This is a genomic window from Alteromonas portus (genome assembly GCF_005117025.1).
GTDB classification, from domain to species: domain Bacteria; phylum Pseudomonadota; class Gammaproteobacteria; order Enterobacterales; family Alteromonadaceae; genus Alteromonas; species Alteromonas portus.
In genome coordinates this window covers 1-57,671 of sequence record NZ_SWCO01000006.1, presented here as the reverse complement: position 1 = coordinate 57,671, position 57,671 = coordinate 1, and the positions used below count along the sequence as shown (strand labels likewise).

Below are 57,671 nucleotides of genomic sequence, written 5' to 3'. Positions count from 1 at the left end.
TCCCGGGTATGGGGCAAGCGCTTCGCTGCATAAACGCTAGAAACGCGACTTCACTGTCTTTTCTGATGAGCAAAGAAGGTGTGCGATACACGCCTCAGGCTTGTATCGTCGGAAAACAAGACGAACGAATTACCACTCTTACCACGCAATATGCAGAGCGTGGCAAAGTGAACTTGGAGTTTTTGTTCCGAGACAGGAAGCAAGACTCCCCGTTTGTTCAAAGTGGAATTAAAGCGGTCAAGCTTGAAAATATGCCATTGCGACAAGAGCTCTTCATATCATTTGATGCCTCTCAAAAAGAACCGCGAATGGCAATTATTCCTCGCTACTCCCATAAATTTGAAAGTAACGAACAGCGCCGTGCGTTTATTCGAGAAGCCATGGTACGCGGTCAGTTTGTTGCTATACACGTTATGCTAACTACCACGGGTAAGCCTGACTTGTCCATGCTACAAACTGAGATTAACTACGTTACTATGTACGCTATGCACAGAGCCCGCGAGTTAGAGAAAAAAATGTGGAGTATTGCCGCATGTTCTCACCTTATCGATGTGACCGATGAGGTTCTGATAAGGTACGGTTTTTCGATGGAAGACATCACGGCGAATAAAACGCTTAAAAGTGCCATTCAGCCGGTGTTGCAGCGAACATCCCATAGCTAATATCGGTGACCTCACGCCAGCGTCCATGAACGCCGAGCTTAAGTGTATTACTCACTAAAAGCGTAGCGTTTAAAGTGGGCACGATGAGTTGGGATTAACTGAAACGACACTAGACGCCAACCTCTGAAAAGTGAATTTTTGGCAGCATCGCAGAGCAAAAATTGAGAAACGCTAGTTTGACTGATATGAGAAACCAGCGTCTTTCTATCACTTATCTTTGTCTGTTATTTATCTAAAAAATATAGAAGGCTGTTCAAACTACCAACGCGTATCGCCACATCTGCTTTTTCATTAACTAAGGGTTTGCCATGGCACGCTACGCCAAGTGCAGACTCTGCCATCATAACTAAATCATTGGCACCATCACCCATAGCAACGGTTTGATTAGAGGGGATTTGCCACTTTTCTGCAAGTTCTCTTACCGTACGGGCTTTTACGTCTGCATTGATAATTTCACCAACCACCTTACCCGTTAAACATTCATCATGTACCGCTAGTGTATTGGAAATCGCATAGTCAAGGCCTAGCCTCTCTTTTAGGTGATCAGCAAAAAAGGTAAAGCCTCCCGATGCGATAGCCAACTTCCAATCATGCTTTTTCAACTGACTAAGCAGTGCTTGAATACCAGGCATTATTGGAATGCTGTCACGTATTTGATTTAGGTGCTTAATAGGCACGCCTTCTAGACACGCTACCCGGTGCGTCAAACTATCGTTAAAAGCAATTTCACCACGCATGGCTTTAGCGGTAACTTCCGCCACCTGCTCACCTACGCCAGCAAGCTTTGCTATCTCATCAATACATTCAATGGCGATAACAGTGCTGTCCATATCCATGACCAGTAGTCCAGGCTCAGACAGCGATGGTCGTGAAGCTTGAAGACCTACATCAAGGTTAAATGCTTTACTTACATCTCCAAGCAGTGGCTTAATATTTTCAAGCTCGTGATCACTTAAATTACCTCTTACTTCAACAACGTCATCACCCATTTGCTGGTGTAAATGATGAAACGCGGCGCTCAGCGGTGTGAATACTACTTTTAGTTTCTCCAATACGCCATTTAATAGATAAGGCGTAACCGCTTGACCAATCACAGTCAGCGTATGCGAATACGGGAGATGATTGTGCTCATTACTGACAAAGTTTGACAGAGAGGAAGCTAGATGAATATCGTCGTTATTAATATCTATGATAAAGGTGTCTTTCATAACGCACACAGAAACTGCGGTGGTTGGCAAATGATGCTCTAATGCTAACCAATTAGGCTAACTAATAAAATATCCTCTTTAAAATTATTTAGATTTCACCTACTGTTAGGCAACTCATAGCATTTATGGAATGACGCATTGGTAGACGTGCTTAGCAGAGCCCAATCACAAGACAAAAACAACTCCCATTCTTTGTATACGGCATTAAAAAGGCTATTCCATACTCTGATGGTGAGCACGGTATTTGCGCTGGTGATTGTATTAATACTTTTGTTACAGCAGTACCAAAACGACTGGTTAACGGTTCAAACCCGTTTTTCTGGAGAAAGTATTGCTAGGCAATATGCAAAACTACTTCAGCCTGCCTTTGTAGCAGACGAGCTTGCCAGTCAAAGCCTTGAAACAGAGGCGGGCTCAGCGTTATCGAGTAACGTTGCCCAAAGAGAATACATTGAAAGTGTGGCTGCAATCTTACTAGATGAGCCTCATATTCTTGCTTTATCCGTGTTTGATAAAGACGGTAGGTATATTGCCCCTTTGCCTCAAATTGAAAGCGTGGTAGCGATGAGCCAATCGCAAAGTGTGACGCCGCTAACCTATGTAGGGGTTATCACTGACAACAGTGACAACTTGTTAGGTTATGTAAACATTCACATGAATACGCAAGCTGTTTTAAAAAGCCCGCTTACTTTGCGCTATCAGCTGGCGTTTATTGCGTGTATTCTGGTTTTCCTAGCGCTAATGCTAGGCATATATCTAACCCGCGCATTTTATAAATCTCGCCCTTGGTTCATTCAAGTCATAGAATCTAAACGTAAAAAGAATAAAACTTAGCTGCTATCAGCCAAGCCCACTTTTCGCTACTGCGAAAAAAGCTATCAACTTGTTATGTTAAACAATCGAAGGTAGTTTGCAGATGTTGTTGAGACGATTTCTTGGGTAGAAACAGTGAAACGTTCACTCATGGCATTGACCACGTCAGTGAGATAGCCAGGTTCATTGGGCTCCCCTTGCCTCCCACACATGGGCATGTCTGGGGCGTCCGTTTCTAAAAGCAATTTATCAAAGTGGTGTTCCAGCAAAAACTCAAGGGTGTTGCGAGTTTTTTGCGCCCGTTCATAGGTGATGGTGCCACCAATACCCAGGTAAAACCCTCGTTCAATATACCCCTTCGCTGCTTCAACACTTCCAGAAAAAGCATGCACAACGCCTATACCTTGGTATTTGGTTTGCTTCAATGCTTCAACGAGCAAGTGATGGCTTTTTCTGTGATGCAAAATTACAGGTAGCGATACTTTGTCGGCAAGTTTTAAATGGGTATACAGCACGTGTTGTTGAAGCGCTAATGGCACGGTTATATGCCCATCAATACCTGTTTCTCCCACCGCTTTTACCGAAGGGTGCAAGTTAGTCGTAGCGTCTTCTAGCTGGCGAAGACGTTCTTCGACTGATTGCGCATTCTCTTCTGGCGAGGAATGCGGCTTGTCGAAGCTACCTGCTGTCAGAAAATAGGGATGAAGCCCAAGCGCAGTATCTATAGGAAAAAGGCCGCTGTACTGTTCACTTAACCCCTGCAGCGCCTGCCAAGATTCGGGGTTAATGCTAGGTGCCATGATGCGGGTAATCCCTGCGGCTTTGGCACTTTCTAATGCAAATCTAAGATCTTTCTTTTGTGCAAGTAGGTCCAGATGGCAATGGCTATCAATCACGATTTAGATGCCTCCTTGTTACTTATCTCGCCGCACGCTATCCACAAGCTCAATAGTTGGGCGGGCTCACATTCTAGCGAAGTACTTTAGCGGGAACGACAGGTATAACAATACCCTACGGCATTAGGCGCTGTGTTGCCCACACGCCATCTTCAGTTTTATTGTATTCAAAGCGGTCATGTAGCCTATCTTCTCCACCTTGCCAAAACTCAATTTGATGAGGCACGATCCTGAAACCGCCCCAAAAGTCCGGCACGGGAAGCTCTTTGTTAGCAAACTTATCTTTCAACTGCTTAAACTGGGTCAGTAGAAGCTCCCTACTGCCGATAGGTTTGCTTTGCTTTGACGCATACGCTGCTAGCTGACTGTCTTTTGGTCTCGAAAAGAAATAGGCGGCATTCTCAGAAACAGAAAGTTTTTCAACACTGCCACATACACGAACTTGGCGCTCCATAAAAAACCACGGGAAGTGACACGACACTTTAGGGTTTACTGCTAACTCTTGCGCCTTGCGGCTGCCTAAGTTAGTAAAAAACACGAAGCCTTTTTCACTGACATCTTTTAACAAAACGATACGCTGCGAGGGTTGGCCGCTGGCATCGACGGTAGCAACCGTCATAGCAGTAGGATCAGGAATTCCGGCGTCAATGGCATCTTTTAACCATTTATCGAATAAAGTAAACGGATTTGAAGTTATATCTGACTCACTCAAACTGCCCTTTGAGTACTGCCTGCGCATATCTGAAATTGCCATGTACCGCTCCCGAAAAGAAGTTGTTGTGCCTGCTAGTGATGTTGAAGCCGACTAAATGCTCACATAAGCGCATCTAACTGAGGTAGTTGCCCACAAGCAACTCGGCTCCGCCACTTGGCGAGGATGCTAACCCACCATCTTAACTAATATAACGCCAGTTACAGCTAACTAGCGTTATATAGATAATATAGGCGTGAACTAGAAGTTACTGTCGTCTCCGTAACCTAGAGAGCGCAGAGCACGTTCATCATCAGCCCAGCCTTGTTTCACTTTCACCCAAAGCTCTAGAAATACTTTGTTATCGAACAAGTTTTCCATATCTTTACGCGCTTGCTCACCAATGGTTTTCAAATGCTTTCCGCCTTTGCCGATGATCATGCGTTTTTGGGTTTCACGCTCTACCAAAATCAGTCCGCTGATACGATAAACACCGTTGTCAGCCATTTTGAATTGCTCAATTTCCACAGTAGTAGAGTAAGGCAATTCATCGCCGGTAAAGCGCATAAGCTTTTCGCGAATGATTTCAGCGGCCATAAAACGACTTGAGCGGTCAGTGATGTAATCTTCTGGGAAGAAAAACTCACTTTTAGGTAGCGACTTGGCCACCAACTCTCTAATTTCGTCAACCATTCGGCCCTGTTTAGCACTGATAGGGATCATGTGCTCAAACGGGTGCTTTTCACCAAGCTTTTTAAGGTGAACCATAAAGTTTTCTTTATCTTCAACCTTATCCATCTTGTTTACGATGAGATAGCAAGGAAGGTTTGCTTGTTTGACCTTACTTAATACCATTTCATCTTCGGCGTTGAATCGATCGCCTTCTACAACAAAAAGCACAAGGCCAACTTCGGCCAAAGAGCTTGATGCCGCGCGGTTCATATAGCGATTAATCGCGCGCTTTTCGTCTTGGTGAAGCCCTGGGGTATCGACGTAAATCGCTTGATAATCACCGTCGGTGTCTATACCAAGAATGCGGTGGCGAGTAGTTTGCGGTTTGCGCGAAGTAATACTTACCTTTTGCCCTAGCAAGCGGTTAAGCAAGGTCGATTTACCCACATTAGGGCGGCCTACTATGGCAACTAGTCCACAGCGAGTTTGTGTATCAGGCATTTCTGGCAAATTCGAATCATCATGCGTTGTCATCAAGCTTCTCCAATGTTAAACGAGCAGCTTCTTGTTCTGCTTTTCGGCGGCTATTGCCAGACGCCACTACGGCTTCTGGTAAGCTTTCTACTTTGCAGCTAACTTCAAAAGTTTGAGCATGATCTTTCCCTGAAATAGACAACACCTCATAGGTTGGCAGCGCTTGTTTACGACCTTGTAAAAACTCCTGAAGACGTGTTTTACTGTCTTTAGGGTGGGCATTAGGGTCTAGTTTGTTTATGCGGGTTTCCCATAAACGGTCTATAACACCGCGTACCTCGTCCATACCGGAATCAAGATAAATAGCCCCTAAAATAGCTTCAACCGCATCAGCCAGAATCGAACTTCTGCGATGGCCACCACTCTTTAACTCACCGGGCCCTAAGTTAAGCAACTCGCCCACACTGGCTTCCTTTGCAAGTTCTGCCAGCGTGTCTCCTTTTACCAAGGTAGAGCGCATGCGGGTAAGCTTGCCTTCAGGCACCGTTGGAAAACGTTTAAACAGTGTTTCCCCTACAATCATGCCTAAAATAGCATCGCCTAAAAACTCTAAACGTTCGTTGTGCTGCTTGGCCGCGCTACGGTGAGTAAGCGCTTGTTCCAATAAAGCTTCATTGGTAAATGTGTAGCCTATCGCCTTGTACAGACGACGATATTTATCAATTCCCTGCATTAATGAATGCCACCTGCTCGCTCAAAACGAACACCTGTTGGTACCCACGTTGGAAGAAAGTCTGACGGGCTGCGCTCAAATTCAAATGAAATCCAAATCGCCACCGCTTTTCCAACCAAGTTTGCATCGGGCACAAAACCCCAGAAACGGCTGTCGCGGCTGTTGTCACGGTTATCGCCTAACACGAAATACTGACCTTCTGGCACAATCCACTCATTGCTGCGCGTTCCAGGCTGGGTATAAAAATTAACTGGCGAAATCTCGCGCACTGGGTGGCGCAAAATGTCATGCTTTACCGTGCCTAAGTCTTCTGTGTAACGCATAAGTTGCGCCATGTCCTGTACGAACTCGCCACGCTCTTGGAACGTAAGCGGTACAGCTTTCAATTTAGGACAGTTGTTGCCAGTGTCACACTTAGGTTTGATATAAACCTGTTTATTCTGATAAACCACAGTATCGCCCGGTAAACCAATTACCCGCTTAATGTAGTCTATTGAGGGCTCTTCAGGGTACTTGAAAACCACCACATCGCCACGTTCTGGAACGCCGGTTTCAATAAGCTTACTTCTGAAAACAGGGTCTTTAACGCCATAGGAAAACTTTTCAACCAAAATGAAGTCACCCACTAACAGGGTGGGCATCATTGAGCCTGAAGGAATTTGAAATGGTTCATATAAAAACGAACGCAATACCAATACGAAAGCAATAACAGGAAAAATCTGTTGCGAAGTATCAACAAGGTACGGCAGTTGAGGATCTTCTCCATAGCTCGCACCTTCTGCGGTTGCCGCAGCCTGTAAACGTGCTTTTCGCTTTGGCGCAAACACAAGGCTATCCACTAGCCAGATTAATCCTGTTATTAAGGTGAGTGCCACCAAAATCAAGGAGAAGTAATTCGCCATTATTTGCCCACCTTCAATACTGCAAGGAACGCATCTTGTGGCAATTCAACATTACCCACTTGCTTCATTCGCTTTTTACCTTCTTTTTGCTTTTGAAGTAGCTTCTTCTTACGACTTACGTCACCGCCGTAACACTTCGCGATTACGTTTTTACGTAGCTGTTTAACTGTACTTCTTGCAACAATATGATTGCCGATAGCCGCCTGAATAGCGATATCGAACATTTGACGTGGAATAAGCTCGCGAAGCTTTTCGACCAGCTCACGACCACGCCCTTGAGAATTTTCTCTGTGCGTAATGACCGCTAACGCGTCTACACGTTCACCGTTAATAAGAATATCAACACGCACCATATCTGAGCTTTGGAAACGCTTAAAATTGTAATCAAGCGATGCGAAACCACGACTGGTCGATTTCAAACGGTCGAAGAAATCGAGTACCACTTCTGCCATTGGCAGCTCATAAGTTACCGCCACTTGCTTACCGTGGTATGTCATGTTGGTTTGCATACCGCGCTTTTCAACACAAAGTGTAATTACGTTACCCAAGTATTCTTGTGGTACAAGAATGTTGGCTTCAACCATAGGTTCACGAATTTCAGCGATATCATTTACCGGAGGTAATTTAGCTGGGCTATCTACGGTAAGAGTTTCGCCCTTAGTCGTTTCTACTTCGTAAATTACCGTTGGCGCAGTAGTGATAAGACCCAAGTCATATTCACGCTCTAAACGCTCTTGAATGATTTCCATGTGCAGCATGCCAAGGAAACCAATACGGAATCCAAAACCTAGCGCTGCAGAGCTTTCTGGCTCATAGAACAGTGAAGCGTCGTTCAGACTTAGTTTCGCTAAGGCATCACGGAAGTCTTCGTAGTCATCAGAGCTTATTGGGAAAATACCGGCATAAACCTGAGGTTTAACCTTTTTGAAGCCCGGCAGCATTGCATCAGCTGGCTCGCGAGCCAAGGTAATGGTGTCGCCCACAGGCGCGCCCTGGATATCTTTAATTCCTGCGATGATAAAGCCTACTTCACCGGCTCTTAATGTGCCTGTATCGAGTGGCTTAGGCGTAAATACACCAATTTTGTCTACCTGATGCGTTTGACCATTTGACATAATTTGAATTTTGTCTTTCTTGGTCAACTGGCCTTCGACAATACGAACCAGTGAAACAACGCCTTGGTAGTTGTCGAACCAAGAATCGATGATCAGCGCCTTAAGTGGCGCTTCGCGGTCACCTTCTGGCGGCGGGATTTTATTTACAATGACTTCAAGTACATCTTCAATACCGATTCCGGTTTTTGCTGAGCAGCGCACAGCATCCAGTGCATCGATACCAACAATATCTTCAATTTCTTCTGCAACGCGGTCTGGCTCAGCCTGCGGCAGGTCTATTTTATTTAGCACTGGCACCACTTCCATATCCATCTCGATAGCGGTATAGCAGTTTGCCAATGTTTGTGCTTCTACGCCCTGTCCTGCATCAACAACCAAAAGCGCACCTTCACAGGCAGCAAGAGAACGAGAAACTTCATAGGTAAAGTCAACGTGTCCTGGAGTGTCGATGAAGTTAAGCTGATAAGTTTCACCGTCGCGCGCTTCGTAGTTCAGCGTTACGCTTTGCGCTTTAATAGTAATACCGCGCTCTTTTTCCAGGTCCATTGAGTCGAGAACCTGTTCAGCCATTTCGCGGTCTGTTAGCCCTCCACAATGCTGGATTAGACGGTCTGACAGCGTAGACTTACCGTGGTCAATGTGGGCGATAATACTGAAATTACGAATGTGCGATTGTTGCATAATGCTGGAAATTACCTGCAGAAAAATTCATTAAACAAAAAATGCTGCTTGCCTTGCTTTAAGGGTTATACGCAGCGCGTGCGGATTTTACCCATTTCTTGCGCGAAAAGCGAATTGGCGTGGCGGAAATTTTATTACTTTCAAGAAACATAACGACAGGAAGTGGCAACCTGACGTGACTTTTGCCGCCTATCTCAAAACTTGGCTACATTGATGAGTTAGCGCATCAATTGCATATGCAATGCTTTTACATGAAACACTTTAGCCAGTGATACGCCTTTCTAATAATTCAACGCTCTACTGCACTGTGCTCTTGTTGGCTTAATAGGACAGGTTGATATTTTGTACGCTCTACACGATGCAATTTGTAAGCAATTAACTTATAGGTAAAAAAGGTAATCAACCCACTTGGCAACATGGCCCATAACTCGTGGGTAAAGGCGGTACTGCTTAGCAACGATATAGACAACGAATATGCCCCAATAAACGCTATAAGCGGTAGCAAATACAACCAAACCGAAGCGCTTAAAATCCCTGCTTCGGGTATACCTACAGTCACTTCCTGGCCAATCCTCACAGGCATTGGAGTACTCAGCGTCAACTGCTGCGTTTTCGGTGCAAGTGCGCGAGAAATAACACCAGTACCACAGTCACTTTGTGCTTGGCACGCGTTACAAGTCGATTTAATCGCTGCTTCTACGGTTACTGTATCGCCATTAACGGCAACTACTGTGGCGGTTTCTTTTATCATTGTTACTCAATCGCGCTGTTATTCATTTACACTGTTTACGGGGCGTAAAGACGTAGCGATAGCGTTCGCGGTTTGCAAAGGTATTTCTCCCACCACTGTCACTTGAGCCTTGCCGTCTGTTAACGTTAAAAACGTACTCACTTCATTACGCAGCGCCAGCGTCTCACCTAACGCATCTTCTGCTGGCTGAACATACACAGATACATCCACCAATCCGTCTGAAAAGAGTTTATATTCTACAATTTGCCCTGTTAAGGCCAATCGTCTTGTGTCTTGCTTTATTTCTCGCATGCCAGCCGGCAAATAGGTGACGTCCCATTTGTGTGCACGATTTGGCGTGTTGCTTAGCGCCATGGGCGCGGGTAACGACGCCGAATTTATGCGTGAGAAATATTCTGCAGGCTCTGCAGATATCGCAAATGCCGTGACCTGAATTTGTTCTAATAGCGCCCCTTGCAAATCAAGCATGTTCAGTTTGAGCAACATGCCTGATGACTCATCCAGCCAAAGCTGGTAGCCAAATCGCGTATTATCTCGGCTGACTATTCGTATCTGCTGCGCTGAACGCCCTGCCACCCGGGCTCGGCCCACCGCTACAAACTCATAAGCTTCAGCTAGCTGTTCAGGGTGATAAAGTAGTGCGCTAGGAATAGGCCCGTTAATGTGCTTCGAGCGCAAACTATAGGGTTGAACATCTGGCTCAAATACACTCACGACGTCATTTACGCGAATGAGCTCGCGTCCTGGCCCATTTTGAAGGTTTAGCTGCTCCAGCTCAGAGCCATCTTCCATTATTCCGTGACGCCACAAATAGGGGACAGTTTCCTTGCCGGTGATAGTTTGCACAAAAGACACTTGGAAATTGGCATTGGTAATGATGTTCTGAAGTTCTGCTAACCACTGGTTGGCCGATTGAGGTTGTCGCGTGCTAGACGAAGCCGCATTTTGCTCAATTTGTGCTTGAATCGGGTCTTCCAGTTCAGCAGACTCCCCTTGGTCAGCCTTCGGGAGTGATCCTGAGTTGGCGTCTGATTTAACGTCGCCATCGTTTACATTCTGGACTGCTCCACTAGGAGCTTTTGCCTCTTCGCTAGGCGAAGTAGTTTGGGCTGCCAAAGGCTGGATAGCCGCGCCCGAAATGAAAAAAAGTGCAAGGATAGAACTACAGCGCATTTTTTCCCGCCTTAAAACAAACATACCAGCAGTATATGCTGGTATGATTAAAATATGAAATGCATGTCAGTCGCAATTTACTTACGAAAGCGCACTCCAACTAATGTTGATTAGCCTAGCGAAAACCTACGGACGCTCTGGTCCACTTGTCTCGTTTTCACTTTCCTCTTCCTGCGCTTGCTTAAGCTTTATTTGCTGCTCATGGTCAGCAATTAGCGCATTAATTTTGCGCTTTTTCTCAAGCATTTCGTTCATGTCATTGCGCGGCAAAGTTCGGGTTTGTTCCAAGCTTACTGGAGACAATCCCCCTTGAGGTGCAATCGTTGGCGCTGTCATAAATGGCTCGGTAGGCGCTTCTTGATTAGTGTACTGAACACCAAAGATAACTGCCACTGCCACCGATGCGGCCACTGCAAATTGACCTGACTGCTTGGCAAAAGGAACGACACTGCCAATTAGTGGTATCGACTGCCAGCGCGAACGTTTAGGTGCGACTATGGCTGGCTCATTTTCAAGCGCAGCTGCTACGCTTGCTGTAATGTCCAACTGAGGAGCAACGCTTGCCTCTTTTCGCATTGCACCGCGATACACGTGGTAACGTTGCCATTTGGCTTGAAGCGCTTCATCGTGCTTAATCGCATCGATGATGTCATTGCCTTCTATCTCACCATCCATGAATGCGGACAATTTTTCTTGCTGTTGCGTCATATATTCATTTCCAGATCAAAGTGATCGTTAACTACCCTAACACAGCTGTTAGTCATCGTGGAAAAAAGAAAGTTCATCTTTTTTTGATTTTATTTCTTTTTAATTTTCTAACAACGGTTGAATAACTTTATCAATCGCCTCTCGGGCCCTAAAAATACGGGATCTTACCGTACCTACAGGACACGACATTACGTTCGCGATTTCTTCATAGCTCAACCCTTCAATTTCACGCAGCGTAATCGCCATGCGTAAATCGTCCGGCAGCTTCTCTACTACCTTAAACAGAGTTTCTTCGATTTCCTCAGATAACAAGCTTCGCTCAGGTGTAGATTGCTCTTTTAACGCATCACTACCTTCATAGAAATCTGCTTCGTCAGCATCGACATCGCTTGCTGGTGGCTTGCGGCCTTGAGAAACAAGATAATTCTTGGCACTGTTTACCGCTATGCGATAAAGCCAAGTATAAAATGCACTGTCACCACGAAAATTAGGTAAGGCGCGGTATGCTTTAATAAACGCTTCTTGCGTTACATCAGCAACGTCACCGGTATTTTTCACATAGCGAGAAACGAGATGCATCACTTTATGTTGGTAACGGGTTACCAACAAATTGAACGCATTTTTATCGCCACGCTGTACTTTTTCGACCAGTTGTTGGTCGGTTATCTGCTCGCTCATTCGAGCCATTACTCCCTACTTCAACTACACAATAGCTCTAACAAGCATGTGTATAGACGCGTTCTGTTTACAAAAGTTCGGTAAAAGCATTAAATATTTTAAAAAATGCTTATATCAGGGGGCAAGAATGATTGTGTTTTGCTATTCATCCTTTAGACTTGCCGAACCTTTGCTCGTTTGAATTGATATAAAAATACATGAAATCTGTATCGTCTTCACTAACTTCCACTTCAAATGCAATAGAACACCGTTGTGATGTGTTGATTATCGGGAGTGGCGCGGCTGGATTAAGCTTAGCACTGAAACTGGCCGACCATTGTCAAGTTATTGTACTAAGTAAAAGTGATCGCAATGAAGGCTCTACCCGCTATGCACAAGGTGGTATTGCTGCTGTATTCGATGAACAAGACTCCATAGATGCTCACGTAACCGACACGTTAGCAGCAGGCGCAGGGCTATGTGAGGAGCCAGCAGTAAGGTTTACCGCAGAACGAGCAAAAGCATCCCTTGAATGGCTTATCGGCTATGGTGTGCCGTTTGATACAGAGAAAAGCGAATCCGGTGAGGAGCGCTTTCATCTTACCCGCGAAGGCGGCCATAGCCACCGTCGCATTCTACACGCCGCAGACGCCACAGGTGAAGCGCTTCAGATTACGTTGAACGACGCAGTATCGACTCACCCAAACATTCACGTATTTGAGCGTTATAACGCCATTGACCTCATTCCTTCTAAAGAAGAGAAAAACAGCGTTGTGGGCGCCTATGTTTGGAATAGGCAACAAGAACACGTTGAAGTAATTCGCGCACCTTTCGTTGCCTTAGCAACCGGCGGCGGTAGCAAGGTGTACCAGTATACTTCTAACCCTGATGTGTCGAGCGGTGATGGCATTGCTATGGCGTGGCGCGCAGGCTGTCGCGTAGCCAATATGGAATTCAATCAATTTCATCCCACCTGCTTATTCCACCCGCAGGCACGTAATTTCTTAATTACCGAAGCGCTACGCGGCGAAGGTGCAAATCTTTGCCACGCCGACGGCACCCGCTTTATGCACAAATTCGATGAGCGTGGTGACCTTGCTCCGCGCGACGTAGTCGCTCGCGCTATCGACTATGAAATGAAGCGATTAGGCGCTGACTGTATGTATCTGGATATCAGCCATAAACCCGCTGACTTTATCGTTAAGCACTTCCCTAATATTTATCGAAAGTGCCGCTCGCTTGGTATCGATATCACCCGTGAACCTATTCCTGTGGTGCCGGCAGCGCACTACAGTTGCGGCGGGGTGATGACCGACTTCAACGCCAAAACTGATTTGAACAATGTATACGCAATCGGTGAAGTGGCCTACACAGGGTTACACGGTGCTAACCGTATGGCGTCTAACTCACTACTAGAGTGCGTGGTGTTCGCGAGTGCGGCTGCAGAAGACATTATTAAAAATCTGCCCAGTGCAGATTGTGAAGAGTCAATTGCGCCCTGGGACGAAAGTCAGGTATCAAATTCTGACGAAGAAGTAATCATTCAGCATAACTGGCACGAACTTAGGCTGTTCATGTGGGATTACGTGGGCATTGTGCGAACAGACAAGCGCCTTGAACGGGCCATGCGCCGCATTAAACTATTAGAGCAAGAGATTACTGAATATTACTCACACTTCAGAGTGAGTAACAACCTGCTAGAGCTTCGAAACCTCGTTACGGTTGCAGAACTCATTGTGCGATGCGCGATGGAACGAAAAGAAAGCCGAGGACTACATTTCAACTTGGATCATCCTGAACAATTGGACAATCCTGTTCCAACAATACTTATTCCCAGAAAACAATTGTCTGGTGCTGACGTAGGGTCGCTCATTACTCAAGACAGCTTTGCTGATGCCGACTAGCATAAAGGTAAAGGTCTGTATCTGATTGAAGAAGGCGCTTAAATTGAATGCGCCTCTTTCAATGAAGGCTTAGTGCATTCACGCAGTATTGTTTAGCGCACTGCGTTCAATGGAATAAGCAGAATCATGGTCGTTGGGCCGAAATGGATGAAGCTCAAAAATTCTATTTAGCGCTCGATAAGAAGTATAAAATAAAAAGAGAGCAGAAACCGCATGCTCTCTTTTCACAATTCACTAAACATCAATCTTAACCAATCGACTGCTCATCTCTTCCTTGCCTAAGCCTAATTAAACGTTAAGCTCGCAGATAAGTGCACAAGGCTATCATTACTATCGGTAACATCCATCAACACACTGTTATCTGTCTTGCAGTGTTGTTGAATATGAATATCATTAGGTAAAAAGATGGGCTTTCTAAAGCGACAGTTTATCTCTTTCAAGTTTGTGGATTGACCGTGGTCTTGATGGCTCACAAACGCCGACACTGCGCGTGATAACGTCCACATACCGTGTGCAATAGGCCGTTTAAACCCAAACATCTTGGCAGATATTGCTGACAAGTGAATAGGATTATAGTCACCCGAAAGCTTTGCATAGCGGCGGCCTGTATTAGCCGAAACACTAATCTCACCAATAAGCGCTCTATTGTCCAGTTCACAGTCATCATGGAAGTCGTGTTTAGCACCCAGTGGGGCTACATGAACGGCTTTTACCTTCACTAAATAGCTACTTATCGCCCTGTAAACCAAGTTCCCCGCCTGCAGTGCTTCTAACATCACATCTACTTCCCAACCTCGATTATGAGGTCTCACTTCATGAAAGCGCACGCGACATTCAAAGGGTTCGCTTAAATCGCAATGGTCTAATACGGATACTTTATTAGCTGCATGTATTAGCCCAAGCAATGGAAATGGGCTTTGCTTGTCCAGCAAGCATTGCATTTGCAAGGGTAAAGAGAGCATCTGTAAATAAAGTGGATGAACATGCTCATTTGCCGGCCAGTCAACTTCCTGGCAAAAAGCAGCGTAGTGCACATTGTCGACACTGAGGGTTTTGGTATAGATGCGCTGAGGCAACGTAGGCGGTTTAAACTGCATAAGCTGCCTGGCGTCAACGCGTTTAAATAACGCTTTGGTATACTCACGAAACATCTTTTTAATTCCTTTAAGGCGTTGCTTTACGGGCCAAGATAATGGCTCTAGCCAACCGGCGATAATCTGCTTCGCAGCACTCACCTTTTAAGATCCATGCGAGATGGCTATGATCTTTTTCAAACCATCTGAGTTTTTGGCGCGGCACATTGATACACAGCCCCCAAGTAAAGAGCTGGGAAGAATGATGAATGTTCATTGATGTGCCGTCGGCCTTAGCATCAACTAACACGCTCCCCTTTGGCGTACTTTGCAAATCCACTGGAAGTGTATTGTCGTCAACAACCCGGATAATACCATCGTTGGTCAAAGAGAGAGTGTATTGGGTAGCAGAAATTTTGTTACTAAACACGTCATAAAGACGCCAAAAAATAACCAACGTAGTTGCGACAGCAACAAGCGCTATCAATTTTGAGAAGCTCAGCCAAGACCACAAGTATTGAGGAAGGCTGCACAGTGCTGCGAAAAGACAAACAGCAACGCACACTTCCCCAAATAACCTTCTAAACCTATTGTGCGTAATGCAAATTCTATACTTTGACACGATTGACGATAGTCGCCACCATGGCGGCTAGTTCAGGATCTTCGCACTTCTGGTGTCCCATGATCCATGCAAACAAATCTGGGTCGTCGCTGGTAAGTAAACGTTCAAATGTTTCTTGATCTTCATAACTTAAAGAATCGAAGGCTTCTTCCACAAAAGGAAGTAAAAGTACATCTAACTCTAGCATGCCTCTGCGGCACGCCCACTTTAATCGGGCTAATCTTTTTGGTTCAAACATATGTCTTTCATACCGTTTTTTATTCGCTAACAATAATACCATGCCCTATGCGTGGGGATCACTGCTCTTTTGGTCAGATAGGCAAACTAAATAGAACTTAATCTGTACACATTCCCGTGTATTGCCCTTGAATATTGATGGTTTTACCATACCTTGAGTACATACAGCGAATTTTACAGTGGTGAATATGACATCTATCGCATCATTACAAAGTCTTCCAAATGAATTTGTGGTTAAACTTTCAAATACCATGATAATTTCTTTGGAAGGAGAACAGGCCGACAGTTACCTGCAGGGGCAAATTACGGTCAATATTAATAAGCTAGACGAAAATATTGCCAGACACTTCGCCCATTGTGATAACAAAGGCAAAACGTGGTCTACCGGGTACGTAACTCGCCACCAAAACAAATTATTGTTGGTTACCAATGAAGATGCGGGTAGCCATTCATTAGCCCAGCTTAATAAGTATGGTGTGTTCTCAAAGGTTGATATTCTCGACGACACACAAACATACAGCGCTTACTTTATTTCGCTTGATGCGGTGAAAACTAACGAAGTAAAGGCAGCGTTAAGCCAGCTTTTCTCCGAAAACGAGGTGAATCGCCTTCTTGAGAGCGATATTGCTGACAATGGTTCACTTAATAAGATCGAGAGCGAACACGGCGTTGCCTATTTTGCCAATACAAGCTGCAAAGGAATTATTGTTCTTTTAGATGATAATGGCGCAAAGCAAATAAATTCGTTAATAGAGGCGCAAACCCTTTCTTGCTATACCCAAACCGTGTTTGACGCTATACAAATTCAAAGCGTACACGCTTTAGTGCAAGGCGACGCAGTGGCGGAATACGTGCCACAAATGATAAATGTGCAGGCGCTTAACGGTATAGACTTTGATAAAGGCTGCTATATGGGGCAAGAGGTGGTGGCCCGGACCCGCTTCTTAGGTAAAAACAAACGGGCAGCCTACAGCTTTAAGCTTGAAGGTAACGTAGATATTAAAACTGGCGATACATTAGAAAAGCAGTTGGGCGAAAATTGGCGTATAGCGGGCAAAATACTCAATGTCGCGTCGCTCGATAATGAAACCTGGTTTATTGCTGTGCTCAACAACGACACCACCAGCGAAGATTTACATAGATTGGCTGATAATAATGCCATTACCTGTTACCCTAATACTTTGCCGTACAGTATTGAGCAGCAAGCTAGCAATATTGTGAAAAAACGTCGATAAGCAGTTTTTACTGCATTACATTTATTGCCCTTTCTTAAAGGGCCAAGATAGGATTTGTTATGACAATTACTTCTGACAGCGTTGTAACGCTACACTACACCGTATCTACCGAAGACGGCACAACGCTAGACTCTTCAGAAGGGAAATCGCCACTAGTGGTGCTACTAGGTCGTCGCTTCTTAATTGAAGGACTAGAAGATGCACTTATTGGTAAATCGAAAAGCGATAGCTTTAACGTTTCTGTGACTCCAGAGAAAGCTTATGGTGAACGTGCTGACGAACTCGTTCAAACCGTTCCTCGCTCCATGTTTGAAGGAATGGATGTTGAAGTGGGTATGTCTTTTCGCGCAACGACGCCCCAGGGCGAGCAATCAGTAATTATTATCGAAACAACTGACGAAGAAGTTGTTGTTGATGGAAATCACCCGCTAGCTGGTATTCCGTTAACTTTCGATGTTGAAGTTGTTGATGTGCGCGAGGCGACAAAAGAAGAGCTTGAGCATGGTCATGTGCACCAAGCAGAAAGCAGCTGCTGTGATCCCAAAACAGGTGAATGCTCTGAAGACAAACACTAAGCCGTGTTAAACATTTAAAAAGGGAGCCGCTGGCTCCCTTTTTTGTGATAAACCGCGCTAGTTTAAATCGCGTCTTCGTTTTGTTCACCGGTACGAATGCGCACGGCGCTTTCCACACTGTAAACAAATATCTTACCGTCACCAATTTTACCCGTTTTCGCAGAAGATTGAATTGCCTCAACGGCCTGCTCTACACGATCATCGTCTAACACGAGTTCAATTTTTATCTTAGGTAGGAAGTCAACTTGGTACTCAGCACCGCGATAAAGTTCAGTGTGACCTTTTTGGCGACCGAACCCCTTCACTTCTGATACTGTCATCCCTGCGATACCGACTTCAGCTAGCGCTTCCCTAACATCGTCCATTTTGAACGGTTTAATGATAGCTTCAATTTTTTTCATGACTACAACTCATCGTAAATTGTTGGAATTGGCACACGCTTATGCTGTGTACGCTCATAAATATAGAGCAATTTCTCTTCCACTTCTGCAGAAACAGGCTTTCCTTCCAAGAAGTCGTCGATTTGGTCGTAAGACATACCGAGCGCTTGCTCATCGGCTTTTTGCGGAGATAAGCTTTCCAAATCGGCTGTAGGCGCTTTGGTGATCACGTTATGCGGTGCACCTAAATGGGCTGCCACTGCACGTACTTGGCGCTTACTTAGACCAAATAACGGCGCAAGATCACAGGCTCCATCACCATATTTAGTGTAAAACCCTGTAATATTTTCAGCTGAATGGTCGGTACCTAAAACAAGACCGTCAACCATTCCTGCAATTTCATACTGTATAACCATACGGGTGCGCGCTTTAACATTCCCCTTTACGAAGTCTTTTTTAGCATCGCTTTCAGGCAAGAGATTAGCACTAGCCAGGGCATGTGAAGTCGATTCGTGAATCGCATCAGCGCCAGGCTTAACATTCACAGTCAATGAATGAGAGGGCTGAATAAATTCGATAGATTTCTGCGCATCCTCTTCATCAGCCTGGGTCTCATACGGCAGGCGAACGGCAATGAACTGATAATCTTCATGACGTTCATCATTTAATTCATTCACTGCCAATTGAGCTAAACGGCCCAATGTACATGAATCAATTCCCCCACTAATACCCAGTACCAGCGAATTCAAACCTGAGGTAAGCAACTGCTTTTTGATAAAAGATACTCGACGTGCAACTTCGTATTCCACATCAATTTCAGGCAGCACTTTCATTTCATCAATAACTGCTTGTTTTTGCATTGTAATATCCACGTATTTTGAGGCGTCCTGGAACCTGATTCTACGACAATATCACTTCAGATGTTAGTGGTATCCTCGTAACTATTTGAATTACCTTGCACTTAGCTAGCAAAAGTAAGTACAGATTATCTTGATGTAATTATTTTTAAAGCGTAAGTATTACGCGTGTGAAATAGTTAACCGTAAGGCGTATGGTCAACGATGCGATATCACGGTAAAACATACCTTTATTGTCGTATTTTAGTTTACCCTAAAATATTAGCGAGTAACGTACAATTATCGCGTGGTATCATTACATCGAAGATAGATTTACTGGGCTGTTCACTTTGCACCAACGCATTCGATGAATAAGAGCACCTTGGAACCAGCAACAAACCGTAGGAAAGCCTAATTTGAGTTTATGAAGCAAGGTTCACTCTACACGCCTTAATAGCTGAACTTAAAATTTCCGGAAATTAGCACTGTAAAAATGAGAAGAACAAGACTAACAACAAATTCAAGGAATGTTTTTAGCCAGAAAGGGCTCACGCTGTTAGAGATGCTGGTCGCCGTTGCCGTGCTTGCAATTATTCTCACTACAGTCGCACCCAGTATACAAAGCGTTCTTATTAAAAATAAAATCACCGCAGATATAAATAACCTGAGCGCTGTGCTTCAGCGTGCTAGGTTCACTGCGGTAGACGAACAAGCCAACGTTATCTTGTGCCCGACAACAAATTACACTGCCTGCACTAACAGTTGGAAAAATGCCATGATGGTGTTTGCTGACGTGAATGGAAATGGTAATCGCGACAATAGCGAGACGCTTATTGTTGCAAGTGATGCACTCAATTCCGCGAACACTATATACGGGATAACGGGAAGTATAACCTTCGATGAACAAGGAGGTATAGACAAGGCAGCGACCATTACCGTATGCCCGAAAGATAATGATGCTGACTATGCTTCTGCCCTTTTACTTTCGCTTTACGGCAGAATTTCAGTTGCGGTAGACAGCGATGGCGATGGTTCAAAAGAAGACTTAGAGGGTGATGCTTTAGCCTGTAGCTAAGAGACCACGTACTTTAATTCACCAGCATTCCCTTGGCGATAGCGCTGAGTCACTTATCTTTATGATTCTGCAGCTGTCGTGTTGCTCTTTAAATAGTAGCGTCGCCGCCATTTCATATTCACCATTATTACTCATGGTTTGTGAAATATTGACATTTTCAATATTAGCTTGTGGCAGAGCCGATAATGGCAAGTATGCGCCCGATTCAATCCAACTTCTCGACTGCATTGTTTGAATTGATATCAAGTAAGCTTTAGCGTGGTTCACTTGGCTCAAATGCCAACTCGAAGTGATAGCTGTTGTGGCTGCTACACTTAATATTCCGATGATAGCCAACACCACTAGCGCTTCAACAAGTGTAAATCCGATTATTGCACGATGGCCGTCGATTACGTTGTTATTCCCTTCCATGGTACAGCTTTCTCTTAGTTAATTATTCAGTAAATTAAGCCTATCAATTTATCTGGGAAACGATTACTGGACTTGCGCATGGCTTTTTCTAAAAGGAGTAATAAACAAAAGATAGTTAAACACTACAGGCACTTTACAGGCATGTCGCTTGTCGAGTTACTTATTGTGATAGGTATTACTAGTATATTGTTGGTGAGCGCGGCTCCATCGCTTCAATTATGGCTAGAAAAAAATGATTTTAAAGTTTTCTCTTCACAATTAGCTAACTCTGCTAAACAAGCCCGTATTCATGCGCTCACTCGCAAAAAGCCCTTTTACCTAATGGCAAAATTTGAAAATGCGAACTGCGTAATCATAAGTGACAGTGAAAACTGCACCTGTTCAATGCACCAGCACTGCGCGGTAAACGACGCTGCGTTTTGGGAGCTTCCAACAAAGTGGGATTTAAAGCTCACGACGTTAAACGCCAAAGATAAAACGGTGGCATTTAATCAACAAGGTACACTCGATTTTGGTAGCGCCACTACATTTAAACTCTCCAGTAACCACTTTGCTGCCAAAGTTACAATCAGCCCACTTGGTCGCGTGAGACTGTGTAGCGAACAGGTTATTACAGGCATTACTCTATGCTAGCTTTTCCAAATATATTCAGTAGTTCAAATACGAGTAAAAACAGTGGCTACAGCATTACAGAGCTTATGGTGGCCTGCGCTTTATCAGGCCTACTTATAACGGCGATAACGACCTACAGTATACAATCTCACGTCAGCTTATCAGCGCTACAGCATGCCACCTCTGTAGAAGAAGACGCCCGGGCCCTACAAGATATCATTTCGCGGCATTTAAGCAGAGCAGGGTTTATTGAAAATAGCAGTACGCTTACCCCTTTTTTAACCCTTGCCAACGCTAATCATACGGTAGCGAACGTGATTCTTGCTCATCGAGCCGGCGAACCGCCAAACAGCTGTATCACGTTCTCGTACGATAAAAACCGTAACGGCGCCATTTCACTAGCACAGGGCGAAATGTTTGGATACCGACTACACGATAAGTCAATTGAATACAGAGTGGGAGGAAAAACCTGTGCGCAAGGGGGATGGTTTGACTTGACCGATCCAAATACTATCGAAGTTAAACAGTTTTCTATGGCCAGATTGCACACAAGCAGTTGGGGCTCGGCTTATGAGATTACTCTAAGCCTACAGAGTGTAATAAACCCAAGCGTTATAACAAGCAGAACGTTCGTGGTGGAGGCTGTTAATGAGCAATAAAAAAACTATGGTGTGGCGTCATAAAATATCATACGCGCAAAATGCTAAGCTGAAGTCTTATTTTTTTAACAGTAAGGAACAAGGTATGGCGATTCTTGCTATTGTCGGCATACTTCTAAGTGTAGTCACGTTTACCACTATAATTACATCGCAAAACGTCCAGCAGTATTATGCGATTCAGAAAATTCGACAAGACACTAAAAGTGCTAACGCAATCGTAAAGAAGCACCTTAAAGATGTGGTGATGGCGCTTCGAACGCAAAGCGTTTCTACGGTACTAAATACATTAAACAAGCCTTTTCTTTCTACAACAGTCCATACAGAAAGCCTAGAGGGAGTTGAACAGCAGCCGCTCACCCAATACGAAGTAAGCATTTCTCATAACGCAGAAAATATTAAAATTAAAGCTAACTTTCTACGTTACCCAGCCCTTCTAAGACTGCCAACTGCGGCTCAGCTATTTTCATGGGATAGCCAGGTAACTCATAGGTTATTTAACCGAAGTGTGGCCAATCTAAGCGCCGTATTTTTTCCTAATAGCGTGACAGCTACTTCCTGCCACAGCTTGGTAGATGCCACCGTTTATTGGATAAATGGTGACTGCGTTTTAACTCAAAGCGACCTAACACATACATCGAGTTTAGCTCCCGTCTTGATAATTGTGGTTGACGGAAATCTTACTATTAATGCAAATACCCATTTCTTTGGGTTAATTGTCATGCTTTCGACAAATGCATCGATTCAGACGCTTGATCTAGCTCATTCGAGCTCGATTGAAGGCGCATTTGTGTCTAATACTCAACTGCAAAGTCAGATTGATGGCTTGTTGACGCCTTCAGTTCAGGTGCTAAAAGCTCTGCAGGCTGATACCGAAATAGCAAAAATTATCCCTGTTCCAGGAACTTGGTATGACGCCTATTAAACAGCAACAACTGCGTGAGATAAAAGGTGTGCTAGTAGCAAAACCTCAAGCCGGGTTTGACGAGAATAGTCTTAGCTCGAATCCGCGTGAAAAAGTCAAAGGGGGAGTATTGATTGAGGTGCTGATTGCGCTATTTATCTTTATGGCGTCGAGTGCCTATCTAATTTCTAGCGAAATTAAAACGCGTGTGCTTTGGCAAACGACGTTGAAGTCACAAAATGAACAAACACAACTGTTAAATACTGAGCGATTAGCAAATACGCAAGACCATGTAGACCAAAACTGGGAAGATATTGCCGTATTTGGAATTCCGACAACTACACCCTAGTAACTTAAAATTTGCCGGGGTATAGCACCACAGGTTTATCAATAAAGCGTTAACAAGACCAGCAGTATTCACCAGTTTCTAGAGAACCATTATTGTTTTTGTCCCACCCTTTCCTTCCATCGCTGAAGTAGTAAAGGGTGCCATCTGCATCTTGACCAGAGCCCGAAACGGGGGTTGCTCTCAACTCATAATCGGTAGCACTTGCAGATTCAATAGTCAGATTATAGCGACGGTTAGCCGCTGGCTCTGATGAAGGTGAATGCGTTGCAAAAATTGAAGGGGCTCCTGTATCGCCTCCGCTTGCGCCGGCGCCTTTGTAACTAAAAGAGCCACTATGATGACGCTCCATCGCGGACGCTAAGCCTAATAAATCCGCCTGACCAGTACCGCGGTATCCATCAGCGATAACACCCTGATAGGACGGATAGGCAATGGCCGCGATTATGCCGACGATAGCCACCACAATCATCAATTCTATAAGTGAAAATCCTTGTAACTGCTTTTTGAACTTCATGGTTATTCCCTTTCTGTTTCTGAATGCCAGCTTCCGCGCTGAATACGTTCAAATCGACCGTAAATATTTTCAGCTAAGCATTCAAATGCACTGGTGCAAGCTTCGTCATTGCCGTCTTCATCGACCTCAATCACCGCAGACACACACTCTGTACCTAAACATACAACGGGACTAACAATATCTTCTATTAGAATTTTGGTCTCTGGCGCTATACCCGTTTGCTTTAACTCAGCAACCCGATCATCACCATTTACCTCACCGTCATTATTGACGTCGGTAACCGCATTACCATTGAACATACTGACAAGGTACGCTCGGCTATTACCCGTTGGGGGAGCGCAAGCGCTAGTACTACTAACGGCAGGAATATACGTGGTAAAGAACACCTTATAATCAATAATTAGCGGTGAAGACAATACTTTCTCGCCATTCGTTGTTAAATTCAAATACCAGCCATCTTTGTTGGCGAACGCCGCGGCGGCAAGTGCTCGCTCACTTTCATCACTACTGTTTAGCGCGTGACTGGTTGCATTATACATACTGCTTTCCGTCACTGTGTTCATGTAGGTATACCTGCCGTTTTCATCTCGCTTAAACACACCGCTATCTTTAAGCATGTAGAAATTGTCTTCTACAACAGTATCAAGTGGAGATGCACGCCACCCGCTACCTAGTGCAACGGCGTAATACAATTCTTCACCCAATGCGATTTCGGTCACATCCGGGCCATAGTAAAAACGGCGATTGGTTTCTTCAGTATCACCACCGAAATCGGCAATACGTGCACCTTTGATAAAATCAGAACCAGACTCCCCGTTATAGATATCCAGACGAAATAGTTGGCCCCCTGTATCTGCAACATACATGTGGTCGGCTTCACCATCATTATCCCTATCAATAACAGAAATGCGCCCCGGAATACTGTAGGTCATATTAGTTAAATCAAGATCAGAATCTTCATTACTGGCGTGCCAAAGCAAGCTTCCAGTATCAGCATCAAACATGTAAACAGCATTGCCCACTACGTCGTTGCCTCTTATTGAACGATCATCTTGAGCGTCATCATAACCCCCTCCAACAATCATCACGTTTTTAACTACGCCTCCCATATTCACTTTCGTGATGGTTGGTCTTGACCAGGTTTGCCCCAACTTAGTTAGGTCACCTTCACCGCCAGTAAGTTGATACTTAAGCTTAGGCGAGTTTTTCGCTGTAACGTCAAAGACATAATAATTGCGACCGCCTCTGCGCATACCAACGTAAAGATACATCTTGTTATCTACAGTCCTAAGAACCATATCGCCATCTAGTCCATATTCATGGTCAAGCGACGGTGTATCCTTGTAGAAATGATGTAAGTTTTGCAGTAGCTCTTTTGGCATAATGGCAAAGTTTTCTTCGCCAGTTTCTGTATCAAATGAATGTAGCATACCTTGGTTAGTCGCAACGAAGATGGCAGAGTCGTCTGTGCCGTAATTCACAATAATAGGCTGCGAATGAATAGGGTCGCCCATTTGAGTCCTGTAGTCACTTGTACTACCGTTGCCATTGCTATCTTTAACATCGACACCTCTTGCCCATTTTAGTATCGCCTCTCTCAAATCGTCGGCGTCAGTTTCACTTTGAATGGCGAGATCTGCCTTTGTAATAGACGAGTTGTTCTCGTGTAGCGCATTGTCCTCATCCACGATAGTGCCCACACCATCAAACACATATATGTTGCGGTTTATCCCTAGACGACTTGCGGCACCACCTTCACTCACCTCACTGCCGTCAGCTAGTGTAGACCAATAACTATGTGAGTTTTCTGCGAAAAAACCTGTCTCGCTATTAACAGCATTAAGGCTATTTTTATCGAGAATTTCGTCTCCACTTAACCGGTACCGCTTTAAGTTACCTGGCCAAATTGCCCCCTCACTGGGTTTAAATAGCGCAAAGTAAAGCTCGTCTCTATGGGTAAGACGGTTCAATTGGTTTACGGCAACACCAGGAGAAACAAACGTGGCGTTAACGTCTTTTACTGAACGCAAAATAGTATTGAATGCTTCAAGCAAGTCAGTACTATTATCGGCCTGATAGAAGCCTCCACCACTTTGCAAAGCGAGTTGATTGAGGAAATTATTAGCGGTGTTATTCGCAGCGAAGCCAATGGTGTGCGTTACGACTTTTGGCCCAATTACCGACGTAGAGGTATCGCTGATGTTTTTGACCAAATCAAGACCACACTTTTCCCCACCACTTCCAGTACATGTTTTACCAAGCAGCGTCTGAATTTTAGACACACTATGGTTATTATTCGCTTCACCATCAGACAATAAAACAATGTGATTGTTGGTTTGACACTGCAAGTCAGAAACAGGGGATATATAAGTCGCGGGGGTAGGAATTTGCTCTGTCACGCAATCACTGTCGGATAAGTTATCTTCCGTGCATCCAGACGGCAAAATGGAGTCGGCACCAATATATGAGCTACGATGACTCACTCGGGTGCTACGTCTTACTGATGAATTTACGTCGCTCTCTCCGCGCTTTCTACCATAATCTACACTTAGACCGCCGTAATAATTTGTCGCCTCTAACAGCGTATCTACGATAGGAGTAAACCCATTCGCACTTAGTTCATCAATTTTACTTATCAAGTGTTCGCGTACTGATGCCGTAGCACCTGGTGTAGCAGCACCGTTAAATTTAACAATAAGCTTTGGCGCTTTAGACGGCGAGTTGTAGGTATGCGCACCGCGATAAGACACAAAATCATCCATCACAAACGCCATATCATTACCTGATTCCCAGCCTGAACGGTCGACGATTTGCTTTACAATAGCGCTTATATCAGGTGTTCTATAACTATTGTTGTTATAAAAGTCAGGCATCGACCAAGTAATGCCCGATGTTTTCGGTAAATTTCGTAAGCGATAACGCTGATTTGGATGAAAGTCTGACGCGTCATCGTCGGCGACACCGCGAATTCGCATACTTGGGTTGCCGTAGGTCACTGTGCTATACGCTGTAAACTCAAGGTAAGCCTCAGCAATTTCTGCGCCCTGTGGAATATTTACGTTTCTAAATCGAACGCCAATATAATCGTTATAGGAAGGGTGAAATGTCAGTTCGCTCCCAGTGTTAGGGTAACCATCAGTATCTTCCTCAGAGTTATCTTTCGAGTTCCCAACCTGATAAATCCCCTCACCTTGCACACAGCCCGTCGCGGTAGAGTCATCGTAAGAAACAACTAATTGTGGCGCACCGCTTTGACCAACATCACTTGCTCTTACTTCTCGACCGCTCGCGGCATCCGAACTTGAACCTTCTATTAGGATATTTAAGTCTTTTCCGCCACACCACCCAGATAAGTCCACTACTTCTTGTATTACAGCGCTAATATCTGGCGTGGTAATGACTTCGCCTGAGGCCGGAAAGCTATTATCAGTTAACCATTCAACATTGGCAGCGGTTTTAGTACGTGTACTTAGATTGTTATTAGAAGAAGAAAACTCTGTGCTTGACGCAGACGCTTCTGCTGAAATAACCAGTGAAGTGCCTGCAACATTAAACCTTTCAGAAGTAAGACGAATGTTAGCACTTACAATAGTGGCCCCTTGAGGGATATTTAAGTCAGTAAACCGCATACCAGAGGTTACCGTTTGAGTGCCACTACTTAAGATCAAGTCGTTGCTGTCTGTCGTCACACTTCCATTTATTTCGTGGGCATCATGGTTGTCGTCATTCGTTGAAATAATAATTTCAGGACGCACCGCCTCGTCAATATTTCGCACTGGATAAAGAATTGGCCCGCCATAATCGGAGAAGCGCATCAGTCCAGCATTGATGTTTGTTGCTTCACCCAATGCTTCCTTAAGTGCATTTTGGACTCTAAGCATTCTTGTTTGGCTAGTGTTGTCGTATGCCCCCATACTCCCTGATGAGTCCATAATAAAGAGTACATTCGGGTTGTAGGTAACAGCATTACTGGCATTGCCGAGATAAATGTCGAGATCATCACCAAAAGCAGAAAAGCCGATACAGCTAAAAAGCGTAATTGAAACTAAGTAGTTGGAAATTTTCTTCATTACGACACCTATTGTGAGGCCGGGCCAAAGACTGATGCAGCTAAACTATTAGCTACCACTGTGGACTTACCCGAAACTTTTCCGCAGCCTCTAATAATAAATACGTGGCAGTTAATATTACTTCCACCAATCACATTGCTTGAACCCCGGCAAGCTTGTTCACGAATAAAAGCAGTACGCGACCAGCTTTTTGAAGAAGCCGCAGTTTGGTAAGTACCATCCGTGATATGCCTGTTACCCACCGATAATCCCCCTTCAGTCATGAACCTATCAGTCCACTGCTCATCGTCGATACAACTCATAGTATCTACATCAGGGTCAAATATATTGCCTTGTCTGGCTTCGGAGAGGGGGTCTGTTTTTGTCGGATCAGTCAGCAGCGACTCATCTTCTGACTCGAAGAACACGCCTGCAATTGCCGACTCAGCAGCGTCAAATGCTAAACCGCTTTGCTGCATAGACACGGCCATTTTAGATTGAGACAAACTACTGGTTACCGCACTAACGCCTAAAACCGTGATCGACAGCAAAACAAGCAGTGCAAACACCATGACCAAGCCTTGCTGTTTCATCGTGAACTCCTGACAAAATTTTTCATATTTCTTAGCGCTAAAGTCTTTGTAAACACTTGATAATAGTGAGCGGTACCCATTGTTATTGATGCTTCATTTAAAAGCGCATATTTTTGTGCCTGGGTCTGCCTTACTTCATTTTGATAACTTTTCAGCATAATAGCCCAGCGTAAAGACACCACTTGTTGATTAAGGGCTCTTAGATTATCGATATCGTCGGCTGTAACGTAAGTCACGGCTTGACCATTTGAACTTGTAATCACGTCTGACACACCAAACTGCACCTGAAAACTTTCTACGTTGTCGAGTAATGTGACAGTAACGGGATCAACAGATTGTGATTTAAGACCAAGAAGAACGCGCCCATCGTACCCCGTGCATTTGAGCGTGCTGCCACTTACAAAATAGTGATTAACTACGTGAAACTCACTGCCAGCATAGCCATGCGAGTTCCCTGTACAGTCTTCATCGTTTAATAGGCTAACTACGAGTTTGTCGCTGCCACCGCTCGCGGTCTGCACGCTGCCTAATGTGTTATTAGTAGGAAAATCGCCGGCTATGGCAATAGGGTGATTTTCGACATAAGCAGCTTCAGCGACAATATCAACAGATGTGTCGACATTTGCGACTATTTGGTCGTAGCGTCCGACTTCGTAAAATTCTGCAGACAGACGCGCCATGATAAAACGCCCCGACTCTTGAACTTGAGCAACGGCTTGATTGAGCTTGTTAGTTACACTCGAGCTCACTAGCACCTGTATGACTGCACCAGAAATAACAAGCCCTAGGGTCAAAGCAATCATTAACTCTACAAGGGAAAACCCGTGTTGTTTGCGCTGATTAAGGAGCTTCATAGAGTGATGTCCTTAAAAACACATGCATTGCTGTCTCCGTCTGCTTTATTGCAACGAGAGTTTAGCTGGTATTGATGATTGCCAGAGGATGATACTGGCCACATAAGCAACACCTCCACACGTGAGCCCGGACTACAACTGTAGGTGTCAGCGTTGTTATTATCAGCACAAGATACTGACACTGTGGTTTGCGGGTTGGTTTGCACCGCTGAACAAGATAATGCCCAGCCGTCGTATTTGGCCATTTGAGTTTCGGTGCAAGATTGCCCTTCACAATTTGGAATATCAGCAGGTCGCGTTAAACAGCAGCCGTAGTAAGGTTGAGAAGTACTAGCACAACTTAGGCCTGAAAAGTTGTACGTGGTGTCTGAGAAGTAGTCGTTATTTGCCACCATTCCGTCGCCAACGGTTGCTGGGCGAGCAGCAGCCCTTAATCGCTCTGCCACTTGTGCAGCTACCATTTCAGCCTGTGTCCTGCTAATAGCATCTTTATTAGCAAAAGAGCCTGTAAATTGAAGCGCAGCAACGCCCAATAAACCTACTGCTAATATAAATAGAGTAATTAAGATCTCTATAAGACCAACACCGCGCTGTAAGCGGATTGTGCTTCCTTTCACTTGGTTTATCGCCACCTTTTTAACTCTCATCACCTTTGCCAGATTCAAAACGTAAGAACGGGTGTTATCACCAATTTAGTATAGTAAGACAAAAGCGTATTACACTGGGTATCATTGGTTATCAAAACGTATAAATTTTTGCTATTTTTGAGGTAGCAAAGCGGCTATAAGAAGAAGACAAACTTGCACTAACATAGCGTTTTGATGAGCCTAGAAAAACGCGGGCAGAATAATCAACTTTACAAATCCAGCGGGCTCTCATCAAAGTATTAGCCCTACACGCCCAGCAAAAATATCGCTGTATATATCCCCCAACTTTAAACGTCAAATTCCAAATAACTAAATTCGTTTTGATTTAAGGTATCATTATCTATTCGTAAGCCGTTGAATTTCCAGTAGACAAAAGCATAAAAAAACACCGCAACTAGGTGCGGTGTTTTTTATTTTAAAATAGGGATAGATTAGACGACCTGTTTAACCCTCAGCTCTTTAGGTACGGCAAATTCTACATTCTCTTCGCGTCCAGCACGTTCAGAAGCTGAAACCGCGCCCCATGCTTTGAGTTTATTTACCACACCTTGGACTAACACTTCAGGTGCAGATGCGCCTGCGGTAACGCCAATATGCTCTACACCCTTTAGCCATTCTTCTTGAATGCAATTAGCATCAGCTATCAAATAGGCTTTAGCGCCAATTTTTTCAGCTAACTCGCGAAGACGGTTCGAGTTTGAGCTATTCTGTGCACCAACAACCAGTAATACCTGACAATCTTGGGCTAGGTCACGCACCGCATCTTGGCGATTCTGCGTGGCATAGCAAATGTCGTCTTTTCTCGGGCCATTGATTTTGGGGAACTTAGCGCGAAGTGCATCAATAACATCAGCGGTATCATCAACAGACAGTGTAGTTTGGCTGCAATAATAAAGGTTGGTCGGGTCTTTAACTTCAAGCGTTGCCACATCAGCTTCAGATTCAACTAAATAAATACCGCCATCTTCGTTGCTGTACTGACCCATGGTGCCCTCTACTTCAGGGTGACCAGCATGACCAATTAAGATACATTCAGTGCCCGTTTTGCTAGCGCGGGTAACTTCCATATGTACTTTGGTCACTAAGGGGCACGTGGCGTCAAAGACCTTAAGACCACGACTTTCTGCTTCTTTTCTTACCGCTTGCGATACGCCATGGGCAGAAAATATTACTATGCTGTCGTCTGGTACTTCGTGAAGTTCATCCACAAATAACGCTCCACGCTCACGTAGCCCATCTACCACAAATTTATTGTGTACCACTTCGTGGCGCACATAAATGGGCGGCTCGAACATTTCAAGCGCGCGTTCAACTATGGTGATAGCTCTATCAACGCCCGCACAGAAGCCACGAGGGTTAGCTAAATGAATTTGCATAACTAGTTTCCACCTTGTGCTGACACGCCAGGTTTAACATCAATAATTTCAACGTCAAAGATAACCGTTTGCCCTGCTAACGGATGATTGAAATCTACCGTAACAGAGTCACCAGCAGCACTTCGAATAATACCCGGAATCTCTGAACCATCAGGCTGTGCGAACGCTAAAATCATGCCTTCCTCAACTTGCAAATCTGCACCAAAGCGGCTTCTATCCATATAGTGAATATTATTTGGATCAGACTGGCCGAATGCATCTTCAGGGCCTAATTTAAATGACTTTTTGTCACCTTTTTTAAGCCCAAGTAAACACGCTTCAAAATTCGGCGTAAGGCTACCGTCACCCATCACCATTTTGGCAGGTTTGTTGTTTACACGAGTACTGTCAGCGGCAGAGCCATCTTCTAGCTTTAAATCAAAGTGAAGAATAACTTCGTTATCAGCACCAATTATCAATGAGTCTGTCATAACCTTTCCGAATACTACTTAATGGTTTCGCTACTGTCTGCCGCGCTTGTTTGCGCGTCTGCACCGTTGCCTTCGCTTTTTTTATCGCCATTTTTAAACATGTCGATAATAAGTAAAGCCGCGCCTATAAATATTGCGCTGTCGGCAATGTTAAACGCTGGCCAGTGGTAATTGTTTACGTAAAAATCTAAAAAGTCGATGACATAACCATGGACTAAACGGTCGTAAACATTGCCTAATGCACCACCTAGAATAAAGGCAAACGCAACGGGCAGCATTTTTTGCGAACGGGGTGACTGCTTCAGCCACCACAAAATCACTACACTTACTACAACAGCAATGGCAGTAAAGAACCAGCGCTGCCAGCCACCTGCATTTTCTAAAAAGCTAAATGCGGCGCCGTAATTGTGTACGTAAGTAAAGTTAAAAAACGGCAATACCTGTATCGACTGATACAAGGACATACTGTCGATAACCGTGTACTTACTCCATTGGTCGAGGATAAACGCAATTGCGCTTATCCACAAAAAACGCAAGCCTGTTTCGCGAAAAAGCTTAAGCATAGTGGCGTTCTTCTCCATCACCGTCAATGTTTGTCACACAGCGACCACAAAGCTCTTCGTGGCCTTCATGTGAGCCCACATCTTCACGGTGATGCCAGCAGCGAACACACTTTTCACCGCTTGCTTTATTAACGCTCAACCATAAACCTTCTACGTCTGTGGCTTTCGCATCAGACGGTGCACCGTCAACTTTAGTTAGCGTAACGCCCGACGTAATAAGAACGAAGCGTAGCTCGTCTTCAAGCTTTGCGAGTACGTTGTACAACGACTCGGTAGCATAAAGCGAAATGCTCGCTTCTAGTGAGCCACCTAGCTCGCCATCTTTACGCGCCTGTTCCATCGCTTGGTTTGCCGCGTCTTTTACGCTTAGCACTTGATGCCATAGGGCATCGTTAAACGTATCGCTTTGCGTGAAGTTGTTAAACCCTTCGTACCAGGTTTCAGTGAATACAAACTCGCTGCGCTCACCTGGTAACGTTTCCCAGATTTCTTGAGCAGTAAAGCTGGTAATAGGCGCCATCCAGCGAACCAATGCTTCAATGATATGATACATGGCCGTTTGGCATGAGCGACGGGCAAGGCCATCTGCTTTTGCCGTGTACTGACGGTCTTTAATTACGTCTAAATAGAATGAGCCCAGCTCAATGGAACAGAAGTGCGTAAGCTTCTGTGACACTACCAGCAAGTCGTAGTTGTCATACGCTTCGATAAGCTCTTCTTGAAGTGCCTTAGCACGAGCAACAATCCAGCGGTCAAGCGCGACCATATCGTCTTCTGCTACCGCATCTTCAACGTTGAAGCCGTTAAGGTTAGCAAGCAAGAATCGCGCGGTGTTACGTACGCGGCGGTAGCCATCTGCAGCACGCTTTAAGATTTCATCCGATACCGCAATCTCGCCGCGATAGTCAGTAGACGCTACCCATAGACGAAGGATGTCTGCGCCTAATTTGTTAGTCACTTCCTGAGGCGCCACAACATTACCTACCGACTTCGACATTTTTCTGCCGTGGGCATCTACCGTAAAGCCGTGTGTTAGCACTTCTTTATAAGGCGCGTGACCGTGCATGGCAGTTGATGACATAAGCGAAGACATAAACCAACCGCGGTGCTGGTCAGAACCTTCAAGATATAAATCGGCAGAGGCCGGGATATCATCGCGACGGTCTACAACGAAGTAATGCGTTACCCCTGAGTCAAACCAAACGTCTAGCGTATCGGTCACTTTTTCATAGTTGTCTAATTCGCTACCAAGCAGGGCTGCATCGTCGAGATCCCACCACGCTTGAATGCCTTTAGCTTCAACTTCTTGTGCCACCTTTTCCATTAACGCCGCAGACTCTGGGTGGATTTCACCGGTAAGTTTGTGCACATACAAAGGAATAGGCACGCCCCACGTACGTTGACGTGAGATACACCAGTCTGGACGACCTTCAACCATTTTTTCAATGCGGTTTTGGCCCCAATCTGGGATCCACTTGGTTTGCTTAATTTGTTCAAGTGATTCAGCGCGAAGGCCTTTTTTATCCATGCTTACAAACCACTGAGGCGTAGCGCGGAAAATAATTGGCGTTTTGTGGCGCCAGCAATGCGGGTAGCTGTGCTCGTATTTTACGTTTAGGACAAGGTTACCCTTCTCTTTAACCGTTTCGATAATTTCATCGTTGGCTTTAAATACAAACTGACCTGCAAACAGCGGTGTGTTTTCAAGGTACACGCCATTGTTACCTACCGGATTGTACACTTCGATATCGTATTGCTTGCCCACGTTAAAGTCGTCAACACCATGAGCTGGGGCTGTGTGTACGCAGCCTGTACCAGAATCAGTTGTAACGTGGTCGCCTAGAATTAACGGAACTTCAAGGTCTAAGAATGGGTGATTAACTTTAAGCTTATCAAGCGCAGCACCAGTACAGGTTGCCACTTCGCGGAAATCTTCAACGCCGTAGCGGCTCATGCAGCTTTCAAGCAGGTCCTGCGCTACCACTAGCCATTCGTTTGAAGGCTGAACTTCAATAATTGCATAGGTAAGCTCTGGGTGTAAGCTGATTGCACGGTTGGCCGGCAGTGTCCACGGTGTGGTGGTCCAAATTACAACGCCCGCTTTGTGTGTGGTTAAGTCGCTTTCAGACACGCCAAACGCTTCTGCGATAGCAGCCACATCAGCCACTGGGAACTTAACGTCGATTGCCGGTGATACTTTGTCTTTGTATTCAACTTCTGCTTCAGCAAGTGCTGAACCACAATCTGTACACCAGTGAACAGGTTTGAAGCCCTTTTCTAAGTGACCAGAGTCTACAATTTTACTTAATGCACGAATGATGTCGGCTTCAGATTTGAAGTCCATTGTTTTGTATGGGTTATCCCACTCACCAAACACACCTAAGCGTTTAAAGTCAGCCATTTGGCCGTCAATTTGCTTTTGTGCATATTCGCGACACTTTTGACGAAATTCAGCCGCCGTAACTTTCTTACCTGGCTTACCAACTTTCTTTTCTACCATCAATTCTATCGGCAAACCGTGGCAGTCCCACCCAGGAACATACGGAGAATCGAAGTCAGAAAGGTTTTTTGACTTTACAATAATGTCTTTAAGAATTTTGTTAACCGCGTGACCAATGTGAATATCGCCATTTGCATAAGGAGGGCCATCGTGAAGAATAAACGGTTTTTTGCCTTTTTTCGCTTCACGAATTTTGCTGTATACCCCTTTTTCCTGCCAGTCTTTAAGCATTTTCGGCTCGCGCTGAGCAAGGTTACCGCGCATCGGGAACGCAGTTTCTGGAAGGTTCAGTGTGGCTTTGTAATCACTCATAAAATTGTATTATCCGGTTACCTTAATTTTCACCCAATGCACTAACACATTGTGAAGGCGATATTCATTTTGCGATGTTCAAATTAAAACGCTGAATGTAAAAGGTTCAACGTAAAACTGTGTGTCGTTCTTACTAGCGCAAGGCTGACGTTATATGTTCTAGCACAGTGACTTACTTACGCGTTTCGCGAACAAGGATCCACGTTTAAAAAATCAAGCTCAATAAAATTAATACGCGCAGAAACTTTTCGTGACTTTATCACGTTTAACTATGCTAATAACAGACGCGCTTGTGCTGCATCTGCTTGAATTTGATCTTTCAACGCCTCAAAAGAATCAAATTTAATTTCATCTCTTATTTTTGCCATCGGAAACACCGTAATAGGCTTGCCGTATAGGTCAGATGACAAATCAAAAATATGGACTTCCAGCTGGTTTCTTACCCCGTTAACAGTAGGGCGGGTGCCAATATTCGCAACGCCGTTATAGTGTTTTCCATCTACGTCGACACGAACTGCGAACACGCCGTGAATTGGCGTTTTTTGACGTTTTAGCATGACATTCGCGGTGGGAAAGCCAATGGTGCGACCTTTTTTCTCGCCGTGAACCACCCTACCGTGAATAGCAAACGGGCGCCCTAGCATTTCGGTAGACAAACCAAAGTCGCTGTCAGCCAACGCTTCTCGCACCGCGGTAGAGCTTATGCGGTGAGCGTGCATGGTAAAACTGTGGGTGCTTACTACTTCGAAACCGTATTGGCGACCTGCCGCCTCGAGCATTTCGAAATCGCCTTTACGGCCATTGCCAAAACGGAAATCGTCGCCAACAACAAGAAATTTAACACCCAGTTTGTCCACCAATAAATCGTGAACGAAGGTATCGGCACTTTGCTTAGCAAACTCCGCGTTAAATCGCACAGCAAGCAGTCTGTCCACACCTTGTTGGCGCAGCAATTCGTATTTTTCGCGAAGAGGGCTTATACGCGCTGGCGCTTTATCAGGCATAAAGACTTCTTCAGGCTGCGGTTCGAACACCATTACGGTGGCAGGAAGTGATAGCGATTTCGCTTTTTCAAGCACGTTAGCCAACACAGCTTGATGACCACGGTGTACGCCGTCGAACTTGCCAATAGTGAGCACACACCCTTTATGGTGCGGTTTTACATTGTTTAGCCCGCGGATAAATTCCACTGTTAGCCACTACCTTTTAACTGCTAGAAAATCAAAGCTCGCGATTATAGCCGACCGCGAGCACAATACCAAGCACACGGGCCATTCTGACTCCATGCGCTATTTCGCATCTATTGAATACTAATCGCCGCCGCTTCTGAAATGTCTGGGTCGCATGCCCAGCACCACCATGGTGATCACAAAGAGTATAACCGACAGCGAAATGGTTATTCCTACCTCTAACATTTGGGCGGAAAGAGACAATTCAAAGAAAGCTAAGCCTTGATCGCGATAATAAATAAGCCCGCCCATGGCAGCACTTGCAATAACCACACGGGCAATAAACAAAACCGATGTGCGGCTTAACGCAAATACACCTTGTCTATGCAGTGTTATATAAAGCAAAGCGGCGTTAAGCGTTGCTGACATACTGGTAGCGACAGCAAGCCCTACATAACCAAACGGAATCGCTAAAATAAGGTTAAACACCATGTTTGCGACCATACACCAAATACCAAATTTCACTGGCGTCTTGGTATCTTGGCGAGAGTAAAACCCTGGCGCGAGGATTTTTACCAGCATAAAGCTGAGCAAGCCAAACGAGTACGCGGTAAGCGAGTAAGACGCCATAATGGCGGTTTCCGCGGTAAACGCGCCGCGCTGAAAAATAACGGTCAGAATAGGCCTTGCCATCACGCCAAGTCCCACTGCCGCGGGAATGCCCAATAAACACACCATGCGAAACGCCCAATCGATATTCGCAGCAAACGCTTTGGGGTTATTACTGACGTGGTTTCGGGATAGCGTAGGTAAAATGACTGTTGCGATGGCAATACCAAACAACCCTAGGGGAAATTCAAGCAGCCTGTCTGAATAGTACAACCAGCTTATTGAACCGGTAACTAAAAAGCTGGCGATGAAGGTATCAAACAACAAATTGATTTGCCCTACTGACACACCGAATAAAGCAGGGATCATCAGGGTGCGTACTTTTATCACGTTTTCGTCATGCCAGCCCCACTTTGGCTTTACCAAAAGCCCAGCCCTGAACAAAAACGGTAGTTGAAACAAGAACTGTACAATACCGCCGATAAACACCCCCCACGCTAGCGCGTATGCGGGTTGCTCTAGCGTAGGTGCTAAGTATATTGCGCATGCAATAATGCATACGTTAAGTAAAACCGGCGTGAAAGCGGCAACCGCAAACTTATTGAGCGTATTGAGTATCGCCCCGGCCAACCCAGTCAAAGAGATAAACGCTAAATAAGGAAAGGTAATTTTTAACATGGTCGACGCGAGCACAAACTTATCTCCCGCCTCGTCTCCTTCCAGCCACGCCACAAACCATCCTGTTCCGAATAAAGCGGCCAAAACCGGTGATGCGATAACCCCTATGATAGAAACTACAAAAACAATAGCGCCTAATGTACCGCTGACTTTTGCAACGAACTCTCTAAGCTGCTTTTTATCGTCGTTCTCGTGCACTTCGGTTAATACTGGAATAAACGCTTGCGCAAATGCGCCTTCAGCGAATAGACGACGAAGAAAATTAGGAATTTTGTTAGCAAAGAAAAATACGTCAGCGGCTGCCCCATCGCCCATAAGCTTGGCAACAACAACATCACGCACCAGGCCTAATACTCGCGAGACCAGGGTCATAATACTGACGATAAGACCAGATTTTATTAACTTCCGTGACACGTCACACTTCCAATAAGAGATAAAGAAAAGGCTGAATAGCAAACGCTTTTTATGAGTAACTAAAGACGTCTACTAGGCGTAAAGAGGCAACAACAGGTTGCGAGCGAGCCATAATAGCGAAAGCCTATGGTCTACGAAACGATTTATTCAAAATAGTTGTGCACCTTTATGAACTTTCTTGCTATAATCCGCGCCCGACATGGGGTGCTGTTGTTTTTGCATGTCTATCGCTTAAATGTCCTGAAAGAATATCATTACGAATTTCTTTCAAAAAATGTCGCAGAGAAATGTCGCAAAGAATGTGCAACGTGTTGAGCATACTTTGTGTTCAATAGCTTGCGCGTTTTAATGCGGAATGATTTAAGTTTTAAATCGTTTGACATTTGGGCGTTTGGTAGGCACAATCCGCACCCTCGTTTTTGACATGAATTTATTTTGGGAGTTACACCTTGGCTAACATTAAGTCTGCTAAGAAGCGTGCAATCCAAGCCGAAAAGCGTCGTCAGCACAACGCTAGCCGTCGTTCAATGACTCGTACAAGCATCAAGAAAGTTATCGCTGCAATTGCAAGCGGTGACAAAGAAGCGGCACAAGCTGCACTTACTGCTGCTACTCCAGTACTTGACAGAATGGCTACTAAAGGCTTGATTCACAAGAACAAAGCTGCTCGTCATAAGAGCCGTCTAGCTGCACAAATCAAAGCACTAGGTTAATCTTTACGATTAGTAGTTAAAAAAGCGCCCTTCGGCGCTTTTTTTGTATCTGTAATCGACGCTAATTAGCATGGGTTACTGATTTCAAATTTAGACTTAAAGGCATAAAGCCCACCACTAGGCGAGCTCTGTTACAATCTTTGCGGTGTGTTCACATCCCAGCTATCCGCTTATCAGCTCATTTTTCTTATTGAGTTTGCCGGTGCAATACGCATGATCCAGTGAAGGATGGCCCAAGGCCAGCTTGGCACAAACGCATTCGCTTTTTCTTTATTGATTGCATTGACCATCGCGCGACAGCCCACATCGGTATCAACAATAAACGGTACTTTCTCTACTTTTTCGTTTATTTCGCTGCGAATAAAACCGGGGTGAATACAGGTGACGTTAATTGGCGTATTCATTACATCCATTCGAATGCCTTCGGTCATTGATGTAAGCCCTGCTTTTGTTGCTGCGTATACAGTCATGGCGCGCCTAAAGCCGCGCACCGCGCTTATAGATGAAATCGTCACAAGATGACCACTATTTTGCGCCCTAAAGATAGTCATTGCCGCTTCACATTGTGCTAGCGCCGACACAAAATTAGTCACCGCCGTTTGCTTATTAGCGTGGAAATACCCTGTTCCAATAGACGCGCCCTTGCCCATTCCTGCGTTCACAATGACTCTATCAAGGGTCCCCATGTCGGCTTTGAATGCGTCGAATACTTCAAACACCGCATCGTGATCGTTTACATCCAGCGAGCGAATATACACGTCAATGTTTGGATTAATTGAAAATAGTTCTTCTTTCAGTTTTTCTAGGTTCTCAAAGCGCCTTGCGCATAAGGCTAAGTTACACCCCTGTTTGGCAAACTCAATCGCCATTCCCTTGCCTAGGCCTGAACTTGCGCCTGTGATCAGAATATTGCGTCTTGTTGTCATTATCGTTTTCCTGATGCTTTGATGGCCTTATTACAACGCCACATTAAGTAATGAATAAAGATCCAAAAGTTTTTGAATGCTGGGTTATTAGTTTGCTTGTGGTGATAGCGATAGTAGATTTGCTGGGCAATACCGGCTAAACGGAAAAGTCCGTAAACCTCGTAAAAGGTAAAATCATCTACATCTATTTCCATCTCTTTGCAGTAGTACGCAACCACCTGCTTTCGAGTTAGCATACCGGGTAAGTGAGTAGGCTGGCGTCGCGTTGATTGGGCCAAAAAGTCATCATCAGCTTGTACCCAATACGCCAAGGTATTACCCAAGTCCATAAGCGGGTCGCCTAAGGTCGCCAGTTCCCAGTCCAACACACCGATAATTTGCGTATAGTTGTCTGGCTTTAACACCACGTTGTCGAATCGGAAGTCATTGTGAGTAATACAAATGCGTTCATTAGCGGGCATGTGGTTTTCTAGCCAGCGCATTATTTTTTTACCCGAGGGGACATTCCAGGTTTTTGCTTTACTATAGCGTTCGCTCCACCCGCTTATTTGGCGTTCTATGTATCCAGCACCTTTACCTAAGTGCTCGAGCCCCGCTTTTTTATAATCCACTTTATGAAGCTCGATTAAGCTATCAAGTACATTAGTGCAGAGCTGTTTGGTTTGCTGCGCAGACGTGGTTAAGCCTTTGGGTAAGTTCTTACGTGGTATCACGCCGGTAAACTTCTCCATTACGTAAAACTCTGTGCCTATAACGCTCTCGTCTTCACAAAGTCCAAGCATCTCTGGCACATAGCGATAAACAGGCTTTAACGCATGCTGTAATCGAAACTCCCGCCCCATATCGTGAGCACCTTTAGCTTTAGTACCTGCCGGTGCCCGACGCAAAATTAATGACGTTTGCTCGCCCTGATTTTGATCGTGGCTTTGATAGTCCAGGCAGTACGTCCAATTAGACGCGCCCCCAGAATACTGGGTGACTTGAGGCAAACTATCGCTGCTTTGTATAGCAGCTGATAATGATGGACTGGAGGCAATAATATTTTCCTTAAGCCAGTTGTGCACAGCGCTGACGTCTAACTCTTCGCCCGCACGCACGCTATCGGCTTTATCTACGACCTGTTGTTGCATATCTCATTCTTCTTGTAATTCTGTTTCAAAGGGCCTATTCAAAGTGCTTACTCACAATCTTTGGCTAGAAGATACTTCTGTTTGTGCCTGTACAAGAGCAGCTCGACAATTATCTTCAGATAGCTTGGCGACAAACACAGGTGAACGCGTTTCCGTTTTACCTAATTTTGCTTTAAATTTGCTTTTCCATTGCACGCTTCATCATCTTCGTTTGATTGAGCATATTTTTTATATAACGCTGGGTTGGCAGCAGCTTCTTTAACAGGAAAGCGCGTTTACCCAGTTTATGGGTAAGAATAAGAAACTGCTTTTTATCGACTTGCTGAAATATGGACTCGGCCACTTCTTCTTTCGTCATGTCTGCTTTGGCAAAGAATTTATTAAGCATCTTGTGCGACGCAGCGTTGCTGCTACGCATCGACTCATCTAAATTCGTTTTAAAGAAGCTTGGACAAACTACACTAACGTCAATATTGTCAGGCGCTAATTCCAGCTTCATAGTTTCAGAAAACGACACCACAGCGGCTTTAACCGCGTTATAACTTCCCATATAAGGAATAGGCGTTAGCCCTGCTTGTGATGCAATATTTATGAAATAGCCACCGCCATGCTCTCGCATTAACGGTAAAAGTGCACGACTGACTCTCACCATGCCTAACAGGTTAATATCAAACACCCACTGCCACTGCTCAATGTCCTCATCCAGAAGGCTACCACCCGTAGCGACACCTGCATTATTAAATACGTAGTCAACGCCGCCCCAGCGAGTTTCCAAGGTGTTCGCTAACGTTTGAACATCACTGTTAGTGGTTATATCGCAGTGTATGTAGAAAGCATTCGCACCTTGGGCAATTAGCGTATTTACCGTTTCATCGCCTCTTTCTTGGTTAATGTCGGCAATACAAATAGCTATCTCATCTTCTTTGCTTGCCCACTTTTCGGCCCACTTAAGGGCAATGGCCTGACCTAAGCCAGTAGCGCCACCGGTAATTAATACGCGCATGTTGTGTTTCCTAACTATTTTTGTTTCACTATTTTTGTGTCGGCGTTTATGTTTAGTTGCTCTTTCAGTATTCACCGCTTTATCAATAATTAATTGCGCTCTAGAGTTGGCCAACTCAACTAACTAATCAAACTAATTCTATCTTTTACAATGGCACTGAAAGTTGTTCGTTACGCATTTTTCGTTTTGCCCACAGGGCCAATAGTGCGGGCCCAATGTACATCGCTATGCCGTATACACCAGGTGCGATCGCGTAATCAGGCGCATTTAAAAAGGTTATGCATATCAGCATTGCAAGTGCTGCGTTTTGCACGCCTATTTCAATAGCCAGCGTGAGAGAGTCTTTAAATGCTAGGTTTGATAGCTTAGCAAGCCCGAGCCCTAACAATACCGATGATAAGTTTAACGTTAAGCAAACCAAAAACGCGCTTTCAAAGGACGCGGCTAAATTGTTTCTTTCTGAAACCAGCACGCCCACTATCATGAGCAACATGAAGTACATGGAAAATTGCCGAAAGAAATGCTCAGTTTTAGTGGCGAAAGCTCTATTAAAGCGGCGAATTGTCATACCTAAAATGACCGGTAAAATCGATACACCGACGAGTCCTATCACGGTTTGGATAATAGAAAAGTCTGGCGCGTTTTCTTTGACAAAATAATCAATAGCGAATTGAATAATAAACGGCGTTGTAAATACACAAGCAATAGTAGAGATAGCGGTTAAGCTTACTGAAAGGGCTAGATTTGCTTTTGCAATGTGACTGATTAAATTACTGGTCGTGCCGCCTGGGCATGCCGCTAAAACCATAACGCCAACCGCAATATAATCGGGTAGACTAAAAGCAAAACATAGTCCTAGCGCCAACAAAGGCAGCACTATAATTTGCCCTACAAAACCCGTTACCACTGCTCTAGGTGCTTTAAGTAGCCGGGCAAAGTCAGCAAGAGTTAGCGTTAGCCCCATACCAAACATAACAAATGCCAAAGCGAGAGGTAACAACACCTCGGTAAGTACAGATGCCTGCATGCACACGCCCCTTACAAAAGAAACCTTTTATTAACATTTAAGCCAGTGTACCCTGTTTAACAATAAATAAAAATGATGCCTTATTATGGAAACCCATAAATAATATGCATGGAAAATTAGACCTAAATTTATTTGTTGTGCTACGCGCGGTCTACGAGCACGGCAGCATTACAAAAGCCGCCAACGCACTGCATATTACTCAGCCTGCAGTGAGTCATGCCTTAGGTCGCCTGCGAGAGAAATTTGATGACCCGCTGTTTATTCGTCATGGGCGACAAGTCGTGCCTACCCCATTTTGCCAAGGCATTATTACATCGGTTGTGAAATCAATAGAAACCCTTGAAAGCACGTTAAAAGGCGAAGTGAGCTTTGATATAAGTGATAAACCTCGTCAGATGAACCTTGGTTTACGAGATATTTTAGAATCTATATTTTTTCCGGTACTTATTCCTGAGCTTGTTAAACATACTCCTAATATCACGGTGAATAGCAGGCAGGTTACCTGGCCCGAGCTTGCTCCCGCACTAGCCGCTAAAGAGCTTGATATCGTAATTGACGCGTTAGTTCCAACCAGCCGTGACATTTGCTCTCAGTTTATCTGCGAAGAAACGTTTGTCGTGGTATGCGCGCCTAGCAATAGCTACGTAGAAAGCCCCAGTATTAAAAACTACTCAGTTGCACAGCATGCGCTTGTGTCTTTAAAAGACTCAAAATTAGATACAGTAGATCTAGCCCTTGCTCAGCACAATTTACATCGCAACATCGCATTGCAGTGTGAACACTACTTTGCCGCTGTTAACGTGGTTAGCCAATGCGATCTTTTGCTGACCATGCCAACGCGATTCGCCCAACAATTCAGTAATAAATTCGATATCGAAATTCTGCCCCTTCCATTTGACGTCCCCCCACTCCCCGTGCACATGTACTGGCACAGACACGCTGATGAGGATTTAGTGAATGTATGGATGCGGGATAAGCTTTTAGAAGTGGCGAATAAGTTGGAGTTATAGCGCGTATTTATGTTGCTGTAACACAATGGTCAAGCAAGCGTCACGGTAGTGTCAATTTGCAAACCTATAGTGATGGTCCAAGGCATCGCTTTGGAAAACCGCTATGAAAAAGACACACTATCGTACGCTTTGGCTTTCAGATATCCATTTGGGAAATCGCGACTGCAAAGCTGAATACTTACTTTCCTTTCTGGATAGCATAACCGTAGATACCCTCTATTTGGTGGGTGATATTGTTGATATGTGGCAAATGTCCAAACAATTTCGCTGGCCAAAGGCGCACAATCAAGTCATGCATAAATTCATGCAAATGAGTCAGGAAGGCACCCGTGTGGTGTACCTGCCCGGAAACCACGATGAGCCAATTCAGTCTTATTCTGGTATGGCCTTCGGTGATATAGAAATAGAGCGAGAGTTGGTTCACACCACCGCACAAGGGAAGCGTTATTTAGTCTTACATGGCGATCAGTTCGATGGCGATGTGACTATGGGCAAATTCCATGCATGGATTGGCGATAAAGGTTACGACCTTTTGCTTTTTCTAAATAGAGAGTTTAATCGCCTACGCGCCTGGCGCAAGCGCGAATACTGGTCACTTGCAGGCTATATTAAAAAGCACATTAAGGGTGCGAATGAAGCCATTGCTCGTTATCGAGAGGCATGCTGTAGGCGCGCCGATGAAATGGGACTTGATGGTGTAGTGTGTGGCCATATTCACCATCCTGAAAGCAGTTTTGAAAACGGTATTCACTATATTAACGATGGTGACTGGATAGAGAACTGCAGTGCATTGAGTGAAGACATGAACGGTAATCTCTCACTAATCCATTACCTTGATTCACTAGAGTCTGCTAGCGTAACGTCTATAACGACCAAAACCTCTCGCTCTAAAGCAGCATAATAGAATTGCACAAAAAGGGGCTATAACAGCCCCTGACCTCTTCTATTTAGCAACAGACAAGTTTATTTCAATCCCATCTGTAAAGACGATGCCCCATCGAACCTGCTGTACATCGAACCTGCTGCACATCGAAGCCAACAGACCTTAGTTACAATATTTTAACACTGTCAAATAACTGCCATGAAACTGTGTGAAAAACGTCACATTGCCCTGCTATTGTTCGCCAAAACCGGAAGAGAAACAGGTTCTATGTTTACTGTAAACGACGTACTGAACAAGCATTACCCTCAAGTAGCGAACAACCCCATTCTATTTAAGTCGCTGTCTTTCGTTTTAAGGCACCTACTCCATGAACGTGAAATTACCGAATTTGGTGAAACCTATCCACACTATGAGGACATCGATTTCGTAGAGCAAGTACTGGAATATTTCAATATCAGCTACTCCACCCGCGATGTAGAAAAAGAACGTATTCCAAGTGAAGGGAGAGTGGTGATCATTGCGAATCACCCTATTGGATCACTCGATGCTCTTGCGCTTATAAAGCTAGTTAGTGAAGTACGTCACGACTTAAAGGTGGTTGCTAATGAAATGCTTATGGCCATTGAACCGCTTCACGATATGCTGTTACCTGTAAACAACATGCAGGGAGGCACGCCGAAACAGCATTTGTCGGCAATTCAAAAACACCTTAACAGCGATGGCGCCATATTAATTTTCCCCGCTGGAGAAGTCTCTCGATTACGGCCACAAGGTGTGCGCGACACACGTTGGCACACTGGTTTTTTACGCATTGCAAGGCAGGCAAAGTCGCCAATTTTACCCGTCTATATTGATGCTAAAAATAGCCCGCTTTTTTACGGCGTGTCCATGGTATACAAACCATTGGCTACCGCACTGCTGGTAAAAGAAATGTTCAAGCAGCGCAAAAAGCACTTACCAATGCGCATTGGTGAACTTATCCCATTTGAGGCATACCAACAAACCAATATACCGCTAAAAGAACAAGTAAAGCTGTTTAAGCGCCACTTGTATCGCATTGGCAGCAACAAAAAAGGCGTATTTGAAACACAGGCTTCCATTGCCATGCCAGAAGACAGAAAAGAACTGGCCCGCGCTATGCGAGATTGCGAACATTTAGGTGAAACTGGCGACGGAAAGTCTATTTACCTTTACCAACACAAAAGCTGCTCACCGATAATGCGAGAGATTGGCCGCCTGCGTGAGGTGGCGTTTCGAGCTGTGGGCGAAGGCACTAATAAACGTAGAGACATCGATCAGTACGATTCCCACTATTATCACCTTGTGCTTTGGGATGACAACGATTTGGAAATTGTAGGCGCCTATCGCTTTGGCGATGCTGAACTTCTGACAGCGCAAGATCATCCTACCGGGCTCTACTCTGCCACGTTATTTAATTACGGAAAGAACAACGATAAACTTTTCAAGGAAGGCTTAGAGTTGGGGCGAAGCTTTGTACAGCCTCGCTACTGGGGAAAACGCAGCTTAGATTATTTGTGGTTTGGTATTGGGGCATTTTTAAGCCGCTATCCAAAGTATCGCTATCTTTTCGGTGCGGTGTCACTCAGTAACGCCTATCCTGAACCCGCTAAAGATTTATTGGTACAATTCTATTCTACCTATTTTCCTGCCAAGTTTGGCGAAGCGACTTGTAAGCGTCCTTATCAAATGACGAACGATGCCCTGCATCAGTTTACAGGGAATGATTACAAGGCTGAATTCACGCAGTTGAAGCACTTACTCGCTAACATGGGCGTAAACGTACCAACACTGTACAAGCAATACTCTGAAGTAGCTAAAGACGGCGGGGTGGCGTTTTTAGGTTTTAATGTAGACCCAGATTTTAACGACTGTATTGATGGTTTAGTAGTGGTTGATATGCAAACGCTTACCGAGAAAAAGCGTAAGCGCTACCTAACCGACATTCAGCTTAAAGCCACAGCCTAAGCAAGAGGGAGCGTCTGATAAACGCTCCTTTCTTCAACGCTAGTGCTTTCCATTCTTCTTTTTTCTAATTTGCTTCTTTCCGAAAAAAGGGAATATCAGAAGTTATTATCGACCGCCAACACATTTAAGAATATCGGTATAGATATCTTCAAGGGTAAGCAAGTCAGACACATGAATATGCTCGTTTATTTGATGAATGGTGGTATTTGGCACACCTACTTCAACCACTTGTGTGTGCTCACTTGCAAAAAAGCGCCCATCTGAAGTACCACCAGATGTGCTGACCACAGGATAACGACCTGTGGCGCCTTTTATCGCCTTTTCTACACAAGCAATTAAGCAGTGCTCTGCATTGCTCTTGGGTTTGCTTAAGTAAGCTTCACAGGGTCTTGAAAAGCTCACTTGGGCTTCTGGATCAACGCTATTGATAATACTGCGTAGCAATGTTGATAAACCTTTCTGGTCAAACTGCCATGAATATCTAACATTAAACTCTACACGAACGGCACTGGGCACTATGTTATCGGTGAAGCTTCCCGTATCCATGTGTGTTATTTGAAGCGTGGTGCCAGGAAAGTCATCACTCCCCTTATCAAACGGGTGCTGTGTTAACGCGTTAATCACGTTACTTGCTTTATGAATAGCATTCACCGCTGTCTTTGGGTAGGCCACATGGCCTTGCTTTCCTGTAATATGAATAGTGCCTGAAAGTGAGCCCCTGCGGCCAATCTTGATAGTATCGCCGGTTGTTGCAGATGCAGAAGGTTCACCTACTAGGCACATATCAAGCTTAATATTTTTAGATGCTAAATATTCAGCTATCCATTTAGAGCCCCACTCAGCTTCCCCTTCTTCATCACTGGTGATTAGCCACCAGAAAGAAACTTTACTGCCATCTAGAAAATCAATGGTGCGCTCTGTTGCCGCGAGCATGGCAGCGATACCTGTTTTCATATCAGCAGCACCACGTCCATATAGTTTATTTTGGCTAATTACAGGGCTAAATGGCGGTGACTTCCACTTATCAAGTGGGCCTGGGGGCACAACATCAGTATGGCCGCTAAATGCAAAATGATTCGGGCCCTGCCCCCATCTAGCGACGAGGTTACTCACACCATTAATTGTGTGATTTTCACAGGAAAAACCAAGTTTTTCGAGCTTGTACATCAGGTAACTTTGGCAACCCGCGTCCTTTGGGGTAATCGACGCTCTTGCCATTAGCACTTCGGCAAAATGAATACTGCGAGCTGGCGCTATAGTTAAAGGATGGATTGACATGCGTAAAAAACCTTTATGAAATATGGGTCTATTACACAAATGTAAAGTGACACGCTAATAACAGATTTACGACAATGCCATTACAGCAGGTTAAGTAGCTTGAAACTTATAATGCAAAAGGGTGGCGGCGAGGAAGGCAACAATGGTTGCTATAGCAACTGGGACTGGCTCGTTAAGATTTGTCTAAATCAACACGCGTTGTCATAACTAGAACATAACTTACATAAAGGCATTGCTGTGTTAAAAATCATTGTTTTAATACCTCTTATTTTGTCACTACTCTGGTTTGGCTATTTACAAGCCAATAAATATACTCTGGAACAAGGCAAACAAGGGTTTCTTTACATATTCGTGTTGTCTGGTGTCATTGCGGCATTTTATACACTGATGCTGTTCTTAACGAACTAACGCACTTCAAACAAACATCTAATCACTTTGTTGTATAAAAAAAAGCCAGCATCTATGAAAGAGGCTGGCTTTTTAGTATTTAATGGTGTCACTGCTAGTCGCAACGACAGCTTTTTTGCAGTAGTGCTTATAATGTTTGTGAGATAGTCACTTCTGCGTTTGCGCGAAGCGCATCAATATATTGTTGATAAACGCGCTGGCCTTGTACCTGGGCAAGACGCTGCTTCAGGCTTTCACCCAATTCATTTTCAAGCTCTGGTGCTGCATTAACGTTTTCAAGCATAACAACAGCAACGTCACCGTTTACCGTTGTTGCAACATCAACTTTGTCTTCGCCTTCAAGGGCAAGAGAGAAAAGCGTGTCAACTAATGCGCGTGCAAGTGTACCGCCTGCTCTTGGAACAGCAGCTGCCGTTTCCCAAGTCACAGACTTTTCAGCTAGCTCATTTTCAACGCTCTCTCCGGCACGTACTTTTTGTGCGATATCAAACGCCCAAGCTTCAGCCGCCTCTCTTGATTTTTCTGCTTTTACAGACGCTTCGATGCCTTCGCGCACTTCATCAAGTGATTGAGTACGTTGTGGTTGGTGTTCAACTACTCGTGCAACAACTACTGTTTCGTCGTCAATTTCGATGATATCGCTATTAAGACCTTCATCAACAAGCTCAGAAGAGAAAGCAACGTCTAGTAGACCTGGGTAGCTTAGCTCAGCAGGTGCCGTGTTACGACTAAATAGCACTGACTCCTGCACTGGTAAATCAACCGCGTTCGCTGCATCTTCTAGTGTATCTGGTACTTCAAACGCAATCTCGGCTAGCGTATTTTGTAGCTCGAAGTACTTCTCCATCGCTGCGTCATAAAGAAGCGTATCGCGAATTTCACCGGCTACTTCATCGAAAGACTTAACTTGTGCTTCTTTTAAATCTGTTAACTTGATGATGTGAAAACCAAACTCGGTTTCAACTACGTCAGATACATCGCCAACATTTTCTAAAGCAAAAGCAGCTTCATCAAACGCTGGGTCCATCATTTCTGGCGTAATAAAATCTAAATCACCACCGATTTCAGCAGAGAATGTGTCGTCAGAATTTGCTTCTGCAAGGGCAGCAAAGTCTGCACCGTTATCGAGTTCTGCTTTTAATGATTCTGCTTTTGCTTTTGCAGCATCGGCATCATCGCCAGCTTCGATAAGAATATGAGAAACACGGCGCTCTTCTTCTTTACCGTAGCTTCCCAGATTATTTTCGTAGTAAGTGCGCACCGCTTCTTCATCAACAGAAACGCGACCTTTTAAGTCTTCAACACTTAGTTTCACATAGGCAAGCTTTACCTGCTCTTCAGTATCGAAAGAGGCAATGTTGTTATTATAAAAAGCTTCAACATCCGCTTCTGTTACTTCAGTAGAACCAGCAAATTCGTCAGAGCTTACTAATATGTATTTCGCATCGCGAGTTTGACGCTGTAGTGCATTTGCCTGCTGTACTTCACCGTCTAAAGCAAACGATGAATTTGTTAGTGCAGCCGCCAATTGGTTCTGTGTCATTTGAACACGAAGGTAGTCACGGAAGTCGGCCACCTGAAAACCGTTCTGACGAAGAATGGCCTGGAAACGCTCGTTGTCGAACTGACCACCAAACTGGAACTCAGGCATTTGTACGATAGTCTCGCGAATTTGCTCGTCACTTACACGCAAACCCATGTCCGTCGCTTGTTGCTGAATTAGTTTTTCAGCAATCAGTCTGTCCAGTACATTTCTTCTAAAATCTGCAAGATATTGTTCACTAGAGAAAAGCTGCGCGATGCTTTCGCCGTATTGTGACTCCATTTGTGCACGCTGATTTTGGTATGCACGTTCTAGTTCTTGTGCCGAAATTTCTTCGCCGTTTACAGTAGCTACTGCTGTAGTACCTGACGATGTTAGGTAACTACCTACACCTGCGAATACGAAACTTAAAACGATTAGCGCAATAATCGCCATCGCCCAAGGGCCTTGAGAACCTTCTCTGATTCTTTCTAGCATGATTGTTCTTCAACTCCGTTGCTTACTACAGTTACCTCAGACCATCACAAATCAGTGGGTGCGAGGTAAAATAAGCGCTGATTATAACCCAATGCTGCCGAATATAAACGACCAAAACACACTATTTGTACTGTCTTTCGTTAAGTTCAGACATTGTGTAGGCATGAAAAAAACTCGGCATGCCTCAACGGGTTATTTCTACTCTATAAATATTGGGGTCAGAGTCGTTACTCTGACCCCAATATTGAATTCTTTGTTTTAGAAATAAAAAAGGCGATGGACTAGCCATCGCCTTTTTCTATAATTTTTTTGCTTAGTTACAAGCGTCTTTCAGTGCTTTACCAGCTTTGAAAGATGGAACTTTCGCTGCTGAAATCTGAATAGTCTCACCAGTTTGTGGGTTACGGCCACTGCGAGCTGAACGTTCGCGAACTGAGAAAGTACCAAAGCCTACTAGTGCAACTTGGTCGCCTTCTTTAAGCGCCGCAGTTACTGAGTCAGTGAATGCGTCAAGAGCGCGGCCAGCAGCTGCTTTAGAAATGTCTGCACCAGCAGCGATTTGGTCGATAAGTTGAGACTTGTTCACAATTAGATCCCCTTCGATTGTTATTATACTGTTTATCCAAAACGATTTTGCTTGGACGTTATAGCAAGCTTGATCGTTAACATCAAGCTTCAGTCACAAATAATTAACTTTTTAAATGAATCGCTGCAATCCCTTTTGTGGCAAGGCTTCAAGCGAATACCACTTAAAGGTAACACAACTTTTGCGACATGAAAGCCCTATTTTAAAAAAAATGGGCTTTTCTTTCGCTTAATGCGCATTTTTTAATCAATTATTGCAAATTTATAGAAAAAATGTGGCTGTACGCCTTTAAAATAAAGGGATACAGCCTAGCCATTCAGTTATTTTTTAACCACTTCAAAGCTTTCAACAGGCTCTTGAAGAGCAATATCAAGCACTTCATCAATCCATTTTACTGGGTGAATTGATAAATCTTTCTTCACGTTATCTGGAATTTCTTCCAAATCACGTTCGTTTTCTTTAGGAATAACCACGGTTTTTATGCCACCACGGTGTGCAGCAAGAAGCTTTTCTTTTAGCCCACCAATCGCTAGCACTTCACCGCGAAGAGTGATTTCGCCCGTCATGGCTACATCACACTTCACAGGGTTACCAGTTAGTGACGATACCAAAGCTGTACACATGGCAATACCAGCACTCGGACCATCTTTCGGCGTAGCGCCTTCAGGTACGTGTACGTGAATGTCACGTTTCTCATAGAAATCGTCATTAATACGAAGTTTCTCTGCACGACTTCTCACCACTGTCATTGCGGCCTTGATAGACTCTTGCATGACATCGCCCAAAGAACCTGTAGAGGTCATTTTACCTTTGCCAGGAACAGACGTAGTCTCAATGGTTAGTAAGTCACCGCCCACTTGTGTCCACGCTAAGCCAGTAACTTGACCAATTTGGTTGTCCTTGTCGGCTTTACCGTAATCAAAGCGCTGAACGCCAAGATAATCTTTAAGGTTATCCTGCGTTACAACTACCTTGTCTTTGCTTTTCTTAAGCAAGATATCTTTCACGGCTTTACGGCATACCTTCGATACTTCACGCTCTAAGCTACGCACCCCGGCTTCGCGGGTATAGTATCGAATCATACCAATTACGGCAGAATCGGTAATTTCCAGTTCTTTCGCTTTAAGACCATTGCGCTCCATTTGCTTACTAATTAAGTGGTTTTTCGCAATATTAAGTTTTTCATCTTCTGTGTAACCAGAGAGACGAATTACTTCCATACGGTCAAGTAACGGACCTGGGATATTCATGCTGTTTGAAGTAGCAACAAACATTACGTCTGACAGGTCATAGTCCACTTCTAGGTAGTGGTCACTGAAGCTGTTGTTTTGTTCTGGGTCTAGCACTTCTAAGAGGGCTGACGCAGGGTCGCCTCGCATGTCTGATGACATCTTATCGATTTCATCAAGTAGGAACAGCGGGTTTTTAACCCCTACTTTTGCCATTTTTTGCACTAGCTTACCTGGCAATGAACCAATGTAAGTACGACGGTGACCGCGGATTTCAGCTTCGTCACGCACGCCGCCTAGCGCCATACGCACATATTTGCGCCCTGTTGCTTTAGCGATCGACTGACCTAATGAGGTTTTACCCACACCTGGAGGACCAACAAGACACAGAATAGGGCCTTTTAGCTTTTTAACACGTTGTTGAACCGCTAAATACTCAAGAATGCGCTCTTTTACCTTCTCAAGGCCGTAGTGGTCTTCATTAAGCACGCCTTCTGCACGAGAAAGGTCTTTCTTAACCGGCGAGCGCTTGTTCCAAGGCACGTTAGTAAGCCACTCAATGTAGCTTCGAAGCACGGTAGCTTCGGCTGACATTGGTGACATCATCTTGAGCTTTTGAAGTTCAGCTTTCGCTTTATCTTCAGCCTCTTTAGGCATTTTAGCGTCAGTTATTTTTTTAGACAGCGCCTCAAACTCATCAGGTGCGTCGTCTAGTTCACCCAATTCTTTTTGAATGGCTTTCATTTGCTCATTCAAATAATATTCGCGCTGGCTCTTTTCCATCTGCTTTTTAACGCGGGTACGAATTTTCTTTTCGACCTGCAGCAAATCAATTTCGCCTTCCATTAGTGCCATCAGATATTCAAGACGCTCGTTTACGCCCTGCATCTCTAGCACTTTTTGCTTTTCTGTTAGCTTAAGTGGCATATGGGCAGCCATGGTGTCTGCCAAGCGGGCCGCGTCTTCAATACCATTAAGTGACGTCAGCACTTCTGGTGGAATTTTTTTATTTAACTTTACGTAGCCTTCGAATTGGGAAACGGCAGAGCGAATAAGCACTTCTTGCTCGCTTTCATCAATGTCTTCGTCAGTTAATTTATCGACGTTTGCCACAAAGAAAGGATCTGATTGCTTATAGCTCTCAATTTCGCCACGTACACTCCCCTCTACCAGCACCTTTACCGTACCGTCGGGTAGCTTAAGAAGTTGAAGAATTGTAGCAATAGTACCTACGGTGTAGATATCGTCTGATTCAGGCTCATCAACACCTGCGTCTTTTTGTGCTACTAGAAAAATTTGTTTGTCATTATCCATCGCCGCTTCAAGGCAACGAATTGATTTCTCACGCCCAACAAATAGGGGTATGACCATATGCGGGTAAACAACCACGTCCCGCAAGGCAAGCACAGGAATTTCAATGCGATTTTCACGCTCAACTGTCATACTTGTTCTCAATTAGTTTGAAATGTCATTTTTATATGGGGATGCAAGAGCAAAGTTCAATCGAAACTTATTAAAGTGCGTTAATTCCTTAACCTTACCTTCCCTGCTCTAGGGCCTATTGACCTTAATATAACCATTATCGATTTTGCATCGAATGGCAACAGTAAACTCAAAAATCTAGTAGAAAGGATAGCGTGTAATCCGTCAACTGCTTAAATATCATCCGCTTTAAGATAAACGCATAGCCGAGCAGGTAAGATAAGATGAAAGAATATTAATGTTTTAACGCTAAAAACAAAAAAGGCCGCGAAGGGCCTTTTACTCACAGTCTAAAGTTTATTCAGAGGCTGCTTTCTTTTCGTTGCTGTCGTAAATCAAAATAGGCTTTGATTCACCGCGAATTACTGTTTCATCAATAACCACTTTGCTTACGTCTTCCATTGAAGGAAGGTCGTACATGGTATCAAGCAGAACAGCTTCAACAATTGAACGCAAACCACGAGCACCTGTTTTGCGATCCATTGCCTTTTTAGCAATAGCATTAAGTGCATCGTCGCGGAACTCTAGTTCTACATCTTCCATCGAGAACAATGCACCATATTGCTTGGTGATTGCATTCTTAGGCTCGCGTAGAATTTGAATTAACGCTTCTTCATTCAACTCTTCAAGGCTTGTTACTACCGGTAGACGTCCAATGAACTCTGGAATCAAACCATATTTCACTAAGTCTTCAGGCTCAACTTGCTTGAATAGCTCGCTAATTTGCTTGCTGTTATCTTTCGACTTAACCGTGGCACCAAATCCAATACCCGTGTCTTTTTGTGCGCGTTGCTCAATGACTTTGTCAAGACCAGCGAACGCACCACCACAAATGAACAATATCTTGGACGTGTCAACCTGCAGGAATTCCTGCTGTGGGTGCTTACGCCCACCTTGCGGAGGAACAGACGCAACCGTACCTTCAATCAACTTAAGCAGTGCTTGCTGAACACCTTCACCCGATACATCACGAGTGATTGATGGGTTGTCTGATTTGCGAGAAATCTTATCGATTTCGTCTATGTAAACAATACCGCGCTGCGCTTTCTCAACGTCATAATCACACTTCTGCAGTAGTTTTTGAATGATGTTTTCAACATCTTCACCTACATAACCCGCTTCTGTTAGCGTGGTTGCGTCAGCCATGGTAAATGGAACATCGAGTAGACGCGCTAGGGTTTCAGCTAGCAGTGTTTTACCGCTGCCGGTAGGCCCTATTAGCAAAATATTACTTTTGCCGAGTTCTACGCCTTCGTGAACATCGCCATTACGCAAACGCTTGTAGTGGTTATAAACCGCTACTGACAATACCTTCTTTGCATGTTCTTGCCCGATAACGTAATCGTCTAGGTGAGCATGAATTTCACTTGGTTTAGGTAAAGCGTCCTGCTTTTGCTTAGGCGCGATTTCCTTAATTTCTTCGCGAATGATATCGTTACATAACTCAACACACTCGTCGCAAATGAATACCGACGGGCCTGCTATTAACTTTCTTACTTCGTGTTGGCTTTTGCCACAAAACGAACAGTACAGTAGCTTGTTATCACCGTCACCGCTTTGCTTATCACTCATTACTTTTGCCTCTGCCTTACCCGAGCCGAAAACCAAAAACGTGCTGTGCACTGGCTCGGGTCATCTATAACTATACTACTTAGTTGCGGCTACGTCAGATCGATTTGCTAAAACTTGGTCAACAAGGCCATATTCTTTCGCCTCAGTTGCACTCAAGAAGTTATCTCGGTCTGTGTCTCGCGCGACTTTTTCATAGTCTTGACCGGTATGGTCTGCCATTAGGCGATTCAACTTCTCTTTAATAGACAGGATTTCTTTCGCATGTATTTCAAAATCAGATGCCTGACCTTGGAAACCACCAAGCGGTTGGTGAATCATTACGCGCGAATTAGGTAGACAATAACGCTTACCTTTAGCTCCTGCAGAGAGTAGAAATGCACCCATGCTTGCAGCTTGTCCCATACATACAGTGCTCACGTCAGGCTTAATAAACTTCATTGTGTCGTAAATCGCCATACCAGCAGTAACAGAACCACCGGGAGAGTTAATATATAGGAAAATATCTTTTTCTGGATTTTCAGCTTCTAAGAACAACATTTGAGCAACGATGAGGTTGGCCATGTGATCTTCAACTTGTCCTACTAAGAAAATTACGTTTTCTTTCAATAGGCGAGAATAGATGTCGTAAGAGCGTTCACCTTTAGAGGTTTGCTCAACAACCATAGGAACAAGTGCATTCATTGGGTCAAACGGGGTATTAGTCATAGCTACCTTGATTATCTAGCGTTAAAAACAAAAATGCTCGGAAGGCTCCGAGCATTTAAGCAGTTGCTGACAAGTAATGTCAATCAGACAGTAAAAAATTACGCCTGTTTGTTCATAACCTCGTCAAAAGCTTTAGTTACTTCTGTAACTTTTGCTTGCTCAAGAACCCACTCAATAGCTTGTTCTTCTAGTGCAACGTTTTGCATTTGCTGCATAAGCTCTTGGTTGTTGTTGTAGTAATCAACAACTTCCTGCGGATCTTCATACGCTGAAGCAGCAGTTTCGATCATCTCATTAACTTTAGCTTCATCAGCTTTAAGTTCATTTTGCTTGATCACTTCACCTAGAAGAAGGCCAATAGATACGCGACGTTTGGCGTTATCAGTGAATAATTCAGCAGGTAGGTCTGGAAGGTTCTGACCGCCGCCTTGTTGGCTAAAACGTTGCTTTGCTTGCTCGCGAAGTGCGTTTACTTCTTGATCGATAAGCGCTTGAGGAATATCAATCTCGTTAGCTTCAACTAGTTTAGCGATTACTTCTTCTTTTACCTGAGCTTTAAGCGTTTGGTTTAGTTCACGCTGCATGTTCTTGCGAACTTCTGCTTTAAGCGCGTCTACACCGCCTTCTTCAACACCAAATAGCTTAGCAAACTCTTCGTCAACTTTTGGAAGATCTAGACCTTCTACTTTCTTAACTGTAGTTTGGAAAACTGCATCTTTACCTTTTAGGTTTTCAGCGTGGTAGTCTTCAGGGAAGGTTACTTCGATAGTGACTTCTTCACCCGCTTTCGCGCCTACAAGCGGCTTCTCGAAACCAGGGATCATGCGCTCTTTGCCTAGCTCAAGTGCGAAGTCTTCTGCTTTACCGCCTTCAAACTCTTCACCGTCGATAGAACCAACGAAGTCGATGATAACTTTGTCGTCTTTCTTCGCTTTACGCTTAACTTCTTTCCAAGTTGCGTGCTGCTTTTGAAGCGTTTCCATCATGTTATCAAGATCTTTGTCAGTAATTTCAACTACTGGCTTTTCGATTTCGATATCGCTAACACCTTTCACTTCTACTTCTGGGTATACTTCGAAAGATGCTGTGAATTCTAGGTCCTGACCATCTTCGTCTTTAGTCAGTTCAAACTTCGGCATACCAGCAGGCTGAATTTTTTCTTGAATCACTGCTTGGTAGAAGTTTTGCTGCATAACATCGCCAGCAACTTCTTGGCGAACAGCTTGGCCGAAACGCTTTTTGATTACGTTTACAGGAACTTTACCTGGACGGAAGCCGTTGATGCGTTGTGTTTTCGCCAATTGCTGTAGACGTGACTTAACTGCTGAATCAACCGTGTCAGCTGGAACGGTGATAGTAAGACGGCGTTCTAAACCCTGGGTCGTCTCGACTGAAACTTGCATTATGTTACCTCAACTATACGCCTCTACAGGCGTTTTGTTCTCAATCCCCTCTCCCGTCATGCAGTATTTGCATATCACTCCGGGGTAGAGGTCGTTATTCGACGTTTATAACATCAAAGTTAGGACACGAATTTGTGCCAAAAAACCAACCTGAAACAAACGTACTGGTTAAAAAAAGACGCGGTAGTATACAGCCGCATACCACAAGAGTCGAGAGGCAAACACAAGTTTGTAACAACCATTTGAACGCATTTTGACCAAATAATGAAACTGTTGGCTCAAATGAGGGAAAAGACGAGTTTTTGATGGATTTATCGAACAAAGAAAAGCAAGTAGGAAAAGAGATAATGGTCGGTGAGACAGGATTTGAACCTGCGACCCCTTGTACCCAAAACAAGTGCGCTACCAAGCTGCGCCACTCACCGACATAGATATCTTTTTGAAAAGCCCCGTGAGAGCTTTAAATATGGTGCGGAAGGAGAGACTTGAACTCTCACGCCGTGAAGCACTGGAACCTAAATCCAGCGTGTCTACCAATTCCACCACTTCCGCAAAAA

General features: G+C 44.5%; 53 protein-coding genes and 2 tRNA genes (1 of these 55 running past the window's edge). 14 read left to right on the top strand and 41 right to left on the bottom strand.

The window, feature by feature from the left end; all coding sequences use genetic code 11:
• Nucleotides 1-662, top strand: partial view of a PilZ domain-containing protein gene (locus E5672_RS11475; RefSeq protein ID WP_136782323.1) — the 3' portion only. 1,867 nt of this gene lie to the left of the window's left edge; the window shows 662 of its 2,529 coding nt (coding positions 1,868-2,529); the start codon falls outside the window, past its left edge; it ends in the stop codon at nt 660-662.
• Nucleotides 663-886: 224 nt separating this feature from the next.
• Here E5672_RS11475 and serB read toward each other — a convergent pair whose 3' ends face one another.
• Nucleotides 887-1,870: a phosphoserine phosphatase SerB gene (serB, locus tag E5672_RS11470; RefSeq protein WP_136782322.1), complete on the bottom strand. Its 984-nt coding sequence runs from the start codon at nt 1,868-1,870 to the stop codon at nt 887-889.
• 138 nt (nt 1,871-2,008) lie between these two features.
• Between serB and E5672_RS11465 the strand changes: the two genes are divergently transcribed.
• Nucleotides 2,009-2,704 carry a hypothetical protein gene (locus tag E5672_RS11465; protein ID WP_136782321.1) on the top strand — a complete coding sequence of 232 codons (696 nt, stop codon included), beginning with the start codon at nt 2,009-2,011 and terminating at the stop codon, nt 2,702-2,704.
• 44 nt (nt 2,705-2,748) lie between these two features.
• Here the strand turns inward: E5672_RS11465 and E5672_RS11460 are convergent, their stop codons facing one another.
• From E5672_RS11460 to rpoE, 10 genes are all read right to left on the bottom strand, one after another.
• Nucleotides 2,749-3,579 (bottom strand): TatD family hydrolase, encoded by an 831-nt coding sequence (locus E5672_RS11460; RefSeq protein WP_136782320.1) that lies wholly within the window; start codon nt 3,577-3,579, stop codon nt 2,749-2,751.
• A 115-nt stretch (nt 3,580-3,694) separates the two neighbouring features.
• Entirely contained in the window at nt 3,695-4,333 is a 639-nt protein-coding gene (gene pdxH / locus E5672_RS11455) for a pyridoxamine 5'-phosphate oxidase (protein ID WP_136782319.1), read from the bottom strand.
• 198 nt (nt 4,334-4,531) lie between these two features.
• Nucleotides 4,532-5,443, bottom strand: coding sequence for a GTPase Era (gene era, locus E5672_RS11450; RefSeq protein ID WP_136782354.1), 912 nt, complete (start codon nt 5,441-5,443; stop codon nt 4,532-4,534).
• Nucleotides 5,444-5,462: 19 nt separating this feature from the next.
• Nucleotides 5,463-6,149, bottom strand: a complete 687-nt coding sequence (rnc, locus tag E5672_RS11445; RefSeq protein ID WP_101565228.1) for a ribonuclease III — start codon at nt 6,147-6,149, stop codon at nt 5,463-5,465.
• Nucleotides 6,149-7,051 carry a signal peptidase I gene (gene lepB / locus E5672_RS11440; RefSeq protein ID WP_136782318.1) on the bottom strand — a complete coding sequence of 301 codons (903 nt, stop codon included), beginning with the start codon at nt 7,049-7,051 and terminating at the stop codon, nt 6,149-6,151. The genes rnc and lepB overlap by 1 nt, the downstream gene beginning before the upstream one ends.
• Complete coding sequence (gene lepA / locus E5672_RS11435; protein ID WP_136782317.1) at nt 7,051-8,847, bottom strand: translation elongation factor 4; 1,797 nt, start codon at nt 8,845-8,847, stop codon at nt 7,051-7,053. Before lepA ends, lepB begins: the two co-directional genes overlap by 1 nt.
• 289 nt (nt 8,848-9,136) lie before the next feature.
• Nucleotides 9,137-9,598 (bottom strand): SoxR reducing system RseC family protein, encoded by a 462-nt coding sequence (locus E5672_RS11430; RefSeq protein ID WP_136782316.1) that lies wholly within the window; start codon nt 9,596-9,598, stop codon nt 9,137-9,139.
• 18 nt (nt 9,599-9,616) lie between these two features.
• Nucleotides 9,617-10,771: a MucB/RseB C-terminal domain-containing protein gene (locus E5672_RS11425; RefSeq protein ID WP_136782315.1), complete on the bottom strand. Its 1,155-nt coding sequence runs from the start codon at nt 10,769-10,771 to the stop codon at nt 9,617-9,619.
• A gap of 126 nt (nt 10,772-10,897) precedes the next feature.
• Nucleotides 10,898-11,479: a sigma-E factor negative regulatory protein gene (locus tag E5672_RS11420; RefSeq protein ID WP_136782314.1), complete on the bottom strand. Its 582-nt coding sequence runs from the start codon at nt 11,477-11,479 to the stop codon at nt 10,898-10,900.
• A gap of 99 nt (nt 11,480-11,578) precedes the next feature.
• Nucleotides 11,579-12,157: an RNA polymerase sigma factor RpoE gene (gene rpoE / locus E5672_RS11415; RefSeq protein ID WP_012518957.1), complete on the bottom strand. Its 579-nt coding sequence runs from the start codon at nt 12,155-12,157 to the stop codon at nt 11,579-11,581.
• Between the two features lie 197 nt (nt 12,158-12,354).
• On the opposite strand from rpoE, the gene nadB reads away from it, so the two are divergent.
• Entirely contained in the window at nt 12,355-14,040 is a 1,686-nt protein-coding gene (gene nadB / locus E5672_RS11410) for an L-aspartate oxidase (RefSeq protein ID WP_136782313.1), read from the top strand.
• 284 nt (nt 14,041-14,324) lie between these two features.
• Here the strand turns inward: nadB and E5672_RS11405 are convergent, their stop codons facing one another.
• From E5672_RS11405 to E5672_RS11395, 3 genes are read right to left on the bottom strand one after another with little or no spacing between them, the layout of a single operon-like run.
• Nucleotides 14,325-15,191, bottom strand: coding sequence for a MaoC/PaaZ C-terminal domain-containing protein (locus E5672_RS11405; protein WP_136782312.1), 867 nt, complete (start codon nt 15,189-15,191; stop codon nt 14,325-14,327).
• A 13-nt stretch (nt 15,192-15,204) separates the two neighbouring features.
• On the bottom strand, nt 15,205-15,678 hold the full coding sequence (locus tag E5672_RS11400) for a hypothetical protein (protein ID WP_240692222.1): 474 nt from the start codon (nt 15,676-15,678) through the stop codon (nt 15,205-15,207).
• Nucleotides 15,679-15,721: 43 nt separating this feature from the next.
• Nucleotides 15,722-15,973, bottom strand: coding sequence for an FAD assembly factor SdhE (locus tag E5672_RS11395; protein WP_014950112.1), 252 nt, complete (start codon nt 15,971-15,973; stop codon nt 15,722-15,724).
• A gap of 187 nt (nt 15,974-16,160) precedes the next feature.
• Here E5672_RS11395 and ygfZ point away from each other — a divergent pair, with 187 nt between their 5' ends.
• Together ygfZ and E5672_RS11385 are read left to right on the top strand one after the other, a co-directional pair.
• A complete protein-coding gene (gene ygfZ / locus E5672_RS11390; protein ID WP_136782311.1) occupies nt 16,161-17,207 on the top strand; it encodes a CAF17-like 4Fe-4S cluster assembly/insertion protein YgfZ in 1,047 nt (348 codons plus the stop codon).
• Between the two features lie 59 nt (nt 17,208-17,266).
• Entirely contained in the window at nt 17,267-17,782 is a 516-nt protein-coding gene (locus E5672_RS11385) for an FKBP-type peptidyl-prolyl cis-trans isomerase (protein ID WP_136782310.1), read from the top strand.
• 62 nt (nt 17,783-17,844) lie between these two features.
• On the opposite strand, the gene E5672_RS11380 is transcribed toward E5672_RS11385, so the two are convergent.
• Both E5672_RS11380 and nadE read right to left on the bottom strand, forming a co-directional pair.
• Nucleotides 17,845-18,183, bottom strand: coding sequence for a P-II family nitrogen regulator (locus E5672_RS11380; RefSeq protein WP_012517511.1), 339 nt, complete (start codon nt 18,181-18,183; stop codon nt 17,845-17,847).
• Nucleotides 18,184-18,185: 2 nt separating this feature from the next.
• Nucleotides 18,186-19,022 (bottom strand): ammonia-dependent NAD(+) synthetase, encoded by an 837-nt coding sequence (gene nadE / locus E5672_RS11375; RefSeq protein WP_136782309.1) that lies wholly within the window; start codon nt 19,020-19,022, stop codon nt 18,186-18,188.
• Nucleotides 19,023-19,491: 469 nt separating this feature from the next.
• Between nadE and E5672_RS11370 the strand changes: the two genes are divergently transcribed.
• Nucleotides 19,492-20,073, top strand: coding sequence for a GspH/FimT family pseudopilin (locus E5672_RS11370; protein ID WP_136782308.1), 582 nt, complete (start codon nt 19,492-19,494; stop codon nt 20,071-20,073).
• 18 nt (nt 20,074-20,091) lie between these two features.
• Here E5672_RS11370 and E5672_RS11365 read toward each other — a convergent pair whose 3' ends face one another.
• Nucleotides 20,092-20,484, bottom strand: coding sequence for a type IV pilin protein (locus E5672_RS11365; RefSeq protein WP_136782307.1), 393 nt, complete (start codon nt 20,482-20,484; stop codon nt 20,092-20,094).
• 78 nt (nt 20,485-20,562) lie between these two features.
• Between E5672_RS11365 and E5672_RS11360 the strand changes: the two genes are divergently transcribed.
• From E5672_RS11360 to E5672_RS20000, 4 genes are read left to right on the top strand one after another with little or no spacing between them, the layout of a single operon-like run.
• Nucleotides 20,563-21,117: a pilus assembly FimT family protein gene (locus tag E5672_RS11360; RefSeq protein ID WP_136782306.1), complete on the top strand. Its 555-nt coding sequence runs from the start codon at nt 20,563-20,565 to the stop codon at nt 21,115-21,117.
• Entirely contained in the window at nt 21,111-21,755 is a 645-nt protein-coding gene (locus E5672_RS11355; RefSeq protein ID WP_136782305.1) for a potassium:proton antiporter, read from the top strand. Before E5672_RS11360 ends, E5672_RS11355 begins: the two co-directional genes overlap by 7 nt.
• Nucleotides 21,745-22,677: a hypothetical protein gene (locus E5672_RS11350; protein ID WP_240692221.1), complete on the top strand. Its 933-nt coding sequence runs from the start codon at nt 21,745-21,747 to the stop codon at nt 22,675-22,677. Before E5672_RS11355 ends, E5672_RS11350 begins: the two co-directional genes overlap by 11 nt.
• Nucleotides 22,664-23,005 carry a type II secretion system protein gene (locus E5672_RS20000; RefSeq protein ID WP_240692220.1) on the top strand — a complete coding sequence of 114 codons (342 nt, stop codon included), beginning with the start codon at nt 22,664-22,666 and terminating at the stop codon, nt 23,003-23,005. The genes E5672_RS11350 and E5672_RS20000 overlap by 14 nt, the downstream gene beginning before the upstream one ends.
• Nucleotides 23,006-23,054: 49 nt before the next feature.
• On the opposite strand, the gene E5672_RS11340 is transcribed toward E5672_RS20000, so the two are convergent.
• The 11 genes from E5672_RS11340 to murJ all read right to left on the bottom strand — a co-directional run bounded on the left by E5672_RS11340 (nt 23,055) and on the right by murJ (nt 37,753).
• Nucleotides 23,055-23,519: a type IV pilin protein gene (locus tag E5672_RS11340; protein WP_136782304.1), complete on the bottom strand. Its 465-nt coding sequence runs from the start codon at nt 23,517-23,519 to the stop codon at nt 23,055-23,057.
• Between the two features lie 2 nt (nt 23,520-23,521).
• Nucleotides 23,522-27,589, bottom strand: coding sequence for a PilC/PilY family type IV pilus protein (locus tag E5672_RS11335; RefSeq protein ID WP_136782303.1), 4,068 nt, complete (start codon nt 27,587-27,589; stop codon nt 23,522-23,524).
• Nucleotides 27,590-27,597: 8 nt separating this feature from the next.
• Nucleotides 27,598-28,161 (bottom strand): pilus assembly PilX family protein, encoded by a 564-nt coding sequence (locus E5672_RS11330; RefSeq protein WP_136782302.1) that lies wholly within the window; start codon nt 28,159-28,161, stop codon nt 27,598-27,600.
• Nucleotides 28,158-29,015, bottom strand: a complete 858-nt coding sequence (locus E5672_RS11325) for a PilW family protein (RefSeq protein ID WP_136782301.1) — start codon at nt 29,013-29,015, stop codon at nt 28,158-28,160. Before E5672_RS11325 ends, E5672_RS11330 begins: the two co-directional genes overlap by 4 nt.
• Entirely contained in the window at nt 29,012-29,662 is a 651-nt protein-coding gene (locus E5672_RS11320) for a prepilin-type N-terminal cleavage/methylation domain-containing protein (protein ID WP_136782300.1), read from the bottom strand. The genes E5672_RS11325 and E5672_RS11320 overlap by 4 nt, the downstream gene beginning before the upstream one ends.
• Nucleotides 29,663-30,093: 431 nt before the next feature.
• Nucleotides 30,094-31,038: a 4-hydroxy-3-methylbut-2-enyl diphosphate reductase gene (ispH, locus tag E5672_RS11315; protein ID WP_136782299.1), complete on the bottom strand. Its 945-nt coding sequence runs from the start codon at nt 31,036-31,038 to the stop codon at nt 30,094-30,096.
• 2 nt (nt 31,039-31,040) lie between these two features.
• Nucleotides 31,041-31,508: an FKBP-type peptidyl-prolyl cis-trans isomerase gene (gene fkpB / locus E5672_RS11310; RefSeq protein WP_014950129.1), complete on the bottom strand. Its 468-nt coding sequence runs from the start codon at nt 31,506-31,508 to the stop codon at nt 31,041-31,043.
• 14 nt (nt 31,509-31,522) lie between these two features.
• Nucleotides 31,523-32,071, bottom strand: a complete 549-nt coding sequence (gene lspA, locus E5672_RS11305) for a signal peptidase II (RefSeq protein WP_136782298.1) — start codon at nt 32,069-32,071, stop codon at nt 31,523-31,525.
• Complete coding sequence (gene ileS / locus E5672_RS11300; protein ID WP_136782297.1) at nt 32,064-34,883, bottom strand: isoleucine--tRNA ligase; 2,820 nt, start codon at nt 34,881-34,883, stop codon at nt 32,064-32,066. Before ileS ends, lspA begins: the two co-directional genes overlap by 8 nt.
• Nucleotides 34,884-35,152: 269 nt before the next feature.
• Entirely contained in the window at nt 35,153-36,073 is a 921-nt protein-coding gene (gene ribF, locus E5672_RS11295; protein ID WP_014950132.1) for a bifunctional riboflavin kinase/FAD synthetase, read from the bottom strand.
• Nucleotides 36,074-36,193: 120 nt separating this feature from the next.
• Nucleotides 36,194-37,753, bottom strand: a complete 1,560-nt coding sequence (murJ, locus tag E5672_RS11290) for a murein biosynthesis integral membrane protein MurJ (protein ID WP_136782296.1) — start codon at nt 37,751-37,753, stop codon at nt 36,194-36,196.
• Between the two features lie 449 nt (nt 37,754-38,202).
• Here murJ and rpsT point away from each other — a divergent pair, with 449 nt between their 5' ends.
• The gene (gene rpsT / locus E5672_RS11285; protein ID WP_014950134.1) at nt 38,203-38,466 is read left to right on the top strand and encodes a 30S ribosomal protein S20; all 264 of its coding nucleotides are present in this window, start codon (nt 38,203-38,205) and stop codon (nt 38,464-38,466) included.
• Nucleotides 38,467-38,639: 173 nt separating this feature from the next.
• Here rpsT and E5672_RS11280 read toward each other — a convergent pair whose 3' ends face one another.
• From E5672_RS11280 to E5672_RS11265, 4 genes are all read right to left on the bottom strand, one after another.
• Nucleotides 38,640-39,392 (bottom strand): SDR family oxidoreductase, encoded by a 753-nt coding sequence (locus E5672_RS11280; protein ID WP_136782295.1) that lies wholly within the window; start codon nt 39,390-39,392, stop codon nt 38,640-38,642.
• Entirely contained in the window at nt 39,392-40,522 is a 1,131-nt protein-coding gene (locus tag E5672_RS11275; RefSeq protein WP_136782294.1) for a phosphotransferase family protein, read from the bottom strand. The genes E5672_RS11280 and E5672_RS11275 overlap by 1 nt, the downstream gene beginning before the upstream one ends.
• Nucleotides 40,523-40,694: 172 nt before the next feature.
• A complete protein-coding gene (locus E5672_RS11270; protein ID WP_136782293.1) occupies nt 40,695-41,525 on the bottom strand; it encodes an SDR family oxidoreductase in 831 nt (276 codons plus the stop codon).
• A 145-nt stretch (nt 41,526-41,670) separates the two neighbouring features.
• Nucleotides 41,671-42,552, bottom strand: coding sequence for a bile acid:sodium symporter family protein (locus tag E5672_RS11265; protein ID WP_136782292.1), 882 nt, complete (start codon nt 42,550-42,552; stop codon nt 41,671-41,673).
• A 104-nt stretch (nt 42,553-42,656) separates the two neighbouring features.
• On the opposite strand from E5672_RS11265, the gene E5672_RS11260 reads away from it, so the two are divergent.
• The 3 genes from E5672_RS11260 to olsF all read left to right on the top strand — a co-directional run bounded on the left by E5672_RS11260 (nt 42,657) and on the right by olsF (nt 46,431).
• Nucleotides 42,657-43,562, top strand: a complete 906-nt coding sequence (locus E5672_RS11260) for a LysR family transcriptional regulator (protein WP_136782291.1) — start codon at nt 42,657-42,659, stop codon at nt 43,560-43,562.
• A gap of 103 nt (nt 43,563-43,665) precedes the next feature.
• Nucleotides 43,666-44,463 (top strand): UDP-2,3-diacylglucosamine diphosphatase, encoded by a 798-nt coding sequence (locus tag E5672_RS11255; RefSeq protein ID WP_136782290.1) that lies wholly within the window; start codon nt 43,666-43,668, stop codon nt 44,461-44,463.
• A 249-nt stretch (nt 44,464-44,712) separates the two neighbouring features.
• Nucleotides 44,713-46,431, top strand: coding sequence for a bifunctional ornithine lipid synthase OlsF (gene olsF / locus E5672_RS11250; RefSeq protein WP_136782350.1), 1,719 nt, complete (start codon nt 44,713-44,715; stop codon nt 46,429-46,431).
• Nucleotides 46,432-46,536: 105 nt separating this feature from the next.
• Here the strand turns inward: olsF and dapE are convergent, their stop codons facing one another.
• The 9 genes from dapE to E5672_RS11205 all read right to left on the bottom strand — a co-directional run bounded on the left by dapE (nt 46,537) and on the right by E5672_RS11205 (nt 57,666).
• On the bottom strand, nt 46,537-47,709 hold the full coding sequence (gene dapE / locus E5672_RS11245; RefSeq protein ID WP_136782289.1) for a succinyl-diaminopimelate desuccinylase: 1,173 nt from the start codon (nt 47,707-47,709) through the stop codon (nt 46,537-46,539).
• Between the two features lie 535 nt (nt 47,710-48,244).
• Nucleotides 48,245-50,137: a SurA N-terminal domain-containing protein gene (locus tag E5672_RS11240; protein WP_136782288.1), complete on the bottom strand. Its 1,893-nt coding sequence runs from the start codon at nt 50,135-50,137 to the stop codon at nt 48,245-48,247.
• Between the two features lie 313 nt (nt 50,138-50,450).
• A complete protein-coding gene (gene hupB, locus E5672_RS11235; RefSeq protein ID WP_044057587.1) occupies nt 50,451-50,723 on the bottom strand; it encodes a nucleoid-associated protein HU-beta in 273 nt (90 codons plus the stop codon).
• A 320-nt stretch (nt 50,724-51,043) separates the two neighbouring features.
• Nucleotides 51,044-53,395: an endopeptidase La gene (gene lon, locus E5672_RS11230; protein ID WP_136782287.1), complete on the bottom strand. Its 2,352-nt coding sequence runs from the start codon at nt 53,393-53,395 to the stop codon at nt 51,044-51,046.
• A 336-nt stretch (nt 53,396-53,731) separates the two neighbouring features.
• Nucleotides 53,732-55,006 carry an ATP-dependent protease ATP-binding subunit ClpX gene (clpX, locus tag E5672_RS11225; RefSeq protein WP_014950146.1) on the bottom strand — a complete coding sequence of 425 codons (1,275 nt, stop codon included), beginning with the start codon at nt 55,004-55,006 and terminating at the stop codon, nt 53,732-53,734.
• Nucleotides 55,007-55,081: 75 nt separating this feature from the next.
• Nucleotides 55,082-55,711: an ATP-dependent Clp endopeptidase proteolytic subunit ClpP gene (clpP, locus tag E5672_RS11220; protein WP_014950147.1), complete on the bottom strand. Its 630-nt coding sequence runs from the start codon at nt 55,709-55,711 to the stop codon at nt 55,082-55,084.
• 98 nt (nt 55,712-55,809) lie between these two features.
• Nucleotides 55,810-57,114: a trigger factor gene (gene tig / locus E5672_RS11215; protein WP_136782286.1), complete on the bottom strand. Its 1,305-nt coding sequence runs from the start codon at nt 57,112-57,114 to the stop codon at nt 55,810-55,812.
• 348 nt (nt 57,115-57,462) lie between these two features.
• Nucleotides 57,463-57,539 (bottom strand) — tRNA-Pro (locus tag E5672_RS11210).
• 42 nt (nt 57,540-57,581) lie between these two features.
• Nucleotides 57,582-57,666 (bottom strand) — tRNA-Leu (locus tag E5672_RS11205).
• Nucleotides 57,667-57,671: the final 5 nt, after the last annotated feature.

Coding starts and splice junctions, on each gene's coding strand:
- E5672_RS11355 (WP_136782305.1), top strand. CDS start 21,111: ATGCTAGCTTTTCCAAATATATTCAGTAGTTCAAATACGAGTAAAAAC.
- E5672_RS11275 (WP_136782294.1), bottom strand. CDS start 40,522: ATGCAACAACAGGTCGTAGATAAAGCCGATAGCGTGCGTGCGGGCGAA.
- tig (WP_136782286.1), bottom strand. CDS start 57,114: ATGCAAGTTTCAGTCGAGACGACCCAGGGTTTAGAACGCCGTCTTACT.
- E5672_RS11405 (WP_136782312.1), bottom strand. CDS start 15,191: ATGTTTCGTGAGTATACCAAAGCGTTATTTAAACGCGTTGACGCCAGG.
- E5672_RS11280 (WP_136782295.1), bottom strand. CDS start 39,392: ATGACAACAAGACGCAATATTCTGATCACAGGCGCAAGTTCAGGCCTA.
- pdxH (WP_136782319.1), bottom strand. CDS start 4,333: ATGGCAATTTCAGATATGCGCAGGCAGTACTCAAAGGGCAGTTTGAGT.
- E5672_RS11420 (WP_136782314.1), bottom strand. CDS start 11,479: ATGACGCAACAGCAAGAAAAATTGTCCGCATTCATGGATGGTGAGATA.
- ispH (WP_136782299.1), bottom strand. CDS start 31,038: ATGCAAATTCATTTAGCTAACCCTCGTGGCTTCTGTGCGGGCGTTGAT.
- E5672_RS11335 (WP_136782303.1), bottom strand. CDS start 27,589: ATGAAGAAAATTTCCAACTACTTAGTTTCAATTACGCTTTTTAGCTGT.
- E5672_RS11330 (WP_136782302.1), bottom strand. CDS start 28,161: ATGAAACAGCAAGGCTTGGTCATGGTGTTTGCACTGCTTGTTTTGCTG.
- E5672_RS11320 (WP_136782300.1), bottom strand. CDS start 29,662: ATGAGAGTTAAAAAGGTGGCGATAAACCAAGTGAAAGGAAGCACAATC.
- lon (WP_136782287.1), bottom strand. CDS start 53,395: ATGACAGTTGAGCGTGAAAATCGCATTGAAATTCCTGTGCTTGCCTTG.
- E5672_RS11270 (WP_136782293.1), bottom strand. CDS start 41,525: ATGCGCGTATTAATTACCGGTGGCGCTACTGGCTTAGGTCAGGCCATT.
- E5672_RS11260 (WP_136782291.1), top strand. CDS start 42,657: ATGCATGGAAAATTAGACCTAAATTTATTTGTTGTGCTACGCGCGGTC.
- E5672_RS11240 (WP_136782288.1), bottom strand. CDS start 50,137: ATGCTAGAAAGAATCAGAGAAGGTTCTCAAGGCCCTTGGGCGATGGCG.
- E5672_RS20000 (WP_240692220.1), top strand. CDS start 22,664: ATGACGCCTATTAAACAGCAACAACTGCGTGAGATAAAAGGTGTGCTA.
- rpoE (WP_012518957.1), bottom strand. CDS start 12,157: ATGAGCGAGCAGATAACCGACCAACAACTGGTCGAAAAAGTACAGCGT.
- E5672_RS11380 (WP_012517511.1), bottom strand. CDS start 18,183: ATGAAAAAAATTGAAGCTATCATTAAACCGTTCAAAATGGACGATGTT.
- E5672_RS11385 (WP_136782310.1), top strand. CDS start 17,267: ATGACAATTACTTCTGACAGCGTTGTAACGCTACACTACACCGTATCT.
- E5672_RS11350 (WP_240692221.1), top strand. CDS start 21,745: ATGAGCAATAAAAAAACTATGGTGTGGCGTCATAAAATATCATACGCG.
- clpX (WP_014950146.1), bottom strand. CDS start 55,006: ATGAGTGATAAGCAAAGCGGTGACGGTGATAACAAGCTACTGTACTGT.
- lepB (WP_136782318.1), bottom strand. CDS start 7,051: ATGGCGAATTACTTCTCCTTGATTTTGGTGGCACTCACCTTAATAACA.
- lspA (WP_136782298.1), bottom strand. CDS start 32,071: ATGCTTAAGCTTTTTCGCGAAACAGGCTTGCGTTTTTTGTGGATAAGC.
- nadB (WP_136782313.1), top strand. CDS start 12,355: ATGAAATCTGTATCGTCTTCACTAACTTCCACTTCAAATGCAATAGAA.
- clpP (WP_014950147.1), bottom strand. CDS start 55,711: ATGACTAATACCCCGTTTGACCCAATGAATGCACTTGTTCCTATGGTT.
- E5672_RS11265 (WP_136782292.1), bottom strand. CDS start 42,552: ATGCAGGCATCTGTACTTACCGAGGTGTTGTTACCTCTCGCTTTGGCA.
- rnc (WP_101565228.1), bottom strand. CDS start 6,149: ATGCAGGGAATTGATAAATATCGTCGTCTGTACAAGGCGATAGGCTAC.
- olsF (WP_136782350.1), top strand. CDS start 44,713: ATGTTTACTGTAAACGACGTACTGAACAAGCATTACCCTCAAGTAGCG.
- dapE (WP_136782289.1), bottom strand. CDS start 47,709: ATGTCAATCCATCCTTTAACTATAGCGCCAGCTCGCAGTATTCATTTT.
- ileS (WP_136782297.1), bottom strand. CDS start 34,883: ATGAGTGATTACAAAGCCACACTGAACCTTCCAGAAACTGCGTTCCCG.
- serB (WP_136782322.1), bottom strand. CDS start 1,870: ATGAAAGACACCTTTATCATAGATATTAATAACGACGATATTCATCTA.
- E5672_RS11255 (WP_136782290.1), top strand. CDS start 43,666: ATGAAAAAGACACACTATCGTACGCTTTGGCTTTCAGATATCCATTTG.
- E5672_RS11360 (WP_136782306.1), top strand. CDS start 20,563: ATGGCTTTTTCTAAAAGGAGTAATAAACAAAAGATAGTTAAACACTAC.
- era (WP_136782354.1), bottom strand. CDS start 5,443: ATGCCTGATACACAAACTCGCTGTGGACTAGTTGCCATAGTAGGCCGC.
- E5672_RS11340 (WP_136782304.1), bottom strand. CDS start 23,519: ATGAAGTTCAAAAAGCAGTTACAAGGATTTTCACTTATAGAATTGATG.
- nadE (WP_136782309.1), bottom strand. CDS start 19,022: ATGCAAAAACAAGCAGTTATTGATGAAATGAAAGTGCTGCCTGAAATT.
- ygfZ (WP_136782311.1), top strand. CDS start 16,161: ATGACATCTATCGCATCATTACAAAGTCTTCCAAATGAATTTGTGGTT.
- E5672_RS11425 (WP_136782315.1), bottom strand. CDS start 10,771: ATGCGCTGTAGTTCTATCCTTGCACTTTTTTTCATTTCGGGCGCGGCT.
- E5672_RS11325 (WP_136782301.1), bottom strand. CDS start 29,015: ATGAAGCTCCTTAATCAGCGCAAACAACACGGGTTTTCCCTTGTAGAG.
- E5672_RS11365 (WP_136782307.1), bottom strand. CDS start 20,484: ATGGAAGGGAATAACAACGTAATCGACGGCCATCGTGCAATAATCGGA.
- lepA (WP_136782317.1), bottom strand. CDS start 8,847: ATGCAACAATCGCACATTCGTAATTTCAGTATTATCGCCCACATTGAC.
- E5672_RS11395 (WP_014950112.1), bottom strand. CDS start 15,973: ATGTTTGAACCAAAAAGATTAGCCCGATTAAAGTGGGCGTGCCGCAGA.
- E5672_RS11430 (WP_136782316.1), bottom strand. CDS start 9,598: ATGATAAAAGAAACCGCCACAGTAGTTGCCGTTAATGGCGATACAGTA.
- fkpB (WP_014950129.1), bottom strand. CDS start 31,508: ATGACAGACTCATTGATAATTGGTGCTGATAACGAAGTTATTCTTCAC.
- E5672_RS11370 (WP_136782308.1), top strand. CDS start 19,492: ATGAGAAGAACAAGACTAACAACAAATTCAAGGAATGTTTTTAGCCAG.